Here is a 53,519-nt window from a genome sequence, read left to right on the forward strand (position 1 = left end):
GATTCGACACTCGCGGCGAACGTCTTCAGCGGTCCGGTGTCGATATCGATGTCGTGGACGGCCGACAGCACGTCGAGCAGGCGAAGCGCCGCCGCGGCGTCGGGTGTTTGTGCGTGGACAGGTGTCGTGAACACGCCCACGTCGAGACCCGCACCCTCGATCCCGCGATCGAGTAGTTCGGCCGGGAGCCCGTCGATGTACCCGTTCCCCATCGGGCGGATGTCGGCGTCTTCCAGGAACGACGATCTGTACCCCTCCGTTGCGATGTAGAACGGGACGTGGTCGTCCGGCCCGTGTGCGACCGGGACGCCCGAGAGAATCACGACCGTCTCGGTCTCGGTCCGCTCACAGAGCGTCTCGATCGCGTCGGCGACCCCGGTCGCCGCTTCGACGGTCACCATTCGTTCGCCGACGACGACGCCGATCGATCGCTCGGTATCGACGGACAGCCGGGTGTGATGGCGTGGACTGCCGTCCTGAAACGGCGTAATCACCGGCTGGTCGCCGCCGGTCAGGTAGCCCACCTGCTCCATCGGGCGCTCGTCCGTAAGGTAGTCGACGGCGGTCAGCCCCGCTAACCCGTACGTCGAGACGCCGACGATGAGTGTCTCGACGGGTTCGGGCGAGGCGGTCAGTTCGAACCGCGGGTGGTCGGCCATACTGTCCCTGTCTGTCGGCGTGTGGTAATCAGTTGCGGAGGGGGAACGCTTTTCTCGGGGGGTCGTACACTGGTAGACATGGGTGCTGTCTCGTTGTTGCTGCAGACGTCGACTCCGTCGCCGACCCCCGATCCGTCCACGACGACGTTCGGTGGTCTCTTGCCGGTCGCGATTCCGGTGTGGCTCGGCCAGATCTTCCAGACGCTCGTCGTGTTGATCGGTGCGTATCTGGCGTCACGGATCGTCGTCCAACTCCTCGGACGGCGGGTCGCACAGCGGTTCAAGCGGCCGAGTCTGACCCGAACCGTCCTCCGTGGGATTCGTGCGGGCGTCTTCCTGCTCGCGCTGCTGTCGATCATGAACATCTGGGGGCTCGCAATCGGCGAGATCGGACTCTCCGTCGCAGTCTTCTCGGCGGTCATCGGTGTCATCGTCGCTCCGATCGTCGGGAGTTTTGTCTCCGGCGTGTTCCTGCTGGCCGACCAGCCCTACGAGATCGGTGATATGATCGAACTCGCCGACTCGGACAAGCGGGGGTTCGTCGAGGACATCACGCTCCGGCACACGAAGATGTTCACGCTCGACAATACGTTCCTGGTCATCCCGAACGGTTCGATGCGGGAACGTGACGTGGTGAACTACTCCGCCGAGGACTCGCGGACACGCCTCTCACTCGACGTTCTGGTCACCTACGAGAGCGACATCGAGGCGGCACGTCGACTGATCGAGGAAGCAGCACGCGAGGTCGACAACGTCATCGGCGGCGGGCCGAACATCCGGGTCGGCGCGGCCCGATACCCCTCTGCGCCGACGGCTTACATCAACGAGTTCGGCGACCACGGCGTCCTCCTGACACTGCGGTACTGGGTGACCGAACCCTACAAACTGCTGGCGGCCCGCTCGAAGGTCCAGACGAACGTCTGGACTCGGCTGGAGGACGCCGATGTGGAGATCGCCTACCCCCACTCGCACCTGTACTTCGACGACACCAGCGGGCAACTCCAGGTCTCGATGGACGGCCAGGATGGGACGGCGGTCGACCCCGCTCAGTTCTCGGAGGACGCAGAGTACTGAGCGGGCTGACCGTCGGGGCTAACGGTGACGATGTCACAGTCCAGTTCCTCCCGCAGGAACTGTTCGATGTTCGGATCGTCGACGAGTCGTCGGATCATCTGGCGCCAGCGACTGACCTGTTTGTCCCCGATGACGACCACGTCGGCCTCCTGGGCGGCCACCTCGTCTAAGATCGTCTCTTCGACGAGCATCCCCGACCGGACGATATAGCGTGACCGGGGGAGATGGCCGAACTCCTCCTCGACCGTGGCCTTGAGTTCCGCACGCGAGACGTTCTGTCCGTTCTGGTAGAGATTGACGTGGAGAACCGTGAGATCCGCGTCGGTAGAGTCGGCGATCCGGATTCCCTCCGCGAGTGTCGCCCGCGAGTTCGCCGAGAGCGGATACCGGACCGGGACGACGACCTGTGTCATTGACCGTGCGTTCGATTGCGGGGGGTAAAACCCTAGCGGCGCAGGACTCGTCCCTCGACGGACGGGTCGATACCGATCGTCCGGGCGTAGTCAGCCAACACCTCGTACTGGAGTTTCGTCTTCTCGACCCGATTGGCGTCGGTCAGGACCGGGAACTCCATGGCGGACGTGAGTACGTAGTCCGTCGTCGCGAGGGTGTACGTCCGGTCGTCCTCGACCGGTTCCCCGCCGACGGTGAGTCGATCGACTCTGCGGTGGTCCCGGTTCCAGACGACTTCCAGGCCACTGACGTGTGCGTGCCACCACGCCGAATCGCCGTAGTCGACGACCTGGCCGCTGGCCTGTCGGCATAGCCGACGGAGTTCCGCCCCGGTGACCCTGGCGACGGCGACCGGTTCCTCGAAGGGGACGACCGAGACGAGATCCGCCACGGTCACCGCGCCCGACAGCGGCGTCTCGTCGGTCCTGACACCGCCGGCGTTCTGCAATCCGATGTCCGCCCCCGTCTGCCAGCGATAGGCGTCGGCGACGAGGTTCCCGATCCGACTCTCCCCACCCTTGGTCGCCTGCCGGGACCGGGAGATCGGTTCGTCGACGTGGGCGACCGTCTCCGTCAGACCCGACCGGTCGAGTCGCCGTTCGATCGCCCGGGTGACGGACGGTTCGACGGTGCCCGTTTCGTCGACCGTCCGAAACGCGGCAGTCGGCTTCGAACCGCCGAGATCGACCTCGACGACGGTGTGGCCGTTCGATTCGGGACGAGCGAGGAGGGTGTCGTCGATCCGTGTCACCCGTCGCTCGTGGACGTGGCCCCCGAGGATCACGTCCACGTCACAGCGCCGGGCGAGTTCGTCGTCGCCCCGGCCGAGATGTGAGAGGACGACGACCTGCTCGGCCCCGCGAGCCGTCAGCGCGTCCACGGCGTCGGCGACGGCCGGGACGGGGTCGGTGACTGCAAGCGGTGCCGCACCCGGACTCGTCGCCTCGGTATCGGGGGTTGTCACGCCCACCAGACCGATCCGGACCCCGTCGACCGTTCGGAGCGCCCGGGATTCGGTCTCGGCGGCCGCGAACCGGTCTCCGTCCTCGCGGACGTTCGCCGTGAGCCACGTCTGTGGCGATTCCCCGACGATGTCCCTGATGGCTTCGACACCGTGATCGAAATCGTGGTTCCCGAAGGTCTCGAAGGCCGGCTTGACCGCGTCGAACAGTTCCAGGGATTGCCGTCCGTCGGTCACGAGCGAGAGAACGCCGGGACCGGTGTTGTCGCCGGTCCCGACGACCAGCGCGCCGGGGCCATCGAGGGCGTTCAGTGTCCCGGCCAGGCGGGCCAGGCGCTCGGGGTCGTCGTGGGCGTTTTCCACGTCGGAGTAGTGGACGAGCCGCGGACTCATCGGGCTGATATGGGTGGCCGAGCCGGATAGCCGTTCCGCAGTCGTTTAGCCGTTGGCCCGCGACTGTCCGGTATGGAACAGCGAGAGGGACCCGACGGCGAGACGCTGTTCGTCGACCGCGAGGACGACGATATCGGCACCAAAGCACCGTTTTTCGTCGTCTACGTGGACGCCGACCGCGAGCGCCGCTGGGGATTCTTCTGTGGCAACTGCGAGACGTTCAACAACGCGATGGACTCGATGGGCCGTATCCAGTGCAACGACTGTAGTAACCTCCGCAAGGCCGAGGAGTGGGACGCCGCCCACGAGTGAGCGCTCAGACCGAGCCAAGCGCCGTCGCCTCCGGCGCTTCGAACAACTCCGCGACCGCCGCCGAGGTGTCGGTCCGTTCGCTGGCGTTCTCAAGCAGGACCGTCTCGCTGGGGAACAGCCGCTCGCCCAGTTCGAGCCCGTGGTCGTGGGCCGTCGATCCGGTCACCGTGAGGTAGACGCCGATCCCGGTAGCGGCGATGCCGGCCTCCTCCTCGACGCCCTCCGCGGGGTAGGTGAAGCTGATCCCGTCGAGTGCTGCCGTCCCCAGGATCGCTTCGACCAGACGCTCGTACCGCGGCGAGATACAGAACTCCCCCTCGTAGTTGGCGACGAACTCCCGGTCGAGCGCTCCGTCCTGGCTGTCGATGACCTCCGGTGTCGCGAGCAGCGTGTGATACACCGTATCGCCGAGGCCAGTCACGACCCGAACGTCGGTGTCCAGCGGATCGATGCGGTCGTTGATCTCCGCGATGGTCGTCAGCGCCTCGTCGCGCAACTGGACGACCTCTTCGAGGACCAGGTCGGCGCTGTCGAACCCGAGCGCGAACTCGTGGGTCCGCAGCGCACGGAACGGCTCTTCCCGGCCGATCAACTGGACCTCGCCCGCCGCGGTCGGGACGGTGACGCTGTCGAAGACGATCCGGCGGGGCATCCCGTCCCGGTCGTCCCGCAACATCGAGAACTCCGGCTCGGTCGGGTCAGACAGCGTCGAGTACGACGAGAGACGATCGTAGACGTCCCGGTCGGCCGACTGGTTGCCCTTGGTGACGGCCTTCTCGTAGCGCAGTGTCGAGATGATGTCGTCCGCCAGTTCGGTCGTCCCGGTCCGGGCGGCGAGCCGTTCGAGGACCGCTTCGAGAGGCCGTCCCTTACGTGGAACGGCCACTCTAGTCGTCGTCATTGTCGGTAGGCAAGACAGGGATCGGTAAAACGAGTTCGATTAGTTGCCGCCGCCGATGACCGAGGAGAGCTGTTCGCGCCACTCGTTGAGCTCGACGATCTCGTTTTCGAGTTCGGTGAGCCGCTCGTCGATCTCACCGTCGCCCATCTCCTCGCGCACCTGCTCGACTTCGGACTCCATGTCGGAGAGTTGCTCGTCGAGTTCGGCGATCTGGGCGTCGAACTCGTCGACGTCGTCCTCGACGGTTCGGAGGCTGTTGCCTATGGAGTTGACCTCGGACCCGACCTCCTCGACGTCTTCTTCGACCAGCGATACCTCCTTTTCGAGGCTCTCGACGCCGGAGTTGGCCGACTGGGCGGTCGAGCGAGCGCTCTCGATCTCGGACTCGAAGGAGTTCAGTTCCGTCTCGAACTCCTCGAGACGTTGGCTGAACTCCTCGATCATCTCGTCGCCGGTCCCGTTTTCTTCGAGGAACTCTTCGAGGGCGTCGGTGTAGGCGCGTAGATCCGCGATATCCCCCTGAAGCCGTTCGATCTTGGCCTGTGTGGCACCGTCTGTATCGCTTCCGCTGTCACTCTCCTCGTCCGAGACCGCGTCCAGCGCCCGCTGAAGCAGTTTCACGTCGTCCGGCGAGACGTTGCTGTTACGGATCTCGTCGGCCATCGCGGCGATGACGGTCCCCTCACCGACTTCGCCGTTCGTCTCCGCGTCCCCGCTTTCGGGTTCGCCGCCGTCGTCCGCCGACGTGGACGTGCCGGCGGCCTCCGGTGTCCCGGTTCCGTTCGGGTCTTTCAGATCGAGGGTCTCGATGTCCTCGTCCTCCTCGTCCTCTTCTAGCCCCGGAACGCTGTCCGCGTCGCCGGCAATGACGTCCTTGACGGCGTTGTCGCCGCCGCCGACGAGGGTTTCTTCGTCATCGTCGAGTGGCGGACTGACCGATTCGATCTCGGGTTCGGTGAGGAACTTCTCGACGTCGTCGGTTCCCGTCGCACGGATTCCGTACACCGTGGTGTACTCGGAGTCGGCCTGGATCTCCTTCTCGAAGGCGATGCGGTCCTCGTTGATATCCCAGTATTCGCTCCCGTACTCCGGGTGGAAGCCCAGATCCTCGACGGCGACGTCCTCTGGAACCGTATCCACCAGACGAATGGTCACCGGCTCGGAGCGTTTCGACACGACGTTGAACGCGATCGCCGGGACGGGAAACTCGTCGGCTTCGAACCGCTTCGTGACGATTACCCCATCCGAGCTAACCGTGACTTCTTCGTATGTTTGTGCATCACTCATGTATTCTACTGCGTGACCCTACAGTAATAAATATGCATTGTATAGGCAATCCGACACCACCGACGTGAGGGAAGGGCCGCTTACAGGTCCACTCGGTCGCCGATCTTGGCGATGCGTAACGAGTCGGGATAGGCGAAGCTACTGGCGTGGTTGTGCAAGACAGTGGGTTCGGTCGTCATCCCCTTCCACATGTCCCAGTGGCTCGGCAACAGCGTATCGAGTCGGAGTTCGTTGGCCGCCTCGACGATCATGTTCTCGTCGTTGTACCACTTGGTACGGACCGGTTCGCCGGTCTCCGAATCGTCGATGTTCCCGATCGCGCCGAACGCCAGGACACCCAGGTCGATGTCGTAGGACTCGCCCACGGACTCGAACTCGCCCGGCCTGGCGTCGCCGCCGTGGAAGAACGTCCCGGCGTCGTGTTCGAAGACGTACGAGACTGGGTGGGCGGCGTCGGGGTCGTTGGCCGGTTCGACGTGGATCGTGAGGTCGCCGATCTCGATCGTGTCTCCCTCCGTGATCTCGTGGAGTTGGTCGTCGGTCACCGACCAGTTGTCCGTCCAGCCTTCCTCGTGGATCACGTCGTGGCCGCTGTCGGTCGTGTAGTAGTCCGCACCCGTCCCCGCCAGGATCGGTGCCTGCGAGGGACCGTGGACGTGGTCCGTATGCTCGTGTGTTCCCAGGACGGCGTCCGCTTCGGAGACGTCCTCGGGGTTGAACGGCACCGGTACCATTCGCACGGTCCGTGGCGGGTCGCCGATCCCCAGATACGGGTCGATGAACACCGTCGTGTCGCCGCTGGATTTGACGATGAAACCGTTACAGCCGAGATACCAGATCGCGAGTCCGCCGGGGTCGGCCGCTTCTACCTCGCGCAAGAGCCAGTCGTCCCAGTCAGAATCGACCGTCATGGGGCTCACTGCACGTGGGGGCGATTAAACCGTTACGGGTCGGCTGGCCCGTCGACACCGCCCTTCTCGGTCGGCGAACCGCTTCATCCGGTCGTCCGCGCTCGACCGCTTCTACCGGTGGAAACAACCGCAGTCGGCCCGACGAAGATCGGACGCAGGGCCACCGGACCGACGACTGCGACGGTCTGTCTCACACCCCAACGGAACGGCGTTACGCCAGCGCGTCGGCCAGCCGTTCGACGGGGTGGGGCGGTTCCTTGCCGTCACCGAGCGGGCGGTCGGCCAGTTGCGTCCGGCAGGAGGCGCCGGGGGCGACCACCGTCTCGCCGTCGCTCTCGGCGGTCTGCTCGTAGAGGATGCCGGCGATAGCCTTGCTCATGGAGTAATGTTCGGCCTCGTAGCCGAAACTGCCGGCCATCCCACAACAGCCCGAGTCCAGCGGGTCGACCTCGTAGCCGGCCCGCCGGAGGACGCCGACGGCGTGGTGGTCTTTCTTCGTCGCCTTCTGGTGACAGTGGCCGTGGTAAGTCAACGACTCCTCCGGGGCCGTCCAGTCGACGCCGCTGTCCAGCGCGAACCGGTCGAGGTACTCACAGACGCCGAAACTGCTGGCCGCGACCGCCGTCGCCGCGTCGTCGTCGTGACCCAGCAGGTCCAGGTAGTCGGACTGGAACATCACGGCGTCGGAGGGCTCGACGACCACGACGTCCCAGCCGTCCGCGACGCGGCCAGACAGGGCCTCGACGTTCGTCCGCGCCCTGGCCCGTGCGTTGTCGATAAAGCCCTTCGAGTGGGCGGCCCGACCCGAGGCAGTGACGTCGTCGGGCACCTGGACGTGGACGCCGGCGGCCTCCAGCACCTCGACGGCCGCTCGCAGCACTTCGGGGTGGCTGTAGTTGTTGTACGTATCCGGGAAGAGGAGCGCACGACGCTCGGCTTCGTCGGCCGGGACCGCCGGCTCACGGCCCGCCCACCAGTCCTCGAAGGACTGCCGCTGGAACGTCGGCAGGTCCCGTTCGCCGGCGATGCCCAGCACTTTCTCGGTCACGAGGTCGCTGCCCGGGAGCCGCTGCGCCCAGTTCGACACCGGCGCGAGCGCGCTGCCGACCTTCGAGAGCGTCTCGACGTTGGCGAAGACCTTGTCACGGAGGCTCGCGCCGTGTTCCTGGTGGTGGGCGTGTTCGACTTCGGTCTTGAGTTTCGCCATGTCGACCTCGCTGGGGCAGTCCCGCGCACACCCCTTACAGCCGATACAGAGGTCCATCACCTCCGAGACGAACGCCTCGTCGGTCGGGTCCGCGGGGAGATCCCCGCTCATCGCCGACCGGAGCATGTTCGCCCGGCCGCGCGTCGCTGTCACTTCCTCGTCGGCGGCCCGGTAGGTCGGACACATCACGCCGCCGGTCGTCTCCTGTGGACCGCGACAGCCCCCACAGCCGTGACAGAGTTCGACCATCCCCTGCATGCCGTTCTCGTTGGTCCAGTCAAGCGCCGGATCGAAGTCGTACTCGAACTCGTAGTCGGGCGAGAACCGCAGGTTCTCGGTCATGTCGACGGTTCGTGCCCGCGGGGGTGCCTCGCCGGCCTCGACGGCCGCCTCGTCGGCGCCGACGACCTGGCCGGGGTTCAACAGCCAGTCGGGATCGAAGGCGGTCTTGAGGGCCTGGAACACCTCCCAGACGTGGTCGCCGTAGAGTTTGTGGTTCCACTGGGTCCGGGCGCGGCCGTCGCCGTGCTCCCCGGAGACACTGCCTCCGTACTCCCGGACGAGGTCGGTCGCGCCGTCGGCAATCGCTTCCATCTGTTCGACGCCCTCGACGGTCTTTGTGTTCACCAGCGGGCGGATGTGCAGACAGCCCGGACCGGCGTGGGCGTAGAAGGAGGCGAAGGTGCCCTCGTCTTCCAGGAGGTCCTGGAAGTCGCTGACGTACTCCGGGAGGTTCTCGGGTGGCACCGCGGTGTCCTCGATGAAACTGATGTGTTTGGCGTCGCTGGTCCGGGACAGCAGGATCGGGAGGCCGGACTTCCGGAGCTTCCAGAACCGCTCGCGCTCGGCCTCGTCGTGGGCCTCGCGACCGTGGAACGCGCCGACCGATGGGGCGGTCAACTCCTCTGCGCCTTCCTGTGGGACTCCCGCGGTGGAGACGTCACCTACGCGGTCGGCCAGCAGGTCCGCGACCTTCTGTTTGCCCGCCGCCGTGCTGTCGGCGTAGAACTCCACGAGCAGGACCGCGCCGGTTCCCTCGGGGACGATGTCTGCGACGAGGTCGCCGAACTCCTCGGTGTCGCCCGCCAGATCCAACAATACGTCGTCGAGTACCTCGACGGCGGCCGGGTCGTGTTCGAGGATCGGCGCAACGTCCTTCATCGCCGTCACGAGGTCCTCGAAGGCAAGCAACGCCAGGGACTTCGTCTCCGGGATCGGTTCCAGCGAGATCGTCGCCTCGGTGACGATCGCCAGGGTCCCCTCGCTGCCGGCCAGCAGACGCGCGACGTTGACCGTGTCGGGGTCGCCGTACTCACCCTCGACCTCGGCGATCAGCCGGTCGAGGTTGTACCCCGAGACGTTGCGTTTCAGGTCGGGGAAGGCGGCGTCGATCTCGTCGCGCTCCTCGTCCAGTATCCGGACCAGTTCGGCGTAGATGCGCGCTTCGAGGTTGCCGTCCGGATCGGCGGCCGCTCGCAGTTCGTCGAGAGTCATCTCGCCGAACTTCGTCACCGCCCCGTCCGCGAGGACGGCCTCGCATTCCTCGACGTAGTGGTCTGTCTTGCCGTACTGCAGCGAGTGTGCGCCCGTCGAGTTGTTGCCGATGGCACCGCCCAGCGCGGACTTGTCGCCCCAGGCGGGGTCCGGGGCGAACTTCAGGTCGTGTGTCGCGAGTTCGGCGTTCAGATCGCCCAGCGTCGTCCCCACCTCGGCGACGGCCCGCCGTTCGTCCGGGTCCACCTCAAGCAGCGAGTCCATGTATCGCGTGAAATCGAGCACGACGGCCTCGTTGACGGCCTGGCCGGCGAGGCTCGTCCCGCCACCCCGCGGGAGGACGGGGATCTCCCGCTGTGCGCAGTAGGCGACGACCGCGGCCACGTCGTCGGTCGACCGCGGGTAGACCACACCGACGGGCGTCATCTCGTAGGCGCTGGCGTCTGTCGCGTACAGCTCCCGCGAGTAGTCGTCGAACCGAACGGTCCCTTCGATGCGTTCCGTGAGGTCCGCGACGAGCGCCGGCCGGGCGACGTTGTCGGACTGGTGGTCGTAGTCGGCCCGTTCGTCGTCGGCCGGCTCACCGCGTGGCCCCTGCTCGGTTGCGCCCATGCACTGGCCTTCGGACGGGACGACGTTATACTGTCGGCTACCGTTACTGGATGTAGGAGGGGTCCTCGTCGTCGCAGTTGGACTCGTGTTGCCGGGCGTCGTCCTGGTCGTCGAACATGAGTCCACAGGATTCACACTCGTACCAGGTCATCCCGTCGCGTTCGGTAGCGACTACCATACGTGACGCTCCGGCGGCCTGTGGTATAGTGTTTTCCCGTGACACGAGCGACGTGTGTCGCTGTCGAAACCAGCAAGATAGCCGACCGGCAGGCATTGTTGAAACACTCAGACGGTGACACATTTCGTACCGGTTCCGGTCAGTAAAGGGAACACGGATAACAGACAGTTCAGGTGGAGGCAGAACGTCCGTTAGCAGCGTGTACTCCGATACGGTAGATGAAGATACCAACAAATTCGACGACGACGACTCCGACGACAGTGCTGAATACGAACGCAAGCCCCACTCCCAGTAGGAAGACGGATACTCCTGCGACTAACGGGGAGCGTGAGCCAGACTCTTTTGCCTCAGAGTAAACGAACGACGAGATGAAGGCTTGTACGACGAGAAATACGAGGAATCCGAGACCGAACGCGGGCATAGAAATTCGTTTTTTCTGATCCTATAAGTATTTTCGGCGACAATTGATGCGACACCTGACGAAGAGATACCCGGTAATTTCGCAACTTTCATCGAGCGGCTATTTATATGGCTAACTATCTGAAAAATGGGGGTTCAACGGAGTCTACTGGCAGTATCAGTCGTCGGCGGGAGCCGACCCAGTGCTCGGTTCGCGCTGTGTCGTGGCGACGGTCCGCTCGTTGGCGGCGACCCACCGCAACAGGAGGAAGGCGAACACGTACTTCGCGAGGATGTCCAGCGCGGAGTAGCCCCACGAGGTGACCCCGACGGACTGGACCAGCGCGAGTCCCTCGACGCCGACCGCCCAGATGATCGGGTACCCCAGCCACAACACGACCGTCAGGACCCGGAGGGTACCGAAGATCTCGCCCGTCCCGGCGTCGGCGGCGGCCGTCGGCCACTCCGTCAGAAGGGCGTAGAGGACGACGACGAAGAACGCACAGCTGACGGCGTAGAACAGCCACCGGAACAGATACGAGGAGGTGACCAGTGCCGCCGCGAGCCCGGTCACACACATCCCGATGTCGGCAGTGATGACGGTAAAGAGACTGCTCCGGTCGACGTCCGCGAGCAGTCCCAGCGCGAGCAGGATCATCGGCGTCGAGAGCGCCCAGGTGAGATACCGGCCCCACTGGCTCATGACCTCCTCGCCGGCCAGGGCGTGGCCGGCCGGCATCTCGATGAATCCGACCGTCAGCCCCGAGAGCAGGCCCAGGTAACTGGAGATCGAGACCAGCGGGATCAACAGCGTTGCGGCCCAGATAAACCGGGCGCGGTCGTTGGTGACGTTCCGGCCCATGTATACGAACAGGAGAATCGATACCCCCGCGAGGGCGATGTTGACCCACAACGACGAACTCAGCAACGCATCGTTCTGTATCTGTGTGAACGCTTCCCCCTGTGTCGCCTGTAACAGGATGCTGCCTGCGTCTACTGTGTTCATGAGTGGCACACTCACGTTACTTCACATCTCAGACGTATAAAGTCAGAAGCTAATTGATGGGGGTCGACCGGACACGCTGGGGATTCGACCGCCTGTCGAGGGAGCAGTCCTCGGGCGGCCCACCCTTCGAGTTCCGCACCGGAAACGGCGTGCCGTCCTGCCGACACAACGGGAACGCTGAAGAGCCTCGACCGGCTACGCGGCGGCATGAACGGGTCCCCAGACGGCGGTATCGAACTCACGGTCGAGGGAGCGAACAAGCGCGACGCCGGGCGTGGCATCGCGCGGCTCCCCGAATCCGTACGAAGCAGGCTCGGCGTACTGAGCGGCGATCCCGTCATCGTCGAGGGCAACAAGATGACTGTGGTGAAGGTGTGGCCGGCCGACGACGGCGGCCAGTTCGTCCGGATCGACTCCGATACCCGGGCGAACGCCGGCGTCAACATCGGCGACACCGTCAGCGTCCGGCAGGGATCGGTCACGGAGGCGGTCGACATCACGGTTCAACCGGCCGACCCCCTCCCCGGGACGGAGGAGTACGAACACACCGTCCGCTCGCGGCTCGTCGACCGGATGGTCCGGGCCGGCGAGCGGGTCCACGTCGACGGGCTCGGAACCTTCCTCGTGCGGTCGACGACGCCCGACGAGTCCGTCCGGGTCACCGACCGGACGACCGTCACGGTCCTCCCACGGACGGACGACGCCGGCGGCTCCGGCGCGACCGAACAGCCCGACTCGGCGCCCGCCTCACAGGCCGAGTCCGACACCGGTGTCAGCTACGAGGACATCGGCGGACTCGACGACGAACTGGATCGCATCCGCGAGATGATCGAGATGCCCCTCTCGGAACCCGAGCAGTTCCGTCGGCTGGGCATCGATCCGCCGAAGGGCGTCCTCCTGCACGGCCCGCCCGGGACCGGGAAGACGCTGATCGCCCGCGCGGTCGCCAACGAGGTCGACGCCTACTTCGACACCATCTCCGGGCCGGAGATCGTCTCGAAGTACAAAGGCGAGAGCGAGGAACGGCTTCGGGAGGCGTTCGACCGGGCGACCGCCAACGCTCCCTCGATCCTGTTCGTCGACGAGATCGACTCCATCGCCGGCTCCCGGGACGAGGACGCCGACATGGAGAACCGCGTGGTCGCCCAACTCTTGACCCTGATGGACGGCCTCGAAGACCGGGGTCGCGTGGTCGTCATCGGGGCGACCAACCGCGTCGACGCAGTCGATCCGGCGCTCCGGCGGGGCGGCCGCTTCGACCGCGAGATCGAGGTCGGCGTCCCCGACGAACCGGGCCGACGGGAGATCCTGGACGTCCATACCCGCGGGATGCCGATGGCCGACGACGTGGACCTCGACCGCCTGGCCGCACAGACCCACGGCTTCGTCGGTGCCGATCTCGCCTCACTGACGACGGAGGCGGCGATGGCAGCCCTGCGCCGGGAACACGACGACCCGGATGTCACTGGGGCCGACTTCGATACCGCGATGGCGACGGTCGAACCCAGCGCCATGCGGGAGTACGTCGCGGAGTCGCCGACGGTCACCTACGACGACGTGGGTGGCCTCGACGACGTCAAACAGACGCTCACCGAGGCCATCGAGTGGCCGCTGTCCTACGGCGAACTGTTCGCGGCGACCAACACCGACCCGCCCAGCGGGATTCTCCTCTTTGGCCCGCCGGGGACCGGGAAGACGCTGCTGGCCCGGGCAGTCGCGGGCGAGAGCGGGGTCAACTTCATCCACGTCGCCGGCCCGGAGATCATGGACCGCTACGTCGGCGAGAGCGAGGAGGCCGTCAGGGAACTGTTCGAACGCGCCCGCCAGACCGCGCCCAGCATCATCTTCCTGGACGAGATCGACGCCATCGCCAGCCACCGCGGGGACGGCAACGAGGTGACCGAACGGGTCGTCTCCCAGTTGCTGGCTGAACTCGACGGGATCACCGAGAACCCGAACGTCGTCGTCCTCGCGGCGACCAACCGCCGGGACATGATCGACGACGCCCTCCTGCGCCCGGGGCGACTCGAACAACACGTCGAGGTGCCGAACCCCGACCAGACCGCCCGCGAGGAGATCCTGGCGGTCCACGCCGCGGGCAAACCGATCGCCGAAGACGTCTCGCTGTCCGAGATCGCCGAAGAGACCGGCGACCTCTCCGGGGCCGAACTGGAGGCCGTCGTCCGCGAGGCGTCGATGCTGGCGATCCGCGAGACCGCCGCGGAACTGGGTCCTGAAGAGGCCACCGAGCGGGCCGACGAGGTCGAGATCACTCCCGACCACTTCCAGCGGGCGCTGGACCGCGAGCGCTGACCCGTCCCCCAGTCGTCTTTGTGGGGTGTGTTGACGCATCTCTTTTATCGCTGGCACGCCAACTAGTCGGTATGACAGGTCAGTCAACCAGTTCGTTGCACCACTACGTCGACGGCGAGTGGGTGGCAAGCGACGAGGGGGAGACCTTCGAGACCGTCGACCCGGCCACCGCCGAGACCGTGGCGACGGTCCAGATGGGGTCCCCGACGGAGATCGACAGGGCGGTGACGGCTGCCCGCGAGGCCGCCGACGAGTGGCGCGCGCTGTCGTACATCGACCGTGCGGAGTTCCTCTGGGAGATCTACCACGAACTCCGCGAGCGGACCGACGAACTCGGCGAGATGGTCTCCAGGGAGTGCGGGAAAGAGATCAGCGAGGGGCGGGCCGATGTCGTCGAGGCCGCCCACATGGTCGAACTGGCCGCGGGCAACGCCCGCCACCCCCATGGCGACGTGGTCCCCTCGGAGGTGGCCAGCAAGGACTCGTACATGCGCCGGCGCCCGCGTGGCGTCGTCGGCTGTATCACCCCCTGGAACTTCCCGGTCGCGATCCCGTTCTGGCACATGGCAACGGCGCTGGTCGAGGGCAACACGGTCGTCTGGAAGCCCGCCGAACAGACCCCCTACTGCGGCCAGATCGTCGCGGAGATGTTCGACGACACCTCGATCCCCGACGGCGTGTTCAACATGGTCCAGGGGTACGGCGACGCCGGCAACGCTATCGTCGAGGACGACCGCGTCGACACGGTGCTGTTCACCGGCAGCGCAGAGGTCGGCCACAGTATCGACGAGAAGATCGGCGGCCGCCCGGGCCGAAACGCCTGCTGTGAGATGGGCGGGAAAAACGCCATCGTCGTCACCGAACAGGCCGACATCGACATCGCCGTCCACTCCGCGGTGATGTCCAGTTTCAAGACGACTGGCCAGCGATGCGTCTCCAGCGAGCGACTGATCGTCCACACCGACGTCTACGAGGCGTTCAAAACGCGGTTCGTCGATCTGGCACAGCGCGTGACCGTCGGGGACCCGCTGGAGGAGGAGACGTTCATGGGGCCGCTCGTCGACCGCGAGCAGGTCGAGAAGTTCGCCCGCCACAACGACGCCGTCCGCGAGTCGGCGGCGACGGTCCTCGTCGACCGTGAGGAACTCCCGGGAGCGGAACTCCCCGAAGGTCAGGAAGCGGGGTTCTGGGTCGGCCCGTTCGTCTACGAAGTCTCGCCGGAGACCGACCTCTCGGCGTACCACCAGGAGGTGTTCGGGCCACACGTCGCCCTGGTCGAGTACGACGGCGGGGTCGAGCGAGGGGTTGCGCTCCAGAACGACACCGAATACGGACTCGCCGGCGCGATCATCTCCGAGGACTACCGCCAACTGAACTACTACCGCGACAACGCGGCGGTCGGCCTCGCCTACGGGAACCTCCCGTGTATCGGCGCCGAGGTACAGTTGCCGTTCGGCGGCGTCAAACAGTCCGGCAGCGGCCCGCCACACGGCCGGGAGGTCATCGAGGCCGTCACCGAGCGGACGGCCTGGACGGTGAACAACTCCAAGGAGATCCGGATGGCTCAGGGTCTTTCGGCCGATATCACGACTGACGAGGAGTGAGAGAAAGGCTGTCCGGACAGCCTTTGGCGGACGAGCGACGCCGGGTGGCCGAGCAGCGAGACGGGCTGTGTTGTTGCCGGGTACGACGTGAAAAGCGTCTCACCGGCAAACAACAGTACTGGACCGAACGTAAAAAAAGGTCCGGTGTCGGGAAGACGGCGGGTTACTCCGCCGCTTCGTCCTCGGCCGTCTCGGAGGTTTCTTCGTCCGCCTGCTCAGCAGAGGGTTCGTCCGCCGCGGACGTCTCACTACTGCCCCCGCCGAGCAGCGGGACCGAGCGCCCGCGCAGCAGTCGGCGGAGCCCCAGCGCCGGCACCACGGCGACGGCGAGCCACGGAAGCGCCCCGGCGATGGTCACGAGCGAGGCCTGTGCGAAGACGATCACGTCGTTGACCGAGCCCACGAAGACCGCGACGAGTGACTGCTCGTGGTACTGGGTCCGGATCTGGTCGATCCCCGGTTCGGGCTCTTGGAGCTCGATCCGGACCGTCGAGTACGCGACCCGTTGCTCTAACGACTGCTTTTGGGCTTCCAGCCGTTCGATCTGTTGTTGGACATCGGAGAGTTCCTCCTCGATTCGCAGCAGTTCCTCCGTGCTGTTGGCCTGATCGTAGAACTCCCGGAGCCGGTCCCGCCGGCTCCGGAGGTTCTCCAGTCGCGCCTCCAGGTCGACCAACTGGTCGGTGACGTCCTCCGTTGACGTCTCCTCCGAGAGAACCGTCCCCTGATCGGCCGCCAGGGCCTGGGTATCCTCGTAGGTGTCACTGGGGACCCGGACGACGATATAGCCGGTCTGCCACGTCTCGTTGCCGCTGCGGTGGAGTCGCTGGTCCGAGCCGCTGACGTAGCCACCGCGCTCCCGGACCCGGTCGGCGATAGTCGAGCGCGCCGCGGAGAAGTTGTCGACTTCGACCACCATCGATCCGGTCTTGATGATCGCCCGCTGCGTGGAATCAGGGACGCTCCCGTCGCCAGCGCCGCCGGCACCGCTGCTTCCGTCACCACCGTCGCCGGCGCCGCCCGACGCGTCGCCCGCGGCGTCGTTCTGTGCGCCGCTCGCGGCCTGCTGGCTGGCACTCAACTCCGCGCTCTCGCCGCCGTCGCCACTGCCGGCCTGTGGCCCGACGCCGGTACAGCCCGCCAGGAGGAGGCAGGCCGCCACCGCCAGGATCGCTGCTCTGTTGGACATGACGACTTACGCTGCTCGCCAACAGGGGTTAATAACAACGTAGGCTCAAAACGGGTTTTCTGTGAAAGAGGGGCTGTAGCTATCCCCAGTCCGTCCGTCGGTCGGCCAGCGCCGGGAACCCCTCGCGGACCCGCTCGACTCGGTCCGGGTCGAGTTCCGCGGTCACGAGCGCGGGTTCGTCCGCGGAACTCGCGAGCACCGTCCCCCACGGGTCGTACACCGTCGATCGTCCCAGCAGTTCGGCGTCCTCGAAGCTCCCGACACCGTTGGCGGCGGCCACGTACAGTTGGTTCTCGACGGCCCTGGCCTGTCCGAACAGCTCCCAGTGTTCGACCCGGGGGTACGGCCAGGCGCTCGGGACACAGACCAGCGTCGCCCCCTCGTCGACGAGTCGGCGGTACAGCTCCGGGAACCGCAGGTCGTAGCAGGTGGTCATTCCGACCGTGAACCCGCCGAACTCGACGGTGTCGACCCGTTCGCCGGGCTCCAGCAGTGAGGATTCGGCGGAATCGTAACCGAAGAGGTGGTGTTTCCGGTAGGTCCCACGCCGGTCGCCCTCGGGCCCGAGAAACACCGAGGCGTTCGCCAGTCCCGAGGACTGTGGCACGTCGATGCCGTCCGCGGCGCTTGCGGCGAGGTCCTCGACGATACTGCCGGCCAGCACCGCCGTATCGGTGTCCCGTGCCGCGTTGGCGAGTCGGCCGATGGTCTCGCCCGCGACGCTCTCGGCGTGGCGTGCGTACAGGTCGAACGCGAAGTAGCCGACGGTGAACAGCTCCGGGAGGACGACCAGATCGGCGCTGTCCGAGCCCGCACGCCGGATCGCCTCGATGGCACTGTCGACGTTGTGCTCGACGGCGCCGGCCTCGATCTCCAGTTGGGCCAGCGCGATTCTCATACTTCCATTCCGAGGTCCTCGCGCAGCGCCGTCTCCAGGTTGTCGATCTCGCCGCCGAGGTTCCGTTTGAAGAACCGCTCGACGCCGGGGAACCGACCGTCGACGACGAAGCGGTTGTGCAGGGCCGTTCCGCCGTCCTCGGTCGCCTCCAGTTCGTGTTCGCCCTGGACGCGCATCACCTTCGACTTCCCGACGAACCGGACGTACTCGGGGGGTCGTCGCTCGACGTCCTCCGTGTCGACCTGGACGGTCCTGTCGATGACGGGGATCGGAAGCCGCAGGAACCACGTCGAGGTCCCGTCACCGCGGTCTTCCCAGTCGGTAACGACGCTGATCGAACGGGCACGTTTCTCCGGGTCGGCGATGAACTCCCAGACGCGTTCGGGGGGCGCCGACACTCTGATGGTCTGCTCGACCCGGACGGTCATACAGGGACTCCGACCTACTCCCGAATGAATCCACCGACTAACTGGTGGTCACGCGCCAGGTCGTCGACCGGGCGCGGCCCCACTTCTCGATGTCGACTTCGTCGGCCTCTTCCGCGAGCCGCGGCAGTCGTGCACCGACCTGTTTGGCGGAGAGACCGATCGACTCAGCGATGTTCTTGGCGCGGAAGTAACTCTCACCCCGCGAGACGCTGTCCCGGAGATGCTCGAGGATGCGTCGGTCCTCTTCGCTGAAATCGGTCATACACGAACTACGTGACGGATCGATTTAACGATTCCTTTCTCCGTATCGTCTACGAGAACAGCTGTCGTCGGCTTGCTCGTCAGCCGTCGAAGACGTGGACGGCGACGATAGCGATCCCGGCAGCGAGCATGGCGACACCGAAGGCGACGCCACTGGAGACCTGGAGCCCTGTCGCTTCGAGCCCCTGCGCGGTTCGTGTGGCGTACGTGTACCCGTTGACTGTCGTCAGCAACGCTGCACCGACCGCGACGAGCCCGAAGACGAGTCCGAGCCCGAGTCCCATGTCGGTCTCTGCGTCCGTTGAAGCCATACCGGAGCATTCGCCGTCGGCCACTTAGTTCATTCGGGCCGGGCCACAGGACATATGTCGACCGCCACGAGAGGAGTGGACGATGAGACGGACACGTGCGGTCGCGGTCGTCGGTGTCGGGTTGGTCGTGGTGCTAGCGGTTGGAGTGGTGCTCGGCGTCCTCGGCGCACCTTCCGTCACAGCCGTCGAGAATCGATTTGCGGGGGTTTCCGAGGAGACAACGACCATCGAGACGGACTTGGTGGTACAGAACCCGAACCCGATCGGTGTCCGACTGGGCGGGGCGTCGGTCGACTACTCGGTCCGGATGAACGGCGTCCCGATCGCCGCGGGCGGACGTGAGGGGCTGCAACTCGGTACGGGCCGGTCGACGCTCGCGTTTACCACGGAGATGGACAACGGGCAGGTCCCCGCGTGGTGGTACACCCACGTCCAGAACGGTGAACGGACCCAGGTCGAGATCGACGGCGAAGTCCGGTCCTCGACCCTGGGTCGATCGCTGTCGGTCACACAGGGGGATTCTATCGAGACCGACATCATCGGGCAGTTCAACAGCACGGAGACCCGGCCGGTCGACGCGAACGTACCGCTGGTCTCCGATCCAGTCCTCTATATCAACGAGACCCGTGGCACCTGGGACCGACCCAACCTGACCCGCCAACAGTCGCCGATGGACCTCGCTTTCACCGTCCACAACCCCAAGTCGCTCCCCTACACCGTCTCGCGGATCGGCTACACCGTCTCGATGAACGACGTCGAGGTCGGGTCCGGTGAGACGACCGCCGGGCACGTTATCCGCCCCGGCGAGACCGAAACCATCGACGCTCGGGCCGCTATCGAGAACGAGAACTTAGACGAATGGTGGGTCACGCATCTCCAGCGCAACCAGCAGACACAGCTCCGGATCGACTTCTATCTGGTTCTGGAGGCCAGGGGAACCCAGATCCGGATTCCGCTGGACCCAGTCGACTACGAGAAGTCGATCGAGACGGACATCTTCGGGAACAAAGCCGAGTATCCGACCGGAGGCGGATCGAGTCAGGGAGAGACCGGTGATCAGGAGCCGAGGACGGCGACGCCGACCGGGACGCCGGACGACGGCGTCCTCGCTATCTGAACGTGAGTAGCACCGTTCACGGGAGCTTCGGCGACTGTCAGATCGGCGTTACGTGTAGCCTCTTCTAGCAGTCTCTCGAGTCACCCAGTCTGCGACAGTCGATGGACGACCGCTTCGTACGGCCGGAACTCGTGTCCTGACGGGTCCACAGGCGCATCGTCGTAGTTACCCAGTAGTAGTTCAGTATCACCGGTATCGACACCGTCAGCGTCGAACGTCGCGGGGATGTCCGACCAGTTGAGAACGACGAGCACGGTTTCGTCGCCGAGCGTTCGCGTGTAGACGTATAGTTGCTCGTGGTCCGGGAGCAGAAGCTCGTACTCCCCGTAGACGACTGTGTCCTCGTCGTGTCGGAGATCGATGAGTTTTCGGTAGTAGTGCCAGATCGATCCCTCATCGGCCCGGGCCGACTCGACGTTGATATCTGGATAGTTCTGGTTGAGCGCAAGCCACGGGTCGCCGGTAGTAAACCCCGCGTTCGCCGTGTCGGACCAGTGCATCGGTGTCCGTGCGTGGTCCCGGCTCACGTAGTTCACGAACTCACGCAGTTCCTCGTAGGACTCGGCTCGATCAGCGTCGAGGAGGTCTTCGATCGCTCCGATCGTCATCGGATCGTCGAGTTCATCCATCCGCCGGAAGTCGTCGTTCGTCATTCCGATCTCCTCGCCCTGATAGACGAACGGCGTCCCGCGTGCCGTCAGCAGGAAGGTAGCCAGCAGTTTCGCGCTCTCGATCCGGTACGTGTCGTCGTCACCGAATCGTGAGACGATCCGAGGCTGATCGTGGTTGCCCAGGTACTGCGCGGTCCAGGCATCCGCACCGAGTTCCGTCTGCCAGCGGCTCATGATCTCTTTGAATTCAGGCAGGCTCCACTCGCCCCACCGCTCGGGATCGAACCTCCCCCGTGAACTGACATCGAGATGCATATGCTCGAAGTGGGAGATCATGTCCAGTCCGTCGCCGCTCTGGCCGAGGTAGTCGTCAGCCATCTCCACGGTGGTGTCCGACATCTCGGCGACGGTCATCGCGTCGTAGTTCGAGAAGGTGCGTTCGTACAGTTCGCGGAGGTACTCGTGAATACGTGGGCCGTGGCTGAACACCTCGACCCCCTTCGGTTCCCGGTCAACAGTCCCGTCTGGAAGCCCGTCCGGTTTCGAGATGTAGTTGATTGCGTCGAGACGGAAGCCGTCGATCCCCTTCCGTAGCCACCAGTCGGCCAGTGACGCGATTTCGTCTCGCACGGTCGGATTCCGCCAGTTCAGATCGGGCTGCTTCTCGTCGAAGAGGTGGAGATACCACTGGTTCCGGCTCTCGTCGTACGTCCAGGCTGACCCGCCCATGAACGACTCCCAGTTGTTCGGTGGGACCGGATCGCCGTTCTCGTCCACACCGCCATCTCGCCAGTAATAGTACTCCTCGTAGCCATCTTCCCGGTGCCTCGACCGCTGGAACCACTCGTGTTCGTCGGAGGTGTGGTTGACCACGAGGTCCATGAGCAGGCGCATGTCGTGTGCGTGCAGTTCTGTGAGGAGGTCCTCCCAGTCGGCCATCGTCCCGAACTGGTCCGCGATGGAGCGGTAGTCGCTGATGTCGTAGCCGTTGTCGGCGTTCGGCGATTCGTACACCGGGCAGATCCAGACGACATCGACGCCCAGGTCGTCGAGATACCCGACCTTCTGCGTAATCCCGGGCAGATCACCGACGCCGTCGCCGTCGCTGTCGTTGAAACTGCGTGGATAGATCTGGTAGACGACCGACTCTTTCCACCACTGACGGTCCGGTATCTCGGCACCACTCATGTGAGTATCACGTCGGGACTGGATCAGAAGTATTTCGGTAGATACCAGGGTGTAGTGAGCCCCGCTCGGCCAGGCGGAATCAAACGGAACGGCGCCCGAACCAGCTTCGAACACTCCGCCACTACAGTCGAATACCGACGACGACACCGAGGCCCCCGCCGGTCCAGGCACCGAGAAGAACTCTCAATCGAGCGGTGAGTACCGCGACCCTGTGTAGCGTCCTACCTACTCGATCGTGGTGTGTTCGGACTCCTCGTTGAGCGCGAGGTTCGTCGCGATTTCGGCGTTTCGGACGGCGTACTCGGCGGTCTGTCGGAGGCTGACCAGCACCTCTCGAATCTGGAGCAGCGATTCGTTGTCCATCTCCGGGAGATCGTCGAGGATCTCGTGTTCCCGGTCGCCGATCTTGGCGTACTCCTCACGGACCTTGATCGCCGTGTCGTAGTCCCGTTCGACGGCGGCCTGGACCGCGAGTTCACTGATCTCGTTGACTTTGTCGGTGAACTCTCGGATGCGTCGCATCGTCGAGGACTCGACGTTCAGCGAGTGGTCGGTCGCCTCCAGTGCGATCTCCGCGATGTCTTCGGCGTTGTCGGCGGTCAACTCCAGGTTCTTGGCGATCGAGCGGTAGCCGATCAGCGGGAACCCGTCGTCGAGACCGATCGCTCGGGCGAGGTTGGGGTTCTGGTAGGCCGTAAAGATGAGCCGAAGCAGGAGGACGAAGATCTTGTTGGCCTGGCGCTCGCGGTTCAGCGCCCGTTGTGCGAGGTCGGGGTTCCCGTGGGCCAGGGACTTGATCGCCTCGTTGCGCATCGTCGACCCGGTCGACTCCAGCCGTTCCAGCAGATTGTTCAGCGTGAAATCCTCGGGATCGACGGAACACCGGATCGCGATCCGTTCGGGCGTCTCCTCGATGACGCCCAGACCCATCAACTGCGTCTCGGCGTTGTAGACGGCGTTGATGTGTGCCGAATCGAGCGTGCCCCCTTCCGGGGCTTCGACGTGGATGATCCGACGGCCGAGTACGTACTGTGCGACGATGGCCCGCTCGACCGCGTCGGCGTTGAGGTCCGCGGCGTGGATCGTCGCTTGCGATTCTTCCGACTGGACCGACTCGGGCAGTACCGTCAGCGTGCCCTTGCCACCCATCCGTAGCGACACCTCGTCGCCCTTCTCGACGTTGTGTTTCGACGCCCATTCCGCGGGAAGCGTCATCGCGAGCGTCGATGGCCCCAGACGTTGGACTTTCCGCGTTTCCATATACCCTTTGTTGACTGCCGCCCACCTTAATCTTGACTATACACCCACTTATCTCGATATCAATATACAAACACGCAAGTCGAGACAGCGAGACCTATACGTTCGTCAGGCGACGACCTCGACGAGTCGCTGTTGGTACCGACCGACGCGGACGCGGAACCACCCGGAAAGCGACTCGTCGAGCTCTGTGTCACCGGTGTCGACCCTGAGACGCCCGATCTCGTCTAACTTCCGGTTCGACGCGACGATCTGGATGCTCGACCGGCGTATCACCGCCGGGGAGAGCTGTTGGTTCCCGCGGCCGAAGACGAACCCCTGGCCGCCGATCGGCGAGACGACGATGACGTTTTCCTCACCCAGCACGTCCAGAATCGCCTGCTCGCTGGCGTCCGCGACCAGCACCTCGCCGTCACGCCAGACATCGACGCCCAGCGCCGTCCCGTCGAAGCCCAGCCGCGATTTGATCTCGCCGACGGTACTGCCCGGGCCGAGCACGTAGGTGACGCCCGGCTCGGCCTCCTCGGCGACGGCCGACGCCAGTGTCTCGGTCGATCCGCCGCCGCGTTGCTTGGCCGACTGGCGCTGGTCGGCGACCGGGACGGTCGCAACTGCCCGCAGTTCGGTCACTACCTCGCCGCCCCGGAAGGCGTCTTCGTCGATGTCGTTGACCTCGGCACGCTCGGTATCGGCGAACGTCGCGACGATGTGTCCGGCCGCTCGGGGCGTCACCCCGAACACGGAGGAGTAGACTTTCACTCCCGCCGGCACGCCGAGCATCGGTGTCTCGGCACCAGCGCCGTCGATCGCAGTCGCCACGTCGACGGCAGTTCCGTCGCCTCCGACGAACAGGACCACGTCGACACCGGCATCGACGAATGCCCGGACGGCACTCCGCGTGTCCTCGCCGGTCGTCGCGTCCGGATCAACGGGTTCGCCGAGGACGGTTGGATCGAATCCGGCCTCGCTGGCAACCGTCTCGCCCATCGGGTCTCCGTAGGTCAGCAGGTCCACGGCGGCGTCCGTGTCGCCGATCGCTTCGAGTGCTTCGCGTGCCCGGTCGGGCGCGCGCGGCTCGGCCCCGCGGCGCTGTGCCGCCGCGACTTTCCCGTCTGTCCCCTTGAGTCCGACGCGGCCGCCCATCCCGGCGATCGGGTTGACCACGACACCGATCCGTCGCATCGTATGGCGGTAGGAGGCCCCGCGGCAAAAGGCGACCGGGAGCGTGTGATTCAAGCCACCGGGCCTGGTTGGTCCAGCTATGCTCCCAGTGTTGGCAAGCGGCGTACAAGCGGGGATAATCAACGGCGCCGGCGCGGTCGTCACCGTCGGTGGACTGCTGTTGACTGCCTTCTGGCTCCAGTACCTCTATCGGTAGCTCCGACGCGCCTTACTGGTCGACGCGCTCACGGAGCCACGCAGCGGCTTCCTCGACGGCCGTCTCGTCGGTCCCCTTGAACCGGATCGTCACGTTCTCGCCGGGGTAGCTCCCGACGCCGACCGTGGGGAACTGTTCGCGGACGCCTGCGAGCCGATCGAGAAGTGCACTCTCCGGTTCGCTGGTCTCGACGGCGACCACGTGTTCGGGATCGCCGCTGAACTCCTCGGCGACCTCCTCGAACATCCGTTTCATCTCCGCCGGCACGCCCGGGAGGACGTAACAGCGCTCGAGGACACAGCCCGGGGCGACGCCCTCGTGGTTCGGCAGGACCCGCGCACCCTCGGGGACCTCACCGGTCCCGTCGGTCAGATCGTCGCGGGTGTAGCCGCCGTGTTCCGCCAGCCAGGCTAGGGCCTCCTCGCTCTCGACGACCTCCCGCCCGAACGCCGCGGCGACCCCCTCGATCGTCACGTCGTCGTGGGTCGGGCCTAGCCCGCCGGTGACGACGACCGCGTCGTAGTCAGCGTGGTACTCGTTGATGACTCGGGCGATATCTGCGGTCCTGTCGGGAACGACCGTCGCCCGCTCGACGGTGACGCCCCGCTGTGCGAGTTGCTGTCCGAGCCAGGCGGCGTTCGTGTTGACCGTGTCTCCGGCCAGCAGTTCGTCCCCGACGGTGACCACGGCGACGCGCATACCCTCCGGTACGATCGGGTGACACAAATACTGTCGGACAGCGCGCTCCCCGAGGGGTTACCCCATCCCCGGCGGCGGTCCACGGTCCCGCGGGTCGTCGTCCTCTTCGATATCGATTCCGGCCTCCTCACGGCGACGCTTGACCGCCTGGAGCTGGCGGTAGTAGTAGACGGAGCCGACGATCGCGACGACGATCCCACCGGCGGTCAGACCGCCGAACAACAGCAGATCACGCTGGAGGTAGTACCGGACGCTGAGCATCTGTGCGTCGACAGCGCCCCACGAGACGGTCATCCGGTCGCTGGTCGGGGGGACAGTCGTGTTGGCGTTGCCCGGACTGACTTGTGAGAGGAGCGGGATGCCGACCCGGGCGTTCGGTGGGAGCGTGACGGCGTAACTCCCACCGTCGACGTACGTCGGCGTCGTGAACTGTTTGCCGGACCGCGGCGCTGAAAAGGCGACCTCGCCGGAGACGTTCCCCCCGAACTGGATCTCCGTCCGCTGGCTGCCTTCGGTGGCGCTCAGCGACGAGTTCGCCGGTTCGATCACGGTCCCGTTCTCGTAGCGGAACCGCAGCCCACGGATCGGGACACTCCGCTCCCGACCCAGTCCGTCCCGCGTGTACACTTCGAAGGTCGACCGGTTCTCGACATCGTAGACGGCCGTGTACGACGACCGGTTGACGACGATGGTCGCGTCCTCGGGTGTCTCCCAGTCGTAGCTCGCGTTCTGGTTCAGTCGGTCGGGATCGGACGGTTCCGGTCCAAACAGGCCGGTACAGCCCGACAGCGCGAGCGTCGCGAGGACGGCGACCAGTGCGAGGTGGCGGCGATTCATTGTCTCAGGGGACGACTGCGAGCAACTCCGAGGGCATGTACTGCCCGATATCCGACAGCAGCCCCGGTGCGTCAGTGTCCGGGTTACAGATGATACTCTGTTCGAGTAGCCCGATGCGTTCGACGGTCACGATGTCCTGTGCGTGGCCCGCCCGGTTGACGGTCGCGCGGGCTTCCGACCGAGTGACGCTGTTGGCGTTGACCCGGCCGTTGCCCCGGGACCAGTCGTAGAGCCGATCGACGGTCTCGTCGGCCAGTCGGGGCTCCTCGCCGGCGACGAACTGCAGCGGCATGTGCTGGACGATCCCGAACCGTTTGCGGATCTGGGCGGGTGAGCCCTGGCCGAGGTTCAGTCCCTCGGTCGGGATACGGACCGTCTGGCCGAAGCCGACGTCAAGCACGAACCCGTCGTCGTCCCACTGTTCGAGGGTCCCGACGTAGGTCTCGCCGTCCTCGTGGGTCGTGACGAGTTCGCCGAACTCCTCGCGGAGCAGGTTCCGCGCGACAGTCGCGTCGGGACCGTCGACGGTCACCGTCGGAAACTCGTCGTCCCGGAGGCCCACGTCGAAGGACACGTCGAGTTCGCCGAACCGGTCCTGAACGATGCCACGCAGTCCATCGAGCGTGCGGTCGCGGGCGTCGCCGGCGACGTACACTTTCGTTCCGAGGACGACCATCAGGCTTCCACGTGTTCGACGTTCAGTTCGTCACGCAGTTCCTCGATCCGCGTCTCCATGGCGTCGACGAGCCGGGTGTTCTCCATGGACTCGACCTGGTTCCCACACTCGGGACACTGGAAGCCGAACTCCATGGCCTCGCCGAACTCGAACCGGATGCCACAGTTCTCACAGAGGTAGAACTCGTTGTCACGCTCGTACTGCCGGCGCTCTTCGAGCCCGTCGAGCAGCCGGTGCATCTCCTCTTCGAGTTTCTCGGGGATCTCGTCGTACTCGAAGGTCCAGAGATAGGTGAGCCACCCCGAATCCTCGTCGCGGAGCCGTCGGTACGACGCCAGGTCGTTCTCGTAGAGGATAAACAGCGCCCGGCGCACGTCGTTCAGTTCCAGGCCCAACTCCTCGGCCAGTTCCTCGTCGGTCACTTCGCCGTCCGGCGGCGCGGCGGCGACCGGCATCCCTTTCGGTCCGACAAGCTCGTGGAGGTATTTCTGTATGACAGGGTCCTCCAAGAGGTCCTCAAAAGCCATTACCCGTCTGTCGGGGGGTCACGTGGTTAAAACCTCCGGCTCAGGGCGTGGGTCGTTGGCGCCGCCGGGTGGTACGCGGGCCGAGCGTCCGTCTCGGCGCCGCTCAGCTCTCGGCGTCGGCCCACGGCCCGATTCCGGCGTACCGGCCAAGGAACCACCCGAGAGCGAACGGCGACAGGACCGCCAGACAGCCCAGGCCGACCCACCGGGCGGGCGGTGGCTGGGTCGCCAGATAGCCGAGGTACAGCGTCCCGAGGACGGGAACGACCCGCGAGGTCGGCGACGTGAGTCGGTCGAGCACTGGCAGGGAATTCGTGACGGGTCTACTTTGCTGGCCCGGTCCGGTGGCGTCACCACACTGCGACGGCCAGATGGAACAGCCCGAGCAGCGTGAACCCGCCGGCGACCAGCCAATCGCCCGGTCGCGAGCCCATATGGCGCTGTGTCACCGCCCTGAGGAACCACCAGCCGGCGATCCACACGAGGAGGAACGGGGCGAACCGCGTCCCGAGCCAGATGCCCGCCAGCAGGTCCAGCACACCGATGGTCACCAGCGTGTAACTGGCAGCGTGGTTCATGATCTGGGCGATTCCGCGGATGTCCGAGCGTTTGGTCTGGTAGGTAACCACACCGAGATGCAGCGGCTTCAACGGGCCGCCGTCGGTCGGGATCGCGCCGTCGAAATCCAGCAACCGGGGCATGACGAAGTGGACGAGTCCGAGCACGAGAGTGAACGTCCCGCAGACGGCGAATCCGACTGTTCGGAGGGAGTCGAGGAGCATCGACGGAGTGCTCTCACAACCGCCACGGGAGGTGAAAAGTATTCCGTCCCGCTCACTCGTCGTCGGCATCGTCGGGCTCGACGACTTTCTTCCCGGTCGCTTTGGGGACGACGACGCGGTCGGGGTCCTCCCACTCGCGGTCGAGTTCCCGGCCCTCGAACAGCCGGTCGAGGAAGACGGCCAGCGAGGCCACCTCGGAGTGGGGTTGGTTGGTCACACCGACGTTGTAGTCGGCGTGTTCGTACACCTCGAAGGGAACCTTCTCGGCGCCGACGACCACCAAGAGCGGACCGGTCCCGTGGTCGGCTCGCACGTCGTCGACGACGTCCTGGATCGGTTCGCCGTACATCGTCAGATGGACGACCCGCCCCTCGAAATCGCGGATGGTCCGTTTGGGTTCCTCTGTCGTCTCGACGGCGAAGGGGCCGCCGAATCGCTCGGTGATGTCGACGATGGTATCCGTCCGACCGCGGGCAGCGCCGGCCATGATGACACGGTCGGCGCCAAGCGCGCGAGCGGTCAACCCGACGTGGGTCGTCATCCGCTCGTCCCGGCCGGGGCGGTGGCCCAGCCGGAGGACCGTCACGTCGTGGTCGCCGGTCATCCGTTCAGCGCCGCGTCGATCGCCTCTTGGACGGGGCCGAAGGCGACCTCGCTCCACTGGATGGACTCGCCGTTGACGAAGACGGTCGGCGTCCCGCTGACGCCGCGTTCGCGGCCCGCGGACCTGTCGTCGGAGACTGTCGGTCGGTAGGCCTCGCCGACGCCCTCCTCCCGGATCGTCTCGCCGTCGACGTCGAGACCCTCGGCCAACTCCGCGTACACCGACGGCCCGAGGCGGTCCTGGTTCTCGAACAGCCGTTTGTTGTAAGTGAAGAAGGCCTCGTCCCCGGCGCGGTCCTGGACTGCCCGGGCCGCGCTCGCTGCCTTCCAGGAGACCGCATCGTCGACGGGAATCGGGAAGTCGTTGAAGACGTACTCGATCGACCCGTCCGAGATGTAGTTCGTCTGGATCTGTGGATAGACGTCGAGCGAGAACGTCCGGCAGTGTGGGCAGGCGTAGTCCTCGTAGACTTCGACGGTCACGTCCGCGTCGGCGTCGCCAGCTACCGGGGCCGGGAGGGGTTGGCCCTCGGCGGTCGGCACTGACGGGGAGCCGCCGGAGTCCGAGAGACACCCGGCAGTCAGCCCAACGACGCCGACGCTAGCGGCCAGAAAACCGCGTCGTGTCGACCTGTTCATACCCATCCTCTCTCCGGAAGCCATAAAACCATTCTGTCACGCCCTCCGCCGAGACCGGAATCTTATTTCCGTAGTGCGGTCTGGCGTCGGTATGGACCTCTCTGATGCCCGGATCGTCGTCACTGGCGGCGCGGGATTCATCGGCTCACACCTCGTGGAACGACTCCTCGAAGACAACGCCGTCATTGTCGTCGACGACGGCTCGAACGGGAACTTCGGGTGGGTCGCCGACGGGGCGACCGTCGTCGAGGGATCGCTCACCGACGAGTCGGTCGTCGCCGAAGCGATCGCCCCCGACACTGATCTCGTCGTCCATCTGGCCGCGTCGAAACTGGTCGACACCGACACGCCCCGAAAGCAGTTCACCGACAACAGCGAGATGACCTACAACGTCCTCGAACGGATGGACGCGGTCGGCGTCGAACGGCTGGTGTTCACCTCCTCCTCGACAGTCTACGGCGAGGCGCCGCGGCCGACGCCGGAGGACTACGCCCCGCTGGAACCGATCAGCGTCTACGGCGCGACGAAACTCGCCGAGGAGTCGCTCATCTCGACGTACGCACACAGCCACGACATCCAGTCGTGGGTGTTCCGCTTCGCCAACATTGTCGGGCCGCGGCTCCGTGGGGCTGTTATCCCGGATTTCGTCGAGAAGCTCCGCGAGGACCCCACGTCGCTGACGATCCTGGGCGACGGCCGACAAGAGAAGTCCTACATGCACGTCTCGGAGTGTCTCGACGCGATGGTGTACGCTGTCGAACACGCCGAGGCGGCACACAACGTCTTCAACCTCGGGACCCGGACCACCACGTCGGTCGATCGGATCGCCGACATCGTCGCCGACGGGATGGGCATCGACCCCGGCCGGGAGTACACCGGCGGGGACCGTGGCTGGACGGGGGACGTGCCGCGGATGCGTCTCTCGGTGGAGAAACTCGCCGGCCTGGGGTGGGAACCGGCCCAATCCAGCGACGACGCGGTCCGGCAGGCGACGGCGGAGCTACTCGACGAGTTGTAGCTCAGGGCGCGTAGGTGCCGTGGAGTTTGGCCTTGTCGAGCACGTGGCCGCCGGCTGCATCGTAGAGGTCGTCTTTCGTGGCGTTCGGTGACAGTCCGAGCTTCGCGTCCAGGGCGTACAGCAGGAACCGGTAGGTGTGTTCCCGCTCCGGTGGGTTGGGGCCGCCCCAGCCGGTCTCGCCGTAATCGTTCTGGCCCTCGCTCACGCTATCGGCCGACCAGCCTTCGGGGATGTGTTCGGTGTCGGGTGCGACGTTCCAGACGACCCAGTGATCCCACACCTTCCCTGCCGGCTCCTCCGCGTCGGGATCGTCGACGACCAACGCGAGCGAGAGGGTGGCCTCGGGGACTCCACCGATATCCAGCGGCGGGTTCGTGTTCGCCTCGCTGTATCCGTGTTCGCGGGGGATTCGCTCACCGTCCTCGAAGGCCGGGCTCGTCAACGAGAGCTCTGTCATGTGTGAGCATATATTTCTCCACCGACAAAAGACTCGTCCCGGTACGCCTTTGAGCGGGTATCCCCAACCCGCTCCCGTGCAAGTCGTCGGCTATCGGCCCCGTGACACCGACCCGGCAGCGCTCGTTCTCGCCGAGGAGCGCACCGTCGAACTGCGCCCGCTCGTTCCCGGGACAGAACTCTCCTACACCCTCGGGTCACGCCACTGTGCCGGCGCCGTCGATGGCGAGGTCCACTACCGGTGTGACAACGACACCGCACCGTACTGTCCGGAACACACCGACCGGTGGCCCTGTGCGCGGTGTACCGGCGACTGCGACAAGCCACTGGACGCCTGCGAGGAGGAACACGCGGTCTACCTGGCGGCGTTCGCGCCGGACGTCGTGAAAGTCGGCGTGACGCGCTCCTGGCGGCTGGAGACCCGACTCAGAGAGCAGGGGGCCGACCGCGCCGCCCATCTCCGGACGGTGGCCGACGGACGCATCGCCAGACAGGTCGAAGCCGACATCGCGACGGATCTCGGCGACCGCGTTCGGGTCCCGACGAAGATCGACGGGCTCGCGGACAGCGTCGACGAGCGGTGGTGGGCGGAACTGTTAGCACGGTTCGCGCCCATCGAAACGTACGACTTCGACTACGGTCTCGACCTGGCGGACCGCCCGCTCGCCGAGACGCTCGCGACGGGGACGGTCCGCGGGACGAAAGGCCGGGTCGCCGTCCTCTCGAACAACGGGAGCACGTACGCGGTGGACCTCCGGGATCTGGTCGGCTACGAACTCGACGAGGGGGGTGCCGACAGGGACCTCCAGTCGAGCCTCGGCGCGTTCTGATCCGTCATCTCAGTCATAAGATACTTACCACACCCCTGTGGCAGTTCCGCTGTGCGACGCGAACTCACATTGGCCGCCCTCGCCCTCCTGCTGTCGCTCGTGATCCTGGGTTCGCTGCTTGCGATCCCCGGTGCCTTCTCGGAGCCGGAAGAGGACATCCGGCCGTCCAGGCTGGACCTCCGGGAGACGACGATCGACGCCCGGAACGTGGGCGGTGAGACTGTCACGCTCTCGCTCGATTCGCGACTCGAACACCGTGGTGGAACCGCGAGCAACGTCACCGTCGAGACGCGAGCGATCGATGCCGACACCGGCCTGGTCGCCACGCGGACGCGGCAGTCGCTGGGCAACGTCAGCGGCGACCGCGAGATCCAGGTCCTGACGAACCTCACGGTCGAACGACAGGGCGACTACCGCATCGAGACGATCGTCTACGCCGACGAACAGCGCCGGACGTTCGGCCGGACAACCGTCCGCAACGTCGACGCGCTGACCCCGTCGTACGCGAAGAGTACCGTCTCCTTCCAGGAGTTCGAGAACGCCGATGTCCCGCTGCGGGCGATCTCCTACCGGATCGAGTCGGTCGAGGACAACCGCACGACGATGAACGTCTCGGTGTTCCTGACCAACACCGGCGACGAACCGGCCGGGGACCTCCAGTTGCGCCTGCGCGCTCGCCAGGCCGAGTCCAACGTCATCGCCGACGAATCGACGATTCGGGTTGGGCAGATCAGGCCCGGACGGACGACGACCGTCAGTACCGAACTGACGGTCCCCGACGGCTACAACTACTGGCTCGACGGCATCCTCCAGTCCGACGGCGTCATCATCGCCACCGAGAGTGCGCCGGCGAACCTCGACCCGACGGAGGTCCTCGAAGAGAACGTCACCCGCCGTGACACCGGCTTCCAGTCCGGCGACTTCGAGGAGCAACAGACGGGGATGCCACGAGCGACGGACGAACCGACGTTCACGTCCGGTGGCGGCCCCGGCTTCACCGCGGTCGCGGCGCTTGCCGCGGCCCTCGTCGTGGCGCTCGCTCTCGCACGGAGGAACGCATGACCGACACCTCATCCGACACTGACGACACGACCGAACCGCCCGCCAGCCCCGAGACCCCCGAACCGTCGCCGGACCACACCCCGGAGACTGACGACGGCGGCCGATCGATCGCTGTCTACGCGCAGTGGGCCGCGTTCGGGATACTCGTCCTCATCGCGCTCGTCGCCTCGTTGCAGTTCTACTTCGCGGCCTCGGCCGCGGTCAACGAGTTCGTCACCCGGCGGTACCGACCGCTGTTCCGGGCCGGCTTCAATCTCGTGGTGGTGCTGGTCGCCGCGACCGGCATCTCGCTGCTCGTCCGTCGCCTCGCCTGAGGACGGAGACGACAACCCTTTTCCGCGGCCCTACCGAACCCGCGTCCATGGCAGACGACGATCACGAGGAGACTACGGAATCGGACGCATCAGGCGACGACGGCGAAGAGAAGTCCTTCCGGGAGCGCGTCGAGGAGATCCGCCAGCAGCGCGCCGAAGAGCGCGAGGAAGGCGAGGAGGGCGAGATGAGCCGTGAAGAGCGCATGGAAGAGATGATGGGCGGCGGCGGCGGTGGCGGTCCGGGCGGGATGGGCGGCAACCCCTTCGCACAGATGATGGGCGGTATGATGGGCGGTGGCGGCCCCGGTGCGGGCGGTCCCGGCGGGATGGGCGGCGGGCCGCGAGGCCCCGGCGGCGAGGAAGAGAGCAGCGACAACGAGGAACTCACCCGCGAGATCCGCAAGCTCCGTGACGAGGTCCACGATGTCCGGCGCTCGCTGGACCGGATCGCCGACGCGCTCGAAGACTGATCGGCGCTGAAGCTGTCTTTCTCCTATCGAAACTCCGGTCAGCGCCAGCTGTCGGTACGGGGTCGCTCCCTCAGTCCTCGTAGGCCAGGGTCATGATCCACTGTGAGAACGTATCGTCGTGTGGATCGACTTCCTCGTCGCCGATAAACGGCGAGAGCTGATCGCCGGCCATCAGCAGGGAGAACTCGAGGTCTTTCGCGGCCGGCGTGAGGAAGTACGTGTTGTGGCCGTCGTAGACCGTCTCCTCGCGCTGGATGAGCCCCTTCTCGAAGAGGGACTCGACGATCCGGCTCCCCTTCCGGGAGGAGACGTCCAGTTCCTTCCAGAACTCGCTCTGGTGGATGCCGCCCGACTCTCGGATAAGCTCCAGGCCGGCGCGTTCGTCCTCGGAGAGGTCCGCTTCCGCGGTCGCAGAACTCATGTTGTCCTACACCAGAACGGTCGGGCGGTTAAATCTGACCTTCGACCGGCCGGTACTCCGTCCGGCACGGCGGCCCGTCGGCGTACCGAAACGTCGCGGACTCACCGAGGGATACGAGCGACGAGGACCGCGTTCCAAAGCCATCGCCGTGGACGCAGACGCCGTAATCGTGGTCGCTGATGACCGACGCGGCCCTGTCGAGCCACGCGTCGGCGTCCTCACCGGGTTCGACCTGGACTGTCTCCCGGACGCGGTCGGCGTTGCGGGCCTGCCGTTCGCCGGCGTCGGGGCGGCCACCGGGAATCCGGTAGTCGCCGTCGGCGCCGACGTTGACCACCACGTGGACGCCCGGTTCCAGCGTCCGGACGGCCAGTTGGCCGTCCCACTCCAGCAGGACGGCGGCGTTCTCGTCGGCGAGCACCAGGTTGAACCCCTCGTACTCGGCCTCGCGGACGGCACCTTCGACGGCGCGGGCGGCCGACTCGGCGCTCTCGTGGCCTAGCGCGTCACGGACCAGCAGGCCACGGGAGCGCTCGCCGGCCAGTTCGGTATCGACCCAGCGGTTCGTGACCGCCGCGAAGACGCCGTGTTCGTTGTACCCGAGCCAGGTCCCGCCGGCGTCGGCGTCGCTCGGAGCGACGACGCGTGCGCCCCAGTGTCGCCGTTTCGGTGGCTCCGACTCGCGGTCCAGCGACTCGTCTCGGTTCGTGGCCGCGACGACAGGCGTGTCTTCGAACACCTGCCACGCGAGGACGATGGTACACACGGACGCCCGTAGGTGCTCCGACAGGAAAAACGGTTGGCGCCGCTCACTCGCTCCCCTCGACGAGCGTACGTGCCGCCTCGCGGTCGACGGTCCCCGAGGCCGTCCGCGGCAGCGCCTTGACGACGCGGATCGTCTTCGGGACTTCGTACGGCGCGAGCCTGCCCTCGCAGTAGTCCCGGACAGCCCCGGGGGCCACCGTACCAGTGACCAGTGCCGCGACACGCTGGCCCCACTCCTCGTCAGGGACGCCGACGACGACGGCGTCTGTCACGCCCTCGCTCTCCCGAATCGTCGCGGCCACGTCGCCGGCGACGACGTTCTCGCCGCCGGTGACGATCCGGTCGTCGGCCCGGCCGACGACCCAGAGACGGCCGTCCTCGTCCCGGTACCCCAGGTCGCCGGTGTGGAAGCCGTGGCTCCCGAACGCGGCAGCCGTCCGCTCGCCGTCGAGATAGCCCGGCGTGACTGTCGGTCCGTCGACGACGAGTTCGCCGCGCTCGCCGGGCTCACAGGGAGAGCCGTCGTCGACGACGGTCACCTCCGTGAACACGAGCGGCTGGCCGACCGTTCCGGGGTAGTCGAAGGCCGTCTGTGGCCGGGCCGTCGCGATCTGGGACGCGGTCTCGGTCATCCCGTAGGTCGGGTGGACCGGCACGCTCGCTTCCCGGCAGCGGTCGACGAGGGCCTGGTCGGCCGGCCCGCCGCCCAGCAGGACGGTCTGCAGGGAGTCAGGCGGCGTCCACCCCTCGTCCAGCAACCGCGAGAGCATCGTCGGGACCAGGGAGACGCCTGTCACGTCGGTCTCGTTCATGACTACCGCCGTCTCGCTCGGGTCGAACGAGCGCTGGACGACGACCGTCGTCCCGTACAGCGCCCCACGGAGGAACGGTGCCAGCCCGCCCATGTGGTAGGTCGGGAGGGCGACGAGCCACCGATCGTCGGGCCTGACGCCCAGCCGGAACGCCGAGGCGGTGGCGCTGGCGACCAGGTTCCCGACGGTGAGCCTGACCCCCTTCGGATCGCTCGTCGTGCCGGACGTGAACAGGACGACTTGCTCGTCAGTCCGGGAGAGCGCCACTGGGTCCGGCGGTTCTCGATCGATCGCCAGGGGTACGACACCGTCGACGCTCGGCTCGTCGACCGACACGACCGGACAGTCGGCGATATCGCGGGCCATCCGCTCGGTTTCGCGCTCGCAGACGAGCAGCGCCGGGTCGACGCGGGCCAGTTGCGCGCCGAGAGTCGCGGGTACCAGGTCGACGTTCAGTGGGACCAGCGTCACTCCGGCACGCATCGCGCCGAACAGCAGCGGCGCTATCTCGGGGCGCGTATCGACCAACGCGGCGACAAGCTCGTCCTCGCCGCCGGCAGAGTCGGTCTCGGCGGCGAAGCGAGCGGCGACGGTGTCGACTCGGTCGTCGAGGTCGCGGTAGCTCCAGGTCCGGTCGCCGTCCGCGTCGACGACGGCCGGCCGCTCGGGCGTGCTCGCGACGCGGTGGCTCACCAGATCCCGGGTCGGCCAGTCGACGGGTTCACGCATCGGCGGACACCTCTCCGGGATCGACGCCCAGCCCGTCGGTCTGCGGGACCGACAGCGTGCCGTCCGCCAGCGTCGTCGGGTCCGTCGCGAGATCGCCGGCGAGTCGGCCGCCAGTTGCCAGGCCACAGGGGGCGATCCCGGGAATCGCCGCCGCGACGTGGAGCGCGGCGAGTCTTGCGACGACGCCGTCGATGGTGGTCGTGACGACGGGTTCGATCCCGCGTTCCCGTGCCCGCAACGCGAGCGTGTGAGCGTTACCGGGGCCGCCGACGACCATCGGTTTCAGGATCAACACGTCGGCCGCGTCGGCGTCGATGACGGTGTCGACGCGGTGTTCGATCAGGCTCTCGTCGAGGGCGATCCCGACCGGTCCGCCCCGGAGGTCGGCGTGGCCAGCTAAGTCCTCGGCCGGGAGCGGTTGTTCGACGTACGCGACGCCGTACTCCCCGAAGGCCTCGATCGCCTCGGCAGCCGTCTCGCGGTCCCAGGCGCCGTTTGCGTCCGCCCGGAGTGTCACGCCGTCGCCGACCCGATCGCGGACCGCCCGCAGGCGATCGAGGTCCGCCGAAAGCGTCCGTGCGCCGACCTTGAGCTTACAGCAGTCGAAGCCGCCGTCGACTGCCTCGCCGACGGCACGGGCGGTCTCGGTCGGCCCGGCGTCGCCGACCGTCGCGTTGACCGGGACCGAACGACAGTCCCGCTCCTCGTTGAACCAGCGGTACAGCGGGACGCCGTCGGCCCGCGCGTCGGCATCGAGTAGCGCCGTCGCGAAGCCGTGGCGGGCCGCCGGCACCTCGTCGGCCGCGAGCGCGAGCAAGGCACCGGTGTGGCCGCCATCGGGTTCGGCTGCCGCGGCGGCCGCCAGTCCGTCCTCACAAGCCGATAGCGTCTCCGTCCAGCCCGGTAGCGGCGTCGCCTCGCCGACTCCGGTGTGCCCGCGGTGGTCGTACCGGACGACGTACCCGCTCCGGTCCGTGATCGCCCCCTGTGACGTTCCCAGCGGCTCGGCCAGCGGCAGCGAGAACCGCTCGGAGGTGAGTCCAGTCATACTCCAGCGGCTCCCAGCCCGACCGCGAACAGCAGCGAGTGGAGAAACAGCGTCTTGCCGACCCGCTCTAACGCGGGGTTCAGCGCCTCGCCGTCGGATCGCGTGAGGACAGTCCTGCTCACCGCGGCTGCCAGCGGTAGCGAGAGCAGTGGGGCCAGCGCCGGAAGTCCGTAGGCCGGATCGAGGGCGAAGAACACGGGGACGACGTAGGCCATCCCGACGAGCGCGAGATACTCCACACGACTCCACGCGTAGCCCAGGTAGACCACGAGCGTCTTCTTGCCGGCCGCGGCGTCGGTCTCGCGGTCGCGGATGTTGTTGACCACGAGGATCGCCGTCGAGAGGCCGGCGGCTGGCAGGCTCGCCACGACGACGGCCGGCGGGACGCTGCCGGCTGGAAGCCCGGCCGGGAACAGGCCGATGCTCTCCATGCTGGCGACCGCCTGGACGTAGTAAGTGCCTGTCACGGCGACTACCCCGAAGTAGACGAACACGAACAGATCGCCCAGCCCACGGTAGCCGTAGGGCAGCGGCCCGCCGGTGTAGAGAACGCCCGCGGCGATCCCCGAGAGGCCGACGACGACGATGGGGACGCCCCCGACGGCGACCAGATAGCTCCCGACGAGGACGGCCAGCGCGTAGGTGGCGATCATCGCACGCTTGACCTCGCTGGGTTCGATGAGCCCGCCGGCGGTCACTCTGGTGAACCCCTCGCGCTCGTCGGTGTCCGCGCCCTTTACGGCGTCGTAGTAGTCGTTCGCGAAGTTCGTCCCGACCTGGAGGAGTAAGGCCCCGACGAGCGCGGCGACTGCCGGCAAGGGAGCCGCGACGTCGGCGTGGACGGCCATCCCGACACCGACGACGACCGGCGCGGCGCCGGCGGGCAGCGTCTGGGGTCGTGCGGCCATCACCCACGCCTTCCGCTTCGAGATGTCTGCCGTCGCTGTACTCATTGTGATCGTGTCGGGCCGCGACGTTCAAAGCGACTGTGGTTCCGGGGGTCAGTTCTCGGTGCAGCCGGCCACCGCCGCCCCACCAGACCGGTCGACGACGCTAGAGATCAGGACAGAAGCGGATTCGGCAATCGCTGTCGGGAAGCGACGCACCCAACGGCTCGGTCAGTAGTGCCAGGGGATGTCGTCGAACGCCGGCTCCCGTCCCTCGTTGAACGCGTCTCGGCCCTCCTGGGCCTCGTCGGTCATGTACGCGAGTCTGGTCGCTTCGCCGGCGAACACCTGTTGGCCGACCATCCCGTCCGAATCCAGATTGAACGCGTACTTCAGCATCCGCATGGCCGTCGGCGACTTGCTGTTGATCGCTTCGGCCCACTCGATGGCGGTCGCCTCCAGGTCCTCGTGTGGGACCGCCTCGTTGACCATTCCCATGTCGGCGGCCTCCTCGGCGCTGTAGGTCTTCCCCAGGAAAAACACCTCGCGGGCCTTCTTCTGGCCGATCTGACGGGCGAGATACGCCGAGCCGAACCCGCCGTCGAAGCTCCCCACGTCGGGATCGGTCTGGAGGAACTTCGCGTGGTCGGCGCTGGCGAGCGTCAGATCACAGACCACGTGCAGGGAGTGACCACCGCCGACGGCCCATCCGGGGACGACGGCGACGACGACCTTCGGGATGTGACGGATCTGGCGCTGGACTTCGAGGATGTGGAGCCGACCGACGTTCTCCGGGGCGTCGTCGGCTTCCGTCGGGGCCTCGTCGGCTCGCGGTTCGCTGTGCGCTGCGCTCTCCGTCTCCGAGTCGCGTGACGACTCGCTGTACTCGTAGCCGCTCTCGCCGCGGATGCTCTGGTCGCCGCCGGAGCAGAACGCCCACCCCCCGTCCTTCGGAGAGGGACCGTTTCCGGTGATGATGACACAGCCCACGTCTGTCAACCGCTTGGCGTGGTCCAGGGCCGTCGCCAGTTCGTCGACCGTCTCCGGCCGGAACGCGTTTCGTTTCTCCGGACGGTCGAACCCGATCCGGACGGCACCGGTCTCGGTCGCGCGGTGGTAGGTGATGTCGGTGAACTCGAATCGATCGACCGGTTCCCAGCGGTCCGGGTCGAACAGCTCAGAGACCATACCGCCCGTGGGGACGGGCGTCGCAAAAAGATTCACTTGTGGCGAAACACTTTCGACTGCGGCAGTCCAGCGTGGATGCGTATGCCCTCCGACTCGACCGATCGCACGATCAAGACTCTACTGGCCGTCGGGAGTGTGCTGGTCCTGGCGTACAGCCTGGTCATCGCACAGCAGATTCTCCTCGGGGTTCTCGCCGCCGTCGTCCTCTGGGGTATCTACCTCGTCTGGCGACTGATCAGCGTCCTCGAACGGATCGCGGGCTCGCTGGAGTACCGCATCGCCCAGTCCGAGCGGGAGCCTGACGAACGGACGGCCAGAGAAAGTGAGTTCGACGGCGGCCGGGAGCGAGAACGGGAGCCCGAACACGAACGCTGAGAACCGGGCGCAAGGATTTATACCGACCTGTTACTCATCAAGAACTAACTGGCCGTCAATGACCGAGACGTACTACGACGTACTGGGGATCGCCGAGGACGCTTCGGTAGACGAAGTTGAGACGGCGTACCGCGAGCGCCTCAAGGAGACACATCCCGATGTCAGTGACGACGACGACGCACAGACGGCCACCCAGCGGATTGTCGAGGCCCGCGACGTACTGGTCGACGAAGACGAACGAGAGACCTACGACCGCGTGGGACACACCGCGTACGTCGAGGGTGAATCGACGGCGACGACCCCCGAAAGCGACGCCTCCGCCGCGGCACGCCAGGCGGGATACGGTGAGGAGACCGACGGGTCGGCCAGCGAGTCGTCCACGACGCAGTCCCACGACTCGGGGAGCGGCGGTCGCGGGCGTACCGACCGGGAACGTCGTGCCCGTGAACGCGTCTCCCAGGACGCCGGCCGGTCCCGGCGTCGCCGGAGGACCGACAATACGGGGCCGACAGCCAATGCGTCGGCCGCCGGCGCGACCATGGGGGCGTCGGCGTCCGGATCGCCGAGTGCGAGCGGTTCCTCGACCGACTACGCCGTCAGACAGGACCACAACCCCGTCAGAAAGCCCGAAGACCTGATTCCCAGCGGTCGCGAACTCACGGTTCTCGGGCTGTCGTTCGCGTTCTACCCCGTATTGCTCGCCAGCGCGGTGTTCCCACCGTTCCCGCTGTGGGTGAACGTGTTGGTCGGCCTCTGTGCGGTGTTCGTCTTCGGCTACCTCCAGTCGATGCCCCGGATCGCCGTCGCGGTGTTCGGCGGCTGGAGCCTGCTCGCACCGCTGATCCTGCTCGGGTTGCCGTTCGGCATCTTCTCGATCGTCGGCATCTTCACCCTCTGTGGGACCTGGCTCCCCTTCGCGTTCTCGGTGTTGACGCTCTCGATACTCCGATAAGGTCAGTCCAGGACGCCGATCTTCTCCGCAGTGTACCCGAAGACGTGTTCGTACCCCTCCGGGGAGAGCAACACGGGGTGGAACGGCTCGTCGGCGACGACGGTTTCGCCGTCCGCAGCAGCGATCGGTTCGCCCTCCGGAACCTCCTCGAAGTTCCGGGCGAACACCTCGTAGCTGTCCGCCGCGTCTTTCGGGATCGGCTCGCCGAGCTGGAACACCGGAAGTGGGTCCGTTCGAGTCGTCGATGCAGCGTCGGTGACGCCGGTCGCTGCGAGGAACTCACGGATCACTTTCGCCGCGTTCGTCGCGGCTGTCGACGATCCCTGATAGCCACATTCGACTTCGATGGTGGAGGGGACCGCCGAGAAGATACGGCCCTCGTTTGCTCCCGCTGTTCGGACGACGGCGTTGACGGAGAGTTGCGGGCAGATCTCTCGTGCCAACGGTGTCACGTCGTCGACCAGGGCAAAGAGGTCGTCGTAGGACTGCGTGGAGTGCAGTGCAAGCACCGTACATCCCTCCAGTTCGGCAGTGAGTTCGGCCGCCAGTCGCTCCTCGTGGACGTCCGATTCCGCCGAACCCGGGAACAACCGGTTGAGGTCGGCGTCGACGTACCGGGTGCCCGCCGCGAGCGCTCGTTCGTTCGCGACGACGAACTTCACCGGCCGCGAGACTTCGGGCGGGTCCGCGAGCACTGCCTCGATACCGGCCGGACCGCACGGTTCGTCACCGTGGATTCCGCCGACGACTGCGACTTCGGGCTCCCCCTCGCCCAGTTGCTCGACTCGCATTATCTACTGGTACGGCCCAGGACATTTAGCGACTACGGAGTCGGTCAGTGGTCCAGTTCCTCCGCATAGGCTACGTCCTCGGGGCCTGCTTCGGGATAGCCGTCGTCGAGACGGATCTGCCATCCCTCGAGCGCCGCGGGGTCCGAGAGCGCGTTCGTGACTGTCGTGCGAACGTCCAGCAGGTCGACTCCGTAGAAGTCACCGGGGAGGCCCTGGAAGTACTGTAGCGACGTCCGAAAGAGCGATCGCATCCCTTCGTCGTTCTCGAAGTCGAAGTGTTTGTACGCGCCGGCGGCGACCTGGACCATCCCGTGGAGGAACTTGCTCTCGGCGGTCCCGCGGCCGTAGTTGTACCATTCGTCCTCGAAACAGTCGTGTGACTCGTGGAACTCGCCGGAGTTGTACAGACGCACGCCGTGGACTACGGCCTGCCGGAGCGTCGCGTGCTCCCACTGCCCGTCGGCCCGCCATCCCGTCGGGTTTCCGACTGGCGGATCGACCGACGGGTCGCGCGTGTGGTCGTCCATACCACGTGTAGGCCGCCGGCTCGGGTCAATCCTCCGGTCGACCTACAGGTCGTAGCCACACTCCGGGCAGGTCCCGGTCGCTCCGTCGGCCGAGTGCTGACAGCGGGGACAGACCACCTCGTCTTCGACCCCACCCGTGTTCTGGTAGCTGGCCTCGTCCCGGAGCGCGAACGCGACGACAGCGACGAGAATCAACAGGAGTAAGACACTCACGACGGGCAAGGCGCCGTCGAACTGGAGCGCCATGCCAGCGACACTCATGCCCCCATCGTCACTAGGGAGGCCTATATACGTTCTGCCGAGCGTAATCAGTTCTCTGCCTGCAACCGACACCCAGCGATGCCCCGTGTTCGTGTAACCTTTATATCAGCGACCACTGAAACCCAAGTGCGGAATTCCAAAACTCGAAAACGGCACGCGAGAGGCTGTAAACGGTACCGTGCCATCGATGTGCGAGGGTAGCCAAGCCTGGAAACGGCGGCGGACTCAAGATCCGCTCCCGTAGGGGTCCAAGGGTTCAAATCCCTTCCCTCGCACTGTTGGACCCACGCGGTCCCTCGCATAACAGTGCGGAAGACTGCAACGGAGCGGTCTTCCCTCGCAATTCCTACGGACGACCTGTTCGGCAGCGACGCGTCGAACCCCCAGCGACGACTAAATTCACGATAGCGGTTCCGCTGTTGAGTCGGTCCCTCACCCCTCTACCGGGGCGTAGATTTATGCCGATAGAATTGGTACGTTGTGGCATGGCAACCGACCACTCCGACGGGTCGCGTCTGCGAGTGCCACCGTTCGAGAACACGGCGTTGTTCTCCATCGAGACGGACGATGGGTACGTCCGCATCGAGCAGTCCCTCGGGAACCAGGTACGCTACACTCCCGAAGAAGCGAGAGAGATCGCACACGAGATCCTCGATACGATCGACACTGCCGAGAGCGAGAACTAACTGGTTTTGCTGCATACCGAGGTGGTTTGAAGCCGGGGGTGCCAGCGCAAGGCATGACCGACAGACACCACAGAGCAGCGGTGGCCGAGCGCGCTGCGAGAGCGGGCGGAGCCGTCGCCCGCGAACGGTTCCGTGGGGCGCTGACCGTCGAGACGAAAGCCAACAAGAACGACGTGGTGACCGAGGCAGACAGGGACGCCCAACAGCAGGTACTCGCGACGATCCGGGCGGAGTTTCCGGGCGATACGTTCGTCTGCGAGGAGGATATCGGCTCCGTCCCGGGGACGGACAGCGAGGGGCTCGTCGACAGCGTTCCCGACGCTGGACCCACCTGGATCGTCGACCCTATCGACGGAACGGCGAACTTCGTTCGCGGGATGCCGCTGTGGACGACCTCCGTAGCGGCGGTCGTCGATGGTGAACCGGTCGGGTCCGCAACGTACGTGCCGGCACAGGGCGATCTCTACGCGGCGGGAGAGAGCGCAACCCGGGACGGGGCGGGGCTCACAGTCAGCGACCGAACCGATCCGGAGACCTTCGCCGTCGCGGCTGTGGGGTGGTGGGATCGGGACGACCGCAAGGAGTTCGGTCGGCTCTGTACCGCCGTCGTCGAGCGGTTCGGGGACATGCGCCGGTTGGGGTCGTTCCAGTTGACGCTGGCGACGGTCGCCGACGGTGGGTTGGAGGGGGCGATCTGTACGCGCCCGATGAACTCGTGGGATACCGTCGCCGGCGTCCATCTGGTTCGGAAAGCGGGCGGGACTGTGACGGATATCGACGGGAACCGATGGAGGCACGACAGTGACTCGCTGGTCGCCTCGAACGGCGAGGACCACGAGAAACTGCTGGCCGCGGCGAACCAGGCGCTGACCTGATCGAGACGGCGATGCGGAGCGCGCACACTGGACCGGAAGCCTGAAACCGACTGCCGCCGGTCACTCCGCCATGAGCACGCTCGATCGGGTCGTCGACGAGTACGGGGCCGAGCGGCTGTGGATCGCCTCGTTCGTCGGGTTCGTCCTCGCCGGTGTCGGTGCCGTCCTGGTCGCTCCCGTTCAGGTCTGGGACCGGTTCCTCTGGCACTACTTCTGGGGGCCAGTCTACGCTGACGCGAAGGCGGCAAGCTGTGCGGTCATGACCGACCAGGGTCCACAGGCGCTGTATCAGGGCTGTACCGACGCGATCGCTGCCGGTCGGATCGTCGCGGAACCGGGCTATACGATCGTCTCCGAGGTCGGCTACATGCTCATCCTCGTCTACATGCTCGTCGGGGTCTACCTACTCCTCGAGAACCTCGACGTGGCCGAGGACCTAGAGCTGTACTTCGCGCTCGTCCCGTTCATGCTGCTTGGCGGGGCGCTCCGGACTGTCGAGGACCTCGGCGACCGCGCCCTCGAAGCCGGGGTCGATCCGCTGATCACGTACCCGCTGAACTCGCTGATCATCAGCCCGGTCATCTACGGGAGCGTCTTCCTCCTGACGCTCGTGTCCCTGATCGCCTGTGTCTGGCTCGACGCCAACGGCTACGTCGACAGCTACTACCGGGCGACAGCGGCGCTCGGGGGAACCTTCGTCACGGTAACGCTCGCGTACCTCACCATCGCCGGTCTCACAAGGGAGTACGCGACGCTGTACCCGTCGGTCCTGCTGGTGACTGTCGTGTTGGCGTCGGCCCTCTCGTACGGGCTCTATCGGCTGTACGACGCCGTCTGGCCGGCGGTCAACGTCGGGACCGGTGCGGTCGGGCTGTTGGTCATCTGGGGCCACGCCATCGATGGCGTCGCCAACGTCGTCCTCGCTGACTGGCTCGACGTCCTCGGTGTCCCACTGACCTATTATCCGAAACACCCGGCTAACGCGTTCATCATCTCGGTCACCGAGTCGCTCCAGCCGGCCGGACTGACCGCCGCCGTTGGGACGTCCTGGCCGTTCCTGATCATCAAACTCGCAGTCGCGTCGCTGGTGGTATCGCTGTTCAACGACGAGTTCCTCGAAGAGAGTCCCCGCTACGGGCTGTTGTTGCTCGTCGCCGTTACGGCGGTCGGTCTCGGTCCGGGGACGCGTGATATGCTCCGGGCGACGTTCGGAGTCTGACTCGTTTTCAGGGATACGGGTGGTGTGCCCGGTCCAGTCGCGGTTCGAAGCCCAGTTCCGCCGGGACGGACCGCGCCCGATCGCCGAAGTAGCTGTTCCCGAAGAACAGCGGTTGTGCGCTCGGACAGACGACACGGACGGCTTCGAACCCCATAGCTTCGAGGTCCCGCTGTGTCAATCGGACGCCGTAGGGCTCGATGCCGGCTTCTGTAACTCGCTCGATCAGCGTTTCGAGTTCGGTCTGGGGATCGCCAACCCGATTCGGGCCGAGACTGCCGACCGGGACCGCCGTCTCCGTGTCGGTCAGCGACTGGACCGACCGGGGCCGATCCGCGTAGCGTCCGATGGCGCCGTCGGCGTTCTGCGCCTCCGACCGCCCCATCCCGCGCAGTTCCATCCAGTTCTGGAGCGCTTCGGCGAACGCACCGGCGGCGGCCTGACCCGGATCGAGGTTCGCGTCCATCCCCAGGGCGAACTCCGGCCAGGTCTCACCCTCGACCGCGACGGCGACGACCGGAACGTCCACGTCCTGGGTCAGCAACAGCGGCGTCACGGACAACCCCTCGGCGCTTGCCCGTCGACGCAGCGTCTCGAACTCCTCGTGGTCGTCGACACGCACGGCCAGGGGCTCGTAGGTGGAGTACCACGCCAGGATCGCCGCATCGCGTTCGACGATCTCGTACAAACCCGCAAGCAGCGCGTCGGTCCCCGAGCTTCCCAGTCCCAGCCCGGTCGTGGTCGCGGGTCTGACCCGTTCGGACGGCGGCGGATAGACCACCGTCTCGACTGGGAGGCTCGTCTCGGAACCGGTAGCCAGGTGCTCGCCGGGAACCCAGCCAACGGGCGGATCGGTCGTATCTGCTTCTGGTGTGACGAACGCGTCCGGGCCGACGTGGTCGGCCGGCGGTCGCTCGGTGAAGGTCGCGGTTCGATAGACGCCGGCGGCGTACCGCTCGTAGCTCTCGCCGAGGGCCTTCATGAACGCGGTGTCCCAGTCGACGGCGACGCCCGCGGCTTGCCGAGGCGCCGTGACATCGCTGAACCCGCTCGTGTCACACACGGTCGAGAGATAGTACGGAGCGGGGAACGACTCCGCTTCCCCGACTTCGGTGACGATACCCGTCCGCTCGTCGACCCCACGCTCCGCACGCGTCAGCGCCTCAATATCGTCGTCGTCGGTCCCGCGCCGAAGCTGCCAGTCCCGCTCGCTATCACAGTGACAGCCCGGGACCGGGAGGAACTCCCGCTCTGTGTGTGGGACTTCGACGATGGTGCCCGCCAACTCCCCCGGGCTATCGAGCGTCCGCGCGATCCGGTGGCCGGCCACGGCACCGGCGTAGTGCTGTGTCACGGCGTCCGGGAGTTCGGCCCCCTCAGCGGGCTGTTCGGTCGCGGCCCCGATGCGTGTCTTGAGACAGTCGTAACAGCCACTTTCCGGCCCGAACCCACTGACTGCGGCGTCGACGACCGGGTAGCCACCGATGCCGCCGAGTTCGACGGCGACCCAGTGACGTCCGTCGGCACGCGCACGCTCGGCGACCGTCTCGACGGCGTCGGCACCTGTCCGGTCCACGACGACGACGAACGCAGCCTCGACGGCGTCGGGGTCCTGCTGGTGCTCGACGGTCGTTCCTGTCTCGGAAAGCGCGGCAGTGAGTGCGTCTGCTGCCGGCCCGCTGCCGACAACGGCGACAGGTGTCATACCTGCCGACTCACGGAGGGCGGTCAAAAGCCTGTATGTCTCGGTTCAGGCCGCGAGGATGCTTTGAGCGACTGTCGCGAGTTCGTCGGCATCGGCGTTTTCGAGCCGTTCGTCCCCCAGCAGCAGGCGGAGTCGCGGACGACCGACGTCGATCGGAACCTTCTCGGTGTCGATCAGCCCCATCTCTTCGAGCTTGGTCTTCGTCCGGGAGAACGTCGCCTTGCTCGCTAGCCCGATGTCCTCACCCCACTTACTGATGTCATAGAGGAGTTCACCGTTCCGGGCGGCGACGAGGAGACTGATCGTGACCTCGTCGAGTCCATCACCGTCGCCACGGGCCGTGGTCAGGGAGTCGAGGACGCTGTCGAAGTCCGTCGCCGTCTCCGGCCCGATGTCGGACTCGAGCGTCGACTGGACGCGCGAGAGCGGAGGCGTCCGGAGCGAATACTCCTCCGCATCGGACCACTCGGCGCTGTACTGGTCGTAGGCTTGTTCGACGAACTCGTCGTCCTCGGTTCCCAGGCCGCTTGCCGTATCGCCGATCTCGACGATCGCGTGGACCGTCTCGGGTGTTACGGCGATGGAATGGTTCGGAACGTCGTCGAGTACCCGCAGCGAGAGCTGCCCGGTCTCGATCAGATCGGCGGCCGTACTCGCGACGAGGAAATCGTCCATGACGTCTTTCAGCGCCCGTTCGTCCGCGAGCATACGGACCGTCGGGGCGTCTTCGACTCGCTGAAGGGTCGAGACGAGTTCCGAGATCGTCTCCCGTGACGGGTTGACGATGTACAACGGCTCTGCTGCCTCCGTGAGTATCGTTGACAGCATCGAGCGGCTGTCGTCGTGCAGTAGCGCAGCACTCATGGTATAACTAAGTATATAGAAGCCTATCGTATTTAATTTTATTTTCTCGAACTCATTGAATTCTCGTCAGTACTGTAAACACCCAGTTACGTGTTACCATAAATATATTCTCTCAGAAGCATTAACTGACTGCAATTTGCTCCCGTATCAACAGATACCAAGACGGTTCCCGGGCGAAATCGATTGTCGAACGGCGCTGTTCGGTTACTGCCCGAGTGTGTCTGCGAGTTCCTCCGACCAGTGGAACTCGCCACCGTAGATTACTGGGAGCGACCGCTCTTTGAGGACATCGACGAGTTCGCTGGCGGTGACTGTGTACTCTCGGGTACGACCGTTGATAGCTTCGGTCCCGCCGTCGAACGGGAGTTGGTAGCGTTCGCCCGCGCGTCGCGGTGAGACGACATCGTACGTGAGGTTGTACCCGTCGTCGCCGTCAGAGAGCCAGAGGACGGCCGGTTCACCCGGGCTGGGGAGAATCGCGTACGTCCCGTCGCCGACGACCGCGTAGTCTTTCCCCATCACGATCCGGCGCCGTGCAAGCTGGAGCGCACGGTCGATACTAAACCCGTGGACCAGCAGCCGTGCAAACGCGGTTCCGACTGTGGCCGCGTGTTTGTCCAGTACGTCGGTGAACGTCACGGCTCCCGCAACCGCTCCCCGTCTAACGAAGTCCAGTCCCTCGTCGTACGAGCCACAGGCGTTCAGGAAGAACGTCGGCGTTTGCACCTCGGTGAGTTCACAGGCCGAGAAGGACCCGTCGGGACAGCGGAGCCCGTCTTCGTCACAGTGGCCGATGTAGTGGACGAAGTCGTTGTTCGCCTCGAAGACACTTCCCAGACAGTCGGTCGGGAGCTGTTCGTGGACGGTCACGTCCATCGGGAGGCCGTCTGCCCGCTCGCGATAGATCTCCGCGACGGCACTGTGTTCGTCGCCCATCTCGCGGTCGTTGAGGACGACTGCGACCTGGAGCCGGTCGTTGTCTCGGTCCCGGAACCGGTATCGGTTCTCGTAGGCCGCCGGGATCGTCTTGTGTGCGTCGATCGGTGTCCCCGGTGCGAGCCAGGCGTGAATCCGACCGGCCTGCAGGTTGGGGGCGAGGACCGACGATCGGTCGGCGCGCGCACCCCGGGTCGGGTATGCGTCCGAGAGCGTCCGCTCTAGCAGGTCGCTCCGGTCGAGTTCGGTCCCATCCGGCAGGTAGATCAGGCTGAGCTTGTCGAGCAGGAAGGGGAGACAGCGAACGCGTCCGGCCGACGGGCGTGCGTACGTCGACAGATGCCAGTCCGGCAGAGACTCAGCCACTCTGCCGGCCGGGATATCGAGATACCGATCGAGGCGACCGGCGGGCGAGAGTTCCTGTACCGTTGCGGGATCGATGTCGATATCGGCAAGCAGGTTCGCGTTGGCGCGGTTGGGATCGACCCGTCTGACAAGACAGTCGAGATAGAAGACGTGCCGCAACAGCGCCGCGACATCCTGCTGGAACGCAGGCAGCGGGTCGAACTCGTGGTGGACGGCGCCGTCAGCCGTAGTCAACACAGGCGTGTTTCGGTCGGCGATACTCATCTCCGCCCCGAGATAGTACGCCAGCGGTGCTGCCACGAACACTGACGGGAGTTCCGCGGGGAGTCGGAGTTCGATGCCGGTCTCCGTGCGGTCGCTCTGCACACCGTCCGGAACCGACAGCGACTCGCCGACTGTCAACAGGGGTGGATGATCCCGGAGTCCCGGATGGGACCGCGACGGTGCGATGGTGTGGTGCGCAACGCTCAGCGCGGAGACACCGGCTGCGATACCCGCCGGAGAATCCGGGACCGTGATTCGACCCGGCGTCGTGCGTGCGACCTCCCGGTAGCCAACGGTAACGGGTTTCCGGTCCCAAAGTGAGAGGACGACGCCGTCGTCGGTCGGTCGGAGCGATGCAGGTCCCTCGAAGCGGACGAATACCCGGCAGGCACGGCCAGTCAGCGGATCGGTCGTGTCGCCGCCAGCCGTTCGCACCGTCGTCGTGACGAGGAACCCACCGTCGGGGAGTTCGGACGCGGTTGTCAGCTGGTACTGGGCGTCACACGAGAGCGACGTTACCGTCGTTTCGCTCCCCGGGAGGACTAGTCGTGCCGTCTCGCCGGCGAAGCTTCCGTCGGTTCGACGGGGGATCGGGCGGTCAGTCGTCTCGTTGCACTGCCCGAGCTGTGCGCGGATAGCTGCTGGGACATCCTCGTCAGAGACGCCACCAGCTACTGTCGAGGCGGACTCGTCTGCCGGGTCTGTCACCCCCCAGGTGACCATATGTGCTATCGTGTGTCTTTCTGGGATATATACATGCTGGTCGACAGATCGACCCGCCGGAGCACAGGAGGGGATCTGCTGGTCCCCGTGATGGTTCTGTGACACTCTGACATGCCCCGCACCCAAAGGGTAGATTATTGACGGGGCCGTCCCGAGTGGAGAATATGACCTACGAGACAGTACGGGAGGCGGACCCGGCGGTCGCAGACGCCTTGGAGGGCGAGCGACAGCGACAGAACGAGACGCTGGCGATGATCGCCAGCGAGAACCACGTTTCGGAGGCGGTCATGGAGGCCCAGAGTTCCGAGTTGACGAACAAGTACGCGGAGGGGTATCCGGGTGAGCGCTATTACGGCGGTTGTGAGTTCGCTGACGATGTCGAGGAGTTGGCGATCGAGCGCGCCAAAGAGCTGTGGGGTGCCGAGCACGTCAACGTCCAGCCCCACTCGGGTTCCCAGGCCAACATGGGCGTCTACCTCGCCGTTCTGGACCCGGGCGACAAGATCCTCTCGCTGGATCTGACCCACGGCGGCCACCTCAGTCACGGTCACCCGGCAAACTTCGCCGGCCAGGTCTACGAGGTCGAGCAGTACGAGGTCGACGAGGAGACGGGCTACATCGACTACGAGGCGTTGGCCGCGACGGCGGAGTCCTTCGAGCCGGATATCATCGTCTCGGGGTACTCGGCGTACCCGCGGGAGGTCGAGTTCGAGCGGATTCAGGAAGCGGCTGATTCCGTCGGCGCCTACCATCTGGCGGATATCGCACACATCACGGGCCTGGTGGCCGCCGGAGTGCACCAGTCGCCGGTCGGGATCGCGGACTTCGTGACGGGGTCGACCCACAAGACGATCCGGGCGGGCCGGGGTGGGATCATCATGTGCGACGAGGAGTACGCGGACGACATCGACAACGCGGTGTTCCCTGGCTCCCAGGGCGGGCCGCTGATGCACAACGTCGCGGGCAAGGCGGTTGGCTTCGGGGAGGCACTGAACCCCGAGTTCGAGGCCTACGCCGACCAGACCGTCCAGAACGCGAAAGCGCTGGGCGACCAACTCCAGGACCACGGGCTGGAACTGGTTTCGGGGGGCACGGACAACCACCTCGTCCTGATCGACCTGCGACCCTCTCATCCGGACACGACGGGCAAAGAGGTCGAAGAAGCACTGGAAGAAGCCGGGATCGTCCTGAACGCGAACACGGTGCCAGGCGAGACGCGCTCGGCGTTCAACCCCTCGGGTATCCGGGCAGGCACGCCCGCGCTGACGACGCGTGGCTTCGACGAGGCCGCCTGCCGCGAAGTCGCGGACCTGATCGCCGAAGTCGTCGACGCGCCCCACGACGAGAGCGTCGTCGCCGAGGTCAGCCACCGCGTCGACGAACTCACTGACGACTACCCGCTCTACGACTGAGTCGTCTTCCCCGACGGTTTTTATCGCCTGAGTCCTCCGAGCAGCCGATGCCAGGCGGGGCTCCGACCGCGATGTACCGCGAGCGGATCGGCGCGCTGTCGACTGTCTCGGGCGATGGCCCGCCGGTCCTCTGTCTCCACGGGACGCTGATGGACCGGACGATGTTCGATCCCCAGCGCCGAGCGCTGTCCGACGACTACCGCGTGGCTGCCTACGATCTCCGTGCGCGGACCGAACACGCCGTCGACCCGTACGACCTCGACGACCTCGCGGCCGACTGCCTCGCGGCGATAGACGCACTGGCGATGGACAGGCCGGTTCTGGTCGGCATGTCGATGGGCGGGTTCGTCGCCCTGCGGACGGCGCTGGCTGCGCCCGACCGCGTCGCCGGGCTCGTCTTGCTGGACAGCACCGCCCTGCCCCACTCACCGACACAACGGGAGCAGTACGGCGCGCTGGTCGAGCCGCTGGCGGGCCAGTCGACGGTCCCGTCGCCGATGGCTGACGGGATCGCGGAGTCGCTGTTCGGCGAGACCACCCGCACCGAACGGCCCGCACTCGTCGACGACTGGATCGCTCGCTGGAAAACCTACCGCGGTGGGGCCGTCTACAACGAGGTTCACTCCTGGCTCGATCGGCCCGGAACGGTCGACCGACTTACGGCGATCGACTGCCCGGCACTCGTGGTCCACGGTGCCGAAGATGCGGCGATCCCCCCGGACCTCGGCAGACAGACCGCGGACGCGTTACCGCTCGCCCAGTTCGAGACGGTTGAGGATGCGGGACACACTGTGAACCTGGAGCGGCCCGCGGCCGTGAACGACCACATCCGTCGGTTCCTCGATGGTGTCGTCGACACACATTGACCGGGGACTTTTCTCTCGTCCTGACGAGCGGACCGGCATGGACACGCCGACACGACGCCGGCTTCTCGGGCTCGTCGGCGGCGGCGGCCTCGTCACAGTTGCCGGCTGTAACGAGTCGTCGGAAGGCGACGAGGGCGGACCGACGGCCACGTCGGCCAAGCAGACGACGACCGAAGGCGATACGCCGACGGATCGCCGGACGGAGGCGGACGGTACCGCGACTCCCGAACTCGATCTGCGTGAGGCTAACGTCGTCGGTGTCGCGGTCGAGTCCACCGACGATGACCAGTACCGGTTCGACGTGGCGCTCTACCACGACGACGACGGCGAGGACGGCTACGCCGACTGGTGGCAGGTCGAGACGCTCGACGGGGAACAACTCGGTCGACGCGAGCTGCTGCACGCACACTCGACGGCCCCGTTCACGCGGTCGGAGACCGTCTCGATCCCCGACTCGGTCTCCTGTGTCGTCGTCCGCGGCCACGACCAGACCCACGGCTACGGCGGGCAGGCGATGCTCGTCGGGCTTCCGGACGGGGCGACGAGCCCCCGGCAGCAAGGGGGCGACCGTCGGGAGTTCACCGTCGAGGCGTGCCCGTAGCCAGCCACGCGTGACTGTGACACCGTTACCGACAGTGTCATAGTGACGTTTTTGCCTCGTGGGAGTCCCACTCCAGGTGATGACAGAGATTATCGACGGGAACGCGGTCGCCCAGTCGGTGCGGGACGACCTCGCGACGGCTATCGACCAACTCGCAGACGAGGGCGTCCAGCCGTCGCTGGCGACGGTACTGATGAGCGACGACCCCGCAAGCGAGACGTACGTCTCGATGAAACAGGACGACTGTGCGGAGGTCGGCATCGAGGCCATCGACATCGAGATCGACCCCGAAGCCGACGCCGACGAGTTGTACGACACTATCGACGACCTCAACGCCGACGGGAACGTCAACGGCATTCTCGTCCAGATGCCCGTCCCCGACCACGTCGACGATCGGGCGGTCCTGCGGGCGATCGACCCCGAGAAGGACGTCGACGGGTTCCACCCCGAGAACGTCGGCCGCCTGGTCGCGGGCGACGCCCGGTACAAACCCTGTACCCCCCACGGCATCCAGAAACTGATCGAAGCAGCCGGCGTCGACACCGAGGGGAAAGACGCCGTCGTCGTCGGCCGATCGGACATCGTCGGCAAGCCGATGGCGAACCTGCTCGTCCAGAAAGCGCCCGGCGGCAACGCGACGACGACGGTCTGTCACTCCCGGACAGAGGACCTCGCCGCGAAGACGGGCGCGGCGGACATCGTGATCGCGGCCGCCGGCGTCCCGGAGATGATCGACGGCGAGATGCTCAAGGAGGGTGCGACGGTCATCGACGTGGGGATCAACCGCGTCGACGCCGACACCGAGAAAGGGAGCGAACTGGTCGGTGACGTCGACTTCGAGAGCGCCAAGGAGGTCGCCGGCGCGATCACGCCGGTCCCCGGCGGCGTCGGGCCGATGACCCGCGCGATGTTGCTGTACAACACCGTCAAAGCC

58 protein-coding genes and 1 tRNA gene (2 of these 59 cut by a window edge) are annotated in these 53,519 nt (G+C 66.1%); 20 read left to right on the forward strand and 39 right to left on the reverse strand.

What is annotated here, in order from left to right; translation table 11 throughout:
* Nucleotides 1–659, reverse strand: partial view of a proteasome assembly chaperone family protein gene (locus VJ109_RS15215; RefSeq protein ID WP_324757877.1) — the 5' portion only. The gene continues 76 nt to the left of window position 1, outside the view; only the first 659 of its 735 coding nucleotides appear in the window; the start codon lies at nt 657–659; its stop codon lies beyond the left edge, outside the window.
* Nucleotides 660–737: 78 nt separating this feature from the next.
* On the opposite strand from VJ109_RS15215, the gene VJ109_RS15220 reads away from it, so the two are divergent.
* Nucleotides 738–1,733 carry a mechanosensitive ion channel family protein gene (locus VJ109_RS15220; RefSeq protein WP_324757878.1) on the forward strand — a complete coding sequence of 332 codons (996 nt, stop codon included), beginning with the start codon at nt 738–740 and terminating at the stop codon, nt 1,731–1,733.
* Here the strand turns inward: VJ109_RS15220 and VJ109_RS15225 are convergent.
* Together VJ109_RS15225 and VJ109_RS15230 are read right to left on the reverse strand one after the other, a co-directional pair.
* Entirely contained in the window at nt 1,706–2,146 is a 441-nt protein-coding gene (locus tag VJ109_RS15225) for a universal stress protein (RefSeq protein WP_324757879.1), read from the reverse strand. The two genes, VJ109_RS15220 and VJ109_RS15225, sit on opposite strands and share 28 nt — an antisense overlap.
* Nucleotides 2,147–2,178: 32 nt before the next feature.
* Entirely contained in the window at nt 2,179–3,540 is a 1,362-nt protein-coding gene (locus tag VJ109_RS15230; RefSeq protein ID WP_324757881.1) for a bifunctional metallophosphatase/5'-nucleotidase, read from the reverse strand.
* A 72-nt stretch (nt 3,541–3,612) separates the two neighbouring features.
* Here VJ109_RS15230 and VJ109_RS15235 point away from each other — a divergent pair, with 72 nt between their 5' ends.
* Entirely contained in the window at nt 3,613–3,852 is a 240-nt protein-coding gene (locus VJ109_RS15235; protein WP_276221507.1) for a DUF5816 domain-containing protein, read from the forward strand.
* Between the two features lie 4 nt (nt 3,853–3,856).
* Here VJ109_RS15235 and VJ109_RS15240 read toward each other — a convergent pair whose 3' ends face one another.
* The 7 genes from VJ109_RS15240 to VJ109_RS15270 form a co-directional block, all read right to left on the reverse strand.
* On the reverse strand, nt 3,857–4,753 hold the full coding sequence (locus tag VJ109_RS15240) for a phosphoribosyltransferase HisG-related protein (RefSeq protein ID WP_324757885.1): 897 nt from the start codon (nt 4,751–4,753) through the stop codon (nt 3,857–3,859).
* Nucleotides 4,754–4,792: 39 nt separating this feature from the next.
* A complete protein-coding gene (locus tag VJ109_RS15245; protein ID WP_324757887.1) occupies nt 4,793–6,040 on the reverse strand; it encodes a hypothetical protein in 1,248 nt (415 codons plus the stop codon).
* An 80-nt stretch (nt 6,041–6,120) separates the two neighbouring features.
* Nucleotides 6,121–6,951, reverse strand: a complete 831-nt coding sequence (locus VJ109_RS15250; RefSeq protein ID WP_324757888.1) for an MBL fold metallo-hydrolase — start codon at nt 6,949–6,951, stop codon at nt 6,121–6,123.
* A gap of 211 nt (nt 6,952–7,162) precedes the next feature.
* Nucleotides 7,163–10,264, reverse strand: coding sequence for an FAD-binding and (Fe-S)-binding domain-containing protein (locus tag VJ109_RS15255; RefSeq protein ID WP_324757890.1), 3,102 nt, complete (start codon nt 10,262–10,264; stop codon nt 7,163–7,165).
* 43 nt (nt 10,265–10,307) lie between these two features.
* Nucleotides 10,308–10,442 carry a DUF7128 family protein gene (locus tag VJ109_RS15260; RefSeq protein WP_276221497.1) on the reverse strand — a complete coding sequence of 45 codons (135 nt, stop codon included), beginning with the start codon at nt 10,440–10,442 and terminating at the stop codon, nt 10,308–10,310.
* A 169-nt stretch (nt 10,443–10,611) separates the two neighbouring features.
* Nucleotides 10,612–10,863, reverse strand: coding sequence for a hypothetical protein (locus VJ109_RS15265; RefSeq protein WP_324757892.1), 252 nt, complete (start codon nt 10,861–10,863; stop codon nt 10,612–10,614).
* A 156-nt stretch (nt 10,864–11,019) separates the two neighbouring features.
* On the reverse strand, nt 11,020–11,847 hold the full coding sequence (locus tag VJ109_RS15270; RefSeq protein ID WP_324757894.1) for a bacteriorhodopsin: 828 nt from the start codon (nt 11,845–11,847) through the stop codon (nt 11,020–11,022).
* Nucleotides 11,848–12,054: 207 nt separating this feature from the next.
* On the opposite strand from VJ109_RS15270, the gene VJ109_RS15275 reads away from it, so the two are divergent.
* Nucleotides 12,055–14,160, forward strand: a complete 2,106-nt coding sequence (locus tag VJ109_RS15275; RefSeq protein WP_324757896.1) for a CDC48 family AAA ATPase — start codon at nt 12,055–12,057, stop codon at nt 14,158–14,160.
* A gap of 71 nt (nt 14,161–14,231) precedes the next feature.
* Nucleotides 14,232–15,764, forward strand: coding sequence for an aldehyde dehydrogenase family protein (locus tag VJ109_RS15280; RefSeq protein WP_324757898.1), 1,533 nt, complete (start codon nt 14,232–14,234; stop codon nt 15,762–15,764).
* A 163-nt stretch (nt 15,765–15,927) separates the two neighbouring features.
* Here VJ109_RS15280 and VJ109_RS15285 read toward each other — a convergent pair whose 3' ends face one another.
* The 5 genes from VJ109_RS15285 to VJ109_RS15305 form a co-directional block, all read right to left on the reverse strand.
* Nucleotides 15,928–16,953 (reverse strand): DUF4349 domain-containing protein, encoded by a 1,026-nt coding sequence (locus tag VJ109_RS15285; RefSeq protein WP_324757900.1) that lies wholly within the window; start codon nt 16,951–16,953, stop codon nt 15,928–15,930.
* Between the two features lie 79 nt (nt 16,954–17,032).
* Entirely contained in the window at nt 17,033–17,851 is an 819-nt protein-coding gene (locus tag VJ109_RS15290) for a carbon-nitrogen family hydrolase (protein WP_324757902.1), read from the reverse strand.
* On the reverse strand, nt 17,848–18,279 hold the full coding sequence (locus VJ109_RS15295; RefSeq protein ID WP_324757904.1) for an SRPBCC family protein: 432 nt from the start codon (nt 18,277–18,279) through the stop codon (nt 17,848–17,850). The genes VJ109_RS15290 and VJ109_RS15295 overlap by 4 nt, the downstream gene beginning before the upstream one ends.
* 37 nt (nt 18,280–18,316) lie before the next feature.
* Nucleotides 18,317–18,541 carry a DUF7123 family protein gene (locus tag VJ109_RS15300; protein ID WP_276221482.1) on the reverse strand — a complete coding sequence of 75 codons (225 nt, stop codon included), beginning with the start codon at nt 18,539–18,541 and terminating at the stop codon, nt 18,317–18,319.
* A gap of 79 nt (nt 18,542–18,620) precedes the next feature.
* Nucleotides 18,621–18,851 carry a DUF7525 family protein gene (locus tag VJ109_RS15305; protein WP_324757905.1) on the reverse strand — a complete coding sequence of 77 codons (231 nt, stop codon included), beginning with the start codon at nt 18,849–18,851 and terminating at the stop codon, nt 18,621–18,623.
* 82 nt (nt 18,852–18,933) lie between these two features.
* Between VJ109_RS15305 and VJ109_RS15310 the strand changes: the two genes are divergently transcribed.
* The gene (locus VJ109_RS15310; protein ID WP_324757906.1) at nt 18,934–19,968 is read left to right on the forward strand and encodes an LEA/WHy family protein; all 1,035 of its coding nucleotides are present in this window, start codon (nt 18,934–18,936) and stop codon (nt 19,966–19,968) included.
* A gap of 80 nt (nt 19,969–20,048) precedes the next feature.
* Here the strand turns inward: VJ109_RS15310 and VJ109_RS15315 are convergent, their stop codons facing one another.
* From VJ109_RS15315 to VJ109_RS15365, 11 genes are all read right to left on the reverse strand, one after another.
* Complete coding sequence (locus tag VJ109_RS15315; RefSeq protein WP_324757907.1) at nt 20,049–21,767, reverse strand: glycoside hydrolase family 13 protein; 1,719 nt, start codon at nt 21,765–21,767, stop codon at nt 20,049–20,051.
* Nucleotides 21,768–21,992: 225 nt separating this feature from the next.
* The gene (locus VJ109_RS15320) at nt 21,993–23,027 is read right to left on the reverse strand and encodes a phosphate uptake regulator PhoU (protein WP_276221475.1); all 1,035 of its coding nucleotides are present in this window, start codon (nt 23,025–23,027) and stop codon (nt 21,993–21,995) included.
* Nucleotides 23,028–23,132: 105 nt separating this feature from the next.
* Entirely contained in the window at nt 23,133–24,206 is a 1,074-nt protein-coding gene (locus VJ109_RS15325; RefSeq protein ID WP_324757910.1) for an ATP-NAD kinase family protein, read from the reverse strand.
* A gap of 208 nt (nt 24,207–24,414) precedes the next feature.
* Nucleotides 24,415–25,101, reverse strand: coding sequence for a competence/damage-inducible protein A (locus tag VJ109_RS15330; RefSeq protein WP_324757912.1), 687 nt, complete (start codon nt 25,099–25,101; stop codon nt 24,415–24,417).
* 57 nt (nt 25,102–25,158) lie between these two features.
* Nucleotides 25,159–25,938 (reverse strand): DUF5803 family protein, encoded by a 780-nt coding sequence (locus VJ109_RS15335; RefSeq protein WP_324757913.1) that lies wholly within the window; start codon nt 25,936–25,938, stop codon nt 25,159–25,161.
* Nucleotides 25,939–25,942: 4 nt separating this feature from the next.
* On the reverse strand, nt 25,943–26,614 hold the full coding sequence (locus VJ109_RS15340; RefSeq protein WP_324757915.1) for a DUF2110 family protein: 672 nt from the start codon (nt 26,612–26,614) through the stop codon (nt 25,943–25,945).
* A complete protein-coding gene (tfe, locus tag VJ109_RS15345) occupies nt 26,614–27,141 on the reverse strand; it encodes a transcription factor E (protein WP_324757917.1) in 528 nt (175 codons plus the stop codon). The genes VJ109_RS15340 and tfe overlap by 1 nt, the downstream gene beginning before the upstream one ends.
* Nucleotides 27,142–27,244: 103 nt before the next feature.
* A complete protein-coding gene (locus VJ109_RS15350) occupies nt 27,245–27,442 on the reverse strand; it encodes a hypothetical protein (protein ID WP_324757918.1) in 198 nt (65 codons plus the stop codon).
* Nucleotides 27,443–27,491: 49 nt separating this feature from the next.
* Nucleotides 27,492–27,992 carry a hypothetical protein gene (locus tag VJ109_RS15355; RefSeq protein ID WP_324757920.1) on the reverse strand — a complete coding sequence of 167 codons (501 nt, stop codon included), beginning with the start codon at nt 27,990–27,992 and terminating at the stop codon, nt 27,492–27,494.
* Nucleotides 27,976–28,527: a tRNA (cytidine(56)-2'-O)-methyltransferase gene (locus VJ109_RS15360; RefSeq protein ID WP_324757921.1), complete on the reverse strand. Its 552-nt coding sequence runs from the start codon at nt 28,525–28,527 to the stop codon at nt 27,976–27,978. Before VJ109_RS15360 ends, VJ109_RS15355 begins: the two co-directional genes overlap by 17 nt.
* Nucleotides 28,524–29,165 (reverse strand): DsbA family protein, encoded by a 642-nt coding sequence (locus VJ109_RS15365; RefSeq protein WP_324757923.1) that lies wholly within the window; start codon nt 29,163–29,165, stop codon nt 28,524–28,526. Before VJ109_RS15365 ends, VJ109_RS15360 begins: the two co-directional genes overlap by 4 nt.
* 91 nt (nt 29,166–29,256) lie before the next feature.
* Here VJ109_RS15365 and VJ109_RS15370 point away from each other — a divergent pair, with 91 nt between their 5' ends.
* Nucleotides 29,257–30,183 (forward strand): NAD-dependent epimerase/dehydratase family protein, encoded by a 927-nt coding sequence (locus VJ109_RS15370; RefSeq protein WP_324757925.1) that lies wholly within the window; start codon nt 29,257–29,259, stop codon nt 30,181–30,183.
* Between the two features lies 1 nt (nt 30,184).
* Here VJ109_RS15370 and VJ109_RS15375 read toward each other — a convergent pair whose 3' ends face one another.
* Nucleotides 30,185–30,640 (reverse strand): YbhB/YbcL family Raf kinase inhibitor-like protein, encoded by a 456-nt coding sequence (locus tag VJ109_RS15375; RefSeq protein WP_324757927.1) that lies wholly within the window; start codon nt 30,638–30,640, stop codon nt 30,185–30,187.
* A 76-nt stretch (nt 30,641–30,716) separates the two neighbouring features.
* Here VJ109_RS15375 and VJ109_RS15380 point away from each other — a divergent pair, with 76 nt between their 5' ends.
* From VJ109_RS15380 to VJ109_RS15395, 4 genes are read left to right on the forward strand one after another with little or no spacing between them, the layout of a single operon-like run.
* Nucleotides 30,717–31,469 carry a DUF2797 domain-containing protein gene (locus VJ109_RS15380; protein WP_324757929.1) on the forward strand — a complete coding sequence of 251 codons (753 nt, stop codon included), beginning with the start codon at nt 30,717–30,719 and terminating at the stop codon, nt 31,467–31,469.
* A 51-nt stretch (nt 31,470–31,520) separates the two neighbouring features.
* On the forward strand, nt 31,521–32,531 hold the full coding sequence (locus VJ109_RS15385; protein WP_324757931.1) for a DUF7490 domain-containing protein: 1,011 nt from the start codon (nt 31,521–31,523) through the stop codon (nt 32,529–32,531).
* Nucleotides 32,528–32,845 carry a DUF8060 family membrane protein gene (locus tag VJ109_RS15390; RefSeq protein WP_324757933.1) on the forward strand — a complete coding sequence of 106 codons (318 nt, stop codon included), beginning with the start codon at nt 32,528–32,530 and terminating at the stop codon, nt 32,843–32,845. The genes VJ109_RS15385 and VJ109_RS15390 overlap by 4 nt, the downstream gene beginning before the upstream one ends.
* 47 nt (nt 32,846–32,892) lie before the next feature.
* Nucleotides 32,893–33,315, forward strand: a complete 423-nt coding sequence (locus VJ109_RS15395) for a hypothetical protein (protein ID WP_324757935.1) — start codon at nt 32,893–32,895, stop codon at nt 33,313–33,315.
* Nucleotides 33,316–33,385: 70 nt separating this feature from the next.
* Here the strand turns inward: VJ109_RS15395 and VJ109_RS15400 are convergent, their stop codons facing one another.
* The 6 genes from VJ109_RS15400 to VJ109_RS15425 form a co-directional block, all read right to left on the reverse strand.
* Complete coding sequence (locus VJ109_RS15400) at nt 33,386–33,736, reverse strand: helix-turn-helix transcriptional regulator (RefSeq protein WP_276221444.1); 351 nt, start codon at nt 33,734–33,736, stop codon at nt 33,386–33,388.
* Between the two features lie 28 nt (nt 33,737–33,764).
* Nucleotides 33,765–34,502, reverse strand: coding sequence for an NRDE family protein (locus VJ109_RS15405; RefSeq protein WP_324757937.1), 738 nt, complete (start codon nt 34,500–34,502; stop codon nt 33,765–33,767).
* Between the two features lie 43 nt (nt 34,503–34,545).
* Entirely contained in the window at nt 34,546–36,042 is a 1,497-nt protein-coding gene (locus tag VJ109_RS15410; protein ID WP_324757939.1) for a class I adenylate-forming enzyme family protein, read from the reverse strand.
* Nucleotides 36,035–37,090 (reverse strand): mandelate racemase/muconate lactonizing enzyme family protein, encoded by a 1,056-nt coding sequence (locus VJ109_RS15415; RefSeq protein ID WP_324757940.1) that lies wholly within the window; start codon nt 37,088–37,090, stop codon nt 36,035–36,037. The genes VJ109_RS15410 and VJ109_RS15415 overlap by 8 nt, the downstream gene beginning before the upstream one ends.
* Nucleotides 37,087–38,043, reverse strand: coding sequence for a 1,4-dihydroxy-2-naphthoate polyprenyltransferase (locus VJ109_RS15420; protein ID WP_324757942.1), 957 nt, complete (start codon nt 38,041–38,043; stop codon nt 37,087–37,089). Before VJ109_RS15420 ends, VJ109_RS15415 begins: the two co-directional genes overlap by 4 nt.
* 165 nt (nt 38,044–38,208) lie before the next feature.
* A complete protein-coding gene (locus VJ109_RS15425; protein WP_324757944.1) occupies nt 38,209–39,165 on the reverse strand; it encodes a 1,4-dihydroxy-2-naphthoyl-CoA synthase in 957 nt (318 codons plus the stop codon).
* A gap of 81 nt (nt 39,166–39,246) precedes the next feature.
* Between VJ109_RS15425 and VJ109_RS15430 the strand changes: the two genes are divergently transcribed.
* Together VJ109_RS15430 and VJ109_RS15435 are read left to right on the forward strand one after the other, a co-directional pair.
* Nucleotides 39,247–39,540, forward strand: a complete 294-nt coding sequence (locus VJ109_RS15430; RefSeq protein WP_324757946.1) for a DUF8066 domain-containing protein — start codon at nt 39,247–39,249, stop codon at nt 39,538–39,540.
* Between the two features lie 58 nt (nt 39,541–39,598).
* On the forward strand, nt 39,599–40,492 hold the full coding sequence (locus VJ109_RS15435; RefSeq protein WP_324757948.1) for a J domain-containing protein: 894 nt from the start codon (nt 39,599–39,601) through the stop codon (nt 40,490–40,492).
* Between the two features lie 2 nt (nt 40,493–40,494).
* On the opposite strand, the gene VJ109_RS15440 is transcribed toward VJ109_RS15435, so the two are convergent.
* From VJ109_RS15440 to VJ109_RS15450, 3 genes are read right to left on the reverse strand one after another with little or no spacing between them, the layout of a single operon-like run.
* Nucleotides 40,495–41,283, reverse strand: a complete 789-nt coding sequence (locus VJ109_RS15440) for a M14 family metallopeptidase (RefSeq protein WP_324757950.1) — start codon at nt 41,281–41,283, stop codon at nt 40,495–40,497.
* Between the two features lie 44 nt (nt 41,284–41,327).
* Complete coding sequence (locus VJ109_RS15445; RefSeq protein WP_324757952.1) at nt 41,328–41,810, reverse strand: DUF309 domain-containing protein; 483 nt, start codon at nt 41,808–41,810, stop codon at nt 41,328–41,330.
* 42 nt (nt 41,811–41,852) lie between these two features.
* Nucleotides 41,853–42,071, reverse strand: coding sequence for a hypothetical protein (locus tag VJ109_RS15450; protein ID WP_324757954.1), 219 nt, complete (start codon nt 42,069–42,071; stop codon nt 41,853–41,855).
* A 191-nt stretch (nt 42,072–42,262) separates the two neighbouring features.
* On the opposite strand from VJ109_RS15450, the gene VJ109_RS15455 reads away from it, so the two are divergent.
* The 4 genes from VJ109_RS15455 (at nt 42,263) to VJ109_RS15470 (ending at nt 44,851) form a co-directional block, all read left to right on the forward strand.
* A tRNA-Leu gene (locus VJ109_RS15455) sits at nt 42,263–42,346 on the forward strand.
* Between the two features lie 210 nt (nt 42,347–42,556).
* Nucleotides 42,557–42,757 carry a hypothetical protein gene (locus VJ109_RS15460; protein WP_324757956.1) on the forward strand — a complete coding sequence of 67 codons (201 nt, stop codon included), beginning with the start codon at nt 42,557–42,559 and terminating at the stop codon, nt 42,755–42,757.
* A gap of 53 nt (nt 42,758–42,810) precedes the next feature.
* Nucleotides 42,811–43,632, forward strand: a complete 822-nt coding sequence (locus tag VJ109_RS15465) for an inositol monophosphatase family protein (RefSeq protein WP_324757958.1) — start codon at nt 42,811–42,813, stop codon at nt 43,630–43,632.
* A 70-nt stretch (nt 43,633–43,702) separates the two neighbouring features.
* A complete protein-coding gene (locus VJ109_RS15470) occupies nt 43,703–44,851 on the forward strand; it encodes a DUF63 family protein (RefSeq protein WP_324757959.1) in 1,149 nt (382 codons plus the stop codon).
* Between the two features lie 7 nt (nt 44,852–44,858).
* On the opposite strand, the gene VJ109_RS15475 is transcribed toward VJ109_RS15470, so the two are convergent.
* From VJ109_RS15475 to VJ109_RS15485, 3 genes are all read right to left on the reverse strand, one after another.
* Nucleotides 44,859–46,553, reverse strand: a complete 1,695-nt coding sequence (locus tag VJ109_RS15475) for a YcaO-like family protein (RefSeq protein ID WP_324757961.1) — start codon at nt 46,551–46,553, stop codon at nt 44,859–44,861.
* A 45-nt stretch (nt 46,554–46,598) separates the two neighbouring features.
* The gene (tbsP, locus tag VJ109_RS15480; protein ID WP_324757963.1) at nt 46,599–47,417 is read right to left on the reverse strand and encodes a transcriptional regulator TbsP; all 819 of its coding nucleotides are present in this window, start codon (nt 47,415–47,417) and stop codon (nt 46,599–46,601) included.
* 204 nt (nt 47,418–47,621) lie between these two features.
* Complete coding sequence (locus VJ109_RS15485; protein WP_324757965.1) at nt 47,622–49,706, reverse strand: hypothetical protein; 2,085 nt, start codon at nt 49,704–49,706, stop codon at nt 47,622–47,624.
* Nucleotides 49,707–49,870: 164 nt separating this feature from the next.
* Between VJ109_RS15485 and glyA the strand changes: the two genes are divergently transcribed.
* The 4 genes from glyA to VJ109_RS15505 all read left to right on the forward strand — a co-directional run.
* Nucleotides 49,871–51,118 carry a serine hydroxymethyltransferase gene (gene glyA / locus VJ109_RS15490; protein ID WP_324757967.1) on the forward strand — a complete coding sequence of 416 codons (1,248 nt, stop codon included), beginning with the start codon at nt 49,871–49,873 and terminating at the stop codon, nt 51,116–51,118.
* 47 nt (nt 51,119–51,165) lie between these two features.
* The gene (locus tag VJ109_RS15495) at nt 51,166–51,984 is read left to right on the forward strand and encodes an alpha/beta fold hydrolase (protein ID WP_324757970.1); all 819 of its coding nucleotides are present in this window, start codon (nt 51,166–51,168) and stop codon (nt 51,982–51,984) included.
* Between the two features lie 37 nt (nt 51,985–52,021).
* On the forward strand, nt 52,022–52,585 hold the full coding sequence (locus VJ109_RS15500; protein WP_324757972.1) for a hypothetical protein: 564 nt from the start codon (nt 52,022–52,024) through the stop codon (nt 52,583–52,585).
* 79 nt (nt 52,586–52,664) lie between these two features.
* Nucleotides 52,665–53,519 carry the 5' portion of a bifunctional methylenetetrahydrofolate dehydrogenase/methenyltetrahydrofolate cyclohydrolase gene (locus VJ109_RS15505; RefSeq protein ID WP_324757974.1) on the forward strand. It continues 39 nt past the right edge of the window, so only the first 855 of its 894 coding nucleotides appear in the window; it begins with the start codon at nt 52,665–52,667; the stop codon falls past the right edge of the window.

The organism is Haloarcula montana, from assembly GCF_035666295.1.
GTDB lineage: Archaea > Halobacteriota > Halobacteria > Halobacteriales > Haloarculaceae > Haloarcula > Haloarcula montana.

Excerpts from the sequence above, each read along its gene's own strand:
- VJ109_RS15220 (WP_324757878.1), top strand. The coding sequence starts at position 738 with ATGGGTGCTGTCTCGTTGTTGCTGCAGACGTCGACTCCGTCGCCGACC.
- VJ109_RS15225 (WP_324757879.1), bottom strand. The coding sequence starts at position 2,146 with ATGACACAGGTCGTCGTCCCGGTCCGGTATCCGCTCTCGGCGAACTCG.
- VJ109_RS15230 (WP_324757881.1), bottom strand. The coding sequence starts at position 3,540 with ATGAGTCCGCGGCTCGTCCACTACTCCGACGTGGAAAACGCCCACGAC.
- VJ109_RS15235 (WP_276221507.1), top strand. The coding sequence starts at position 3,613 with ATGGAACAGCGAGAGGGACCCGACGGCGAGACGCTGTTCGTCGACCGC.
- VJ109_RS15240 (WP_324757885.1), bottom strand. The coding sequence starts at position 4,753 with ATGACGACGACTAGAGTGGCCGTTCCACGTAAGGGACGGCCTCTCGAA.
- VJ109_RS15245 (WP_324757887.1), bottom strand. The coding sequence starts at position 6,040 with ATGAGTGATGCACAAACATACGAAGAAGTCACGGTTAGCTCGGATGGG.
- VJ109_RS15250 (WP_324757888.1), bottom strand. The coding sequence starts at position 6,951 with ATGACGGTCGATTCTGACTGGGACGACTGGCTCTTGCGCGAGGTAGAA.
- VJ109_RS15255 (WP_324757890.1), bottom strand. The coding sequence starts at position 10,264 with ATGGGCGCAACCGAGCAGGGGCCACGCGGTGAGCCGGCCGACGACGAA.
- VJ109_RS15260 (WP_276221497.1), bottom strand. The coding sequence starts at position 10,442 with ATGGTAGTCGCTACCGAACGCGACGGGATGACCTGGTACGAGTGTGAA.
- VJ109_RS15265 (WP_324757892.1), bottom strand. The coding sequence starts at position 10,863 with ATGCCCGCGTTCGGTCTCGGATTCCTCGTATTTCTCGTCGTACAAGCC.
- VJ109_RS15270 (WP_324757894.1), bottom strand. The coding sequence starts at position 11,847 with ATGAACACAGTAGACGCAGGCAGCATCCTGTTACAGGCGACACAGGGG.
- VJ109_RS15275 (WP_324757896.1), top strand. The coding sequence starts at position 12,055 with ATGAACGGGTCCCCAGACGGCGGTATCGAACTCACGGTCGAGGGAGCG.
- VJ109_RS15280 (WP_324757898.1), top strand. The coding sequence starts at position 14,232 with ATGACAGGTCAGTCAACCAGTTCGTTGCACCACTACGTCGACGGCGAG.
- VJ109_RS15285 (WP_324757900.1), bottom strand. The coding sequence starts at position 16,953 with ATGTCCAACAGAGCAGCGATCCTGGCGGTGGCGGCCTGCCTCCTCCTG.
- VJ109_RS15290 (WP_324757902.1), bottom strand. The coding sequence starts at position 17,851 with ATGAGAATCGCGCTGGCCCAACTGGAGATCGAGGCCGGCGCCGTCGAG.
- VJ109_RS15295 (WP_324757904.1), bottom strand. The coding sequence starts at position 18,279 with ATGACCGTCCGGGTCGAGCAGACCATCAGAGTGTCGGCGCCCCCCGAA.
- VJ109_RS15300 (WP_276221482.1), bottom strand. The coding sequence starts at position 18,541 with ATGACCGATTTCAGCGAAGAGGACCGACGCATCCTCGAGCATCTCCGG.
- VJ109_RS15305 (WP_324757905.1), bottom strand. The coding sequence starts at position 18,851 with ATGGCTTCAACGGACGCAGAGACCGACATGGGACTCGGGCTCGGACTC.
- VJ109_RS15310 (WP_324757906.1), top strand. The coding sequence starts at position 18,934 with ATGAGACGGACACGTGCGGTCGCGGTCGTCGGTGTCGGGTTGGTCGTG.
- VJ109_RS15315 (WP_324757907.1), bottom strand. The coding sequence starts at position 21,767 with ATGAGTGGTGCCGAGATACCGGACCGTCAGTGGTGGAAAGAGTCGGTC.
- VJ109_RS15320 (WP_276221475.1), bottom strand. The coding sequence starts at position 23,027 with ATGGAAACGCGGAAAGTCCAACGTCTGGGGCCATCGACGCTCGCGATG.
- VJ109_RS15325 (WP_324757910.1), bottom strand. The coding sequence starts at position 24,206 with ATGCGACGGATCGGTGTCGTGGTCAACCCGATCGCCGGGATGGGCGGC.
- VJ109_RS15330 (WP_324757912.1), bottom strand. The coding sequence starts at position 25,101 with ATGCGCGTCGCCGTGGTCACCGTCGGGGACGAACTGCTGGCCGGAGAC.
- VJ109_RS15335 (WP_324757913.1), bottom strand. The coding sequence starts at position 25,938 with ATGAATCGCCGCCACCTCGCACTGGTCGCCGTCCTCGCGACGCTCGCG.
- VJ109_RS15340 (WP_324757915.1), bottom strand. The coding sequence starts at position 26,614 with ATGGTCGTCCTCGGAACGAAAGTGTACGTCGCCGGCGACGCCCGCGAC.
- tfe (WP_324757917.1), bottom strand. The coding sequence starts at position 27,141 with ATGGCTTTTGAGGACCTCTTGGAGGACCCTGTCATACAGAAATACCTC.
- VJ109_RS15355 (WP_324757920.1), bottom strand. The coding sequence starts at position 27,992 with ATGCCGACGACGAGTGAGCGGGACGGAATACTTTTCACCTCCCGTGGC.
- VJ109_RS15360 (WP_324757921.1), bottom strand. The coding sequence starts at position 28,527 with ATGACCGGCGACCACGACGTGACGGTCCTCCGGCTGGGCCACCGCCCC.
- VJ109_RS15365 (WP_324757923.1), bottom strand. The coding sequence starts at position 29,165 with ATGAACAGGTCGACACGACGCGGTTTTCTGGCCGCTAGCGTCGGCGTC.
- VJ109_RS15370 (WP_324757925.1), top strand. The coding sequence starts at position 29,257 with ATGGACCTCTCTGATGCCCGGATCGTCGTCACTGGCGGCGCGGGATTC.
- VJ109_RS15375 (WP_324757927.1), bottom strand. The coding sequence starts at position 30,640 with ATGACAGAGCTCTCGTTGACGAGCCCGGCCTTCGAGGACGGTGAGCGA.
- VJ109_RS15390 (WP_324757933.1), top strand. The coding sequence starts at position 32,528 with ATGACCGACACCTCATCCGACACTGACGACACGACCGAACCGCCCGCC.
- VJ109_RS15395 (WP_324757935.1), top strand. The coding sequence starts at position 32,893 with ATGGCAGACGACGATCACGAGGAGACTACGGAATCGGACGCATCAGGC.
- VJ109_RS15400 (WP_276221444.1), bottom strand. The coding sequence starts at position 33,736 with ATGAGTTCTGCGACCGCGGAAGCGGACCTCTCCGAGGACGAACGCGCC.
- VJ109_RS15410 (WP_324757939.1), bottom strand. The coding sequence starts at position 36,042 with ATGCGTGAACCCGTCGACTGGCCGACCCGGGATCTGGTGAGCCACCGC.
- VJ109_RS15415 (WP_324757940.1), bottom strand. The coding sequence starts at position 37,090 with ATGACTGGACTCACCTCCGAGCGGTTCTCGCTGCCGCTGGCCGAGCCG.
- VJ109_RS15420 (WP_324757942.1), bottom strand. The coding sequence starts at position 38,043 with ATGAGTACAGCGACGGCAGACATCTCGAAGCGGAAGGCGTGGGTGATG.
- VJ109_RS15425 (WP_324757944.1), bottom strand. The coding sequence starts at position 39,165 with ATGGTCTCTGAGCTGTTCGACCCGGACCGCTGGGAACCGGTCGATCGA.
- VJ109_RS15430 (WP_324757946.1), top strand. The coding sequence starts at position 39,247 with ATGCCCTCCGACTCGACCGATCGCACGATCAAGACTCTACTGGCCGTC.
- VJ109_RS15435 (WP_324757948.1), top strand. The coding sequence starts at position 39,599 with ATGACCGAGACGTACTACGACGTACTGGGGATCGCCGAGGACGCTTCG.
- VJ109_RS15440 (WP_324757950.1), bottom strand. The coding sequence starts at position 41,283 with ATGCGAGTCGAGCAACTGGGCGAGGGGGAGCCCGAAGTCGCAGTCGTC.
- VJ109_RS15445 (WP_324757952.1), bottom strand. The coding sequence starts at position 41,810 with ATGGACGACCACACGCGCGACCCGTCGGTCGATCCGCCAGTCGGAAAC.
- VJ109_RS15450 (WP_324757954.1), bottom strand. The coding sequence starts at position 42,071 with ATGAGTGTCGCTGGCATGGCGCTCCAGTTCGACGGCGCCTTGCCCGTC.
- VJ109_RS15460 (WP_324757956.1), top strand. The coding sequence starts at position 42,557 with ATGGCAACCGACCACTCCGACGGGTCGCGTCTGCGAGTGCCACCGTTC.
- VJ109_RS15465 (WP_324757958.1), top strand. The coding sequence starts at position 42,811 with ATGACCGACAGACACCACAGAGCAGCGGTGGCCGAGCGCGCTGCGAGA.
- VJ109_RS15470 (WP_324757959.1), top strand. The coding sequence starts at position 43,703 with ATGAGCACGCTCGATCGGGTCGTCGACGAGTACGGGGCCGAGCGGCTG.
- VJ109_RS15475 (WP_324757961.1), bottom strand. The coding sequence starts at position 46,553 with ATGACACCTGTCGCCGTTGTCGGCAGCGGGCCGGCAGCAGACGCACTC.
- tbsP (WP_324757963.1), bottom strand. The coding sequence starts at position 47,417 with ATGAGTGCTGCGCTACTGCACGACGACAGCCGCTCGATGCTGTCAACG.
- VJ109_RS15485 (WP_324757965.1), bottom strand. The coding sequence starts at position 49,706 with ATGGTCACCTGGGGGGTGACAGACCCGGCAGACGAGTCCGCCTCGACA.
- glyA (WP_324757967.1), top strand. The coding sequence starts at position 49,871 with ATGACCTACGAGACAGTACGGGAGGCGGACCCGGCGGTCGCAGACGCC.
- VJ109_RS15495 (WP_324757970.1), top strand. The coding sequence starts at position 51,166 with ATGCCAGGCGGGGCTCCGACCGCGATGTACCGCGAGCGGATCGGCGCG.
- VJ109_RS15500 (WP_324757972.1), top strand. The coding sequence starts at position 52,022 with ATGGACACGCCGACACGACGCCGGCTTCTCGGGCTCGTCGGCGGCGGC.